Here is a 57,671-nt window from a genome sequence, read left to right on the forward strand (position 1 = left end):
TTAACTGACTGGCATTACTCCGCTCTCGGGGGCGTTTTTTTGTTTGTAGCGTTATCGTATTTAGTCGGAATTAATTGACTTTCACTAAGGTATAGCAACTACTTAGGAAAAAGAAATACGCTTGTATATAAGGCACTTGAACCGGCTAAAATAGACTTCAAATTTAGAGACATAAAATCATTAATAATAATTTTATTGTTACCGAAGTGTAGCCTGTGATTCTTTAGCCGTAATACTTTTGAGTTATGTCTTCAGTTTGCTTTTGGCTATGGCGCTGACTCGCTGGCGTTCAAGCTCGGCTTTGATCTCGGCACCTTTAAATCCGTCATTGATGATATCTTGAACATTAACTGCTAGCGCGGCTTGATAAGCGAGTTCAAAGATGTCTTTCTGCGGATAATCTATCGTTTCAAAATCTGTTCGCCCACGACTATCAGCCATGCAGCAAGTGAGAATATCCTTCAAACGCTCTGGTTTGCGCCACACATCAAATTTATTCAGTACCTTGAGTTTCGTCTCTGGTTTTAGCTCGGCGGCGCGGTGAATATTGGAATGTTGCTCGCAGACCAAAAGTGCTAGATCGCGAAACTCGTTCGGAACTTTGACTCGACTACACAAAGATTGAATCAGCTTTAGACCCGTGTGACAGTGCATTTTATGGCTAGGCCATTCGGATTGAGGGGTAATGCCTTTACCTAGGTCATGAACTTGGCTCGCGAAGCGAACCGGAAGCGATTCACTCAGTAGTGCCGCTTGTTTTGCTACCATTAAAGTATGAATACCAGTATCAATTTCTGGGTGCCACTTTTCAGGCTGTGGGACGCCAAACAAAGCGTCCAGCTCAGGCAGCACTATATGTAAGGCATCACAATCTTTTAATACTGAGATAAAAACTTGAGGATCTTGCGTTGACAGTGATTTATGCCATTCCTGCCAGACTCTTTCTGCAGTTAAGTGTTCTAGCTCTCCAGAACGAGCAATTTGACGCATGAGTGCTAAGGTGTCATCTGCGACGGTAAAGCCTAAATGATTCAATTTGGCAGCGAAGCGAGCCACACGCAGTACTCGCAGTGGGTCTTCGGTAAACGCCGCTGAAACATGACGTAAAACGCGATCTTTAAGATCTTGCTGACCATTGAAGGGATCGACAATTTCGCCGTTCGGGGCTTGTGCCATGGCATTAATGGTCAAATCGCGTCTAAGTAGATCTTCTTCTAACGTTACATCGGCAGCAAAGTAGCAATCAAATCCAGTATAGCCAGAGCCGATCTTACGTTCAGTACGCGCTAAAGCGTGCTCTTCTTTACTGTCTGGGTGAAGAAATACAGGGAAGTCTTTGCCGACGGCGATAAAGCCGTTTTGCAGCAATTCTTCGGGGGTTGAACCGACGACGACCCAATCTTTGTCGTAGACCTCAATATTCAGTAGTTGATCGCGAACTGCTCCGCCAACAAGGTATCTTTGCACCTAGCTCTCCCTTTTGATCAGTTTGGCATTGGCTAATCTTGCCAGCAATGGTACTTTTCTTAGCAGCAAATGCCCAGAGAAGAGAGTTATGTATCAACAATATTTTGCGCTGACAGAGTTGCCATTTTCTATCGTGCCAAACTCTCGTTTCCTCTACCAAAGTCGTCGCCATAAAGAAGCCATGTTCCAAATTCAGGCGGGGTTAGGTGAAGGTTGTGGTTTTGCTATGCTCACCGGCGAGGTTGGAACAGGAAAAACAACCATTGCAAAGTCGATACTTAAAACTTTAACAGACAATACCCGTGCTGGGCTGATTTTAAATCCGACTTTCTCAAATATTGAGTTGCTAGAGGCGGTATGTGATGAATTTGATATCCATTATTCCCCTAACTCTTCATTGAAAGCACTCAATCAAGCTATCCATCAGTTCTTGCTCAATAACCATGCTAATGGTACACAAACCCTGTTAGTTATTGATGAAGCACAGCACCTTTCCGCTGACGTTCTAGAGCAGTTGCGCTTACTGACCAATTTGGAAACCGAACGTCAAAAGCTATTGAAAGTGTTATTGATTGGTCAGCCTGAGCTACAACATAAATTGCAGATGCCGCAACTGCGCCAATTGGCGCAACGAATCACTGGGCGTTATCACTTGCTGCCACTCAATCAAGATGAAACGCGAGATTACATCAAATTTCGTCTTACACTAGCGGGTGGTTCGGCAGAGCTTTTCTCTACACAATCGATTAAATACATCGCTCGCCAGACTCAAGGCATACCGCGCTTAATCAATCTGGTTTGTGATGCCAGTTTGAAACAAGCCTATAGTGTTGGGGAGTCCAAGCCATCTCACTCTTCTGTCACGCTAGCTTGTGATGAGGTGATGAGTTTTCAAACCGCTTCAGTATCGCCTGATACGATGCGAACTAGGCGTGACACCAACAACTGGACCCTATCGTTAATTTCATTACTCGTCACTGGCATGTTGTGTTACGGGGCTTATGTTTATACACCATCTTTGGTCAAGCCGGTTATCACTCAGCACCTTAAGCAGCAATATCCACCTTTAGAAAATATTGCACAGGAAAAGAGCGTATTCCCTAGTGTTCTTTTGGCATTGTTGAACAAGGGTATCGATCAGGAAGCCGCGATAGCCAGCCTGTATCAGGTGTGGGGTTATCGTGCCTCGGTGCTCGATCAATTGTGTTTAGACAACGGCGAAGGGAAATTTCGCTGTGTATTAGAAACTGGAACGATCGATTCAATAGAAAAACTTGATCGCCCGGTGGTTTTGACATTGAACATTGACCAGCAAAGACGTTTTGCAGTGCTGTATCAATTAACGAAACAAGGTGTCACCTTGATTGTTGACCAGCAATTAGTCGAGTTTGACCGCCAACACTTAGCGCGTATTTGGTCTGGTGAGTATCGCCAGATCTGGCAGGGTTATTGGAACGAAACCTTGAAACCTGGAATGAGCGGCGAGGCGGTAAGAGTGCTTGATTTACATTTGTCTCAGGTGTTGGGTGAAAAGGTCTCAGGGCAAGCCACTTTTGATCATAATCTCAAGCAAAAAGTGGAAACTTTCCAACGTTGGCAAGGATTGAATGTGGATGGTATTGCTGGACAGAAAACATTGCGTTTGCTCGAACAGCTTTCTCAGATAGATGCGCCTAGCTTAACTTCTCGTGAGGGTAAATCCAATGTCTAAAGTGATGCAAGCCATAGAGCGTTCTGAGCGTAGCCACAATACCTTAGCAGGGGCGACTCCTAAACCTAGCTATTCTTTAGCAAAGAATAGAGGTGTTTCTCGTAGCGCTATCAATTTGGCGATGATTGCCATTCCACCTATATTGGTGATGATCACCATGACGCTACAAACTTATCAGACGCAAAAGCAAGCTTGGCTAGAGATCAATGTGGCAGAGACTGTCGTGGTTGAGGTGCCTTTTGCATACCAAGTTCGCGCTACACCAGACTTTTCGCCGCTGCGCACAACATATCAAGACAACAGCTCAGAAGCGAAAATTACTTGGCTGAATCAAGTTGATGAGGATGTTAGCCAACTGCCTCCAACAATTGGTGACCCAGAGATACCAAACAATAGTCAGCAAGCTGTGAAAGGTGATGATCTGTTGACTGGGCTTGATTTGTCTCAGCTCTCTCCGGAACTTGCGCAGCGTTTTCAATCGGCATTGAATGCAAACACCCGCAACGAGCAATTAAAACAAAACCAGAATGCGGTCAACTTAGCGCAGCAAGCTGATCGTTGGTATGGCAAGTTGCCAGCACTCAATTTTCAGACTCATGTCTATTCAAGTAAGACTAGTAAACGCTGGGTCAAAGTTAATGGTATCGAATACAGTCAGGGAGACTGGCTTAGTGATGATATTGAATTGGTTCGTATCGACCCGCGGTCTTGTTTGATTCGATTTAAAGGTGAGCTGATTGAAGTTCCCGCTTTATATGATTGGCAAGGATGACTTAGTTAACTTACAAAATATGCCAGATCAAAAAAGGTCACAGAAGTGACCTTTTTACTATTTAGCTAAAGTGATGCTTATGCCCAGCCTGAAGGAGAGCGTTTTCGGCGCGGAATAATATGCGGCAGAATCAAGCCAAGTAGGAGGCCAATTCCAGCAACGCCACCGCCATACATAAAGTATTTCAGCAGCAGGTCATCTTTCTGCGTATCTAACTTAGCACGTAGGTTACGTACCTCTTCCTGAGACGCAGACAGTTGCTTGCTCATATCACTGTAACCCTGCTCAAGCTCATTAATTTGGCTATTACGTGTTTCGAGTGAATCAATCAGGCCCGCTTTTTCTTGGTCTGCATTTGAACGTGCATTGGCGAGTTTTTCCTTCACTTCAGCGAGCTCTTTTTCAAGCTTAGGTAAGCGAAGTGCCATGCTTTCACGATTGGTAACGAAACGACTTTCTACCCAACCTTTGCGTCCTTTGCTATCTTCAATTTCTGTGTAGCCAGTATCGCGATTGGTTGATACTAACTTCACCTTATCACCAGCATCAACACTGCCGATAATACGGAATTGGTTACTAGGGCCAGAATGCATGTAAGTGAATAGATTATCAGCGATGTAGCGGTCTTGAGCAAATGCAGCAGGAACGGCGAGCATTGATGCTAAAACGAAGCAAACCAGTTTTTTCACGGTAAATCCTTTAACAGTCTATGAGGGTCTGCAAACCCATTATCTATTTCTTTGCTAACGCCAAATAGTAAGGAGTTTCGCGGATGACTGCAACAAAGAAGGGAGGCTGAGCCTCCCTTTCTGCGGTTTTGAGTCAATAATGACAGTGAGTTAACACATCACTGACCTAATTGATTAAATAAACATTGCCTGAATTGCGTAGAAGAACACCACGGCAAGCAGTGCACCAGCTGGTAGCGTTACAATCCAAGAAGCCACGATATTACGTACCACACCTAGGTTAAGTGCTGCGATACCACGAGCAAAACCAACACCTAGAACCGCGCCAACTAGCGTTTGTGTAGTCGAGATTGGCAAACCAGTACCAGAGGCAAGCACAACTGTACAAGCAGTAGCAAGCTGAGCGGCAAAACCACGGCTTGGAGTAAGTTCAGTGATACCTGTACCTACCGTTGCCATTACTTTGTGACCTAAGGTTGCAAGGCCAACCACGATGCCAAAACCACCTAATGGAAGGATCCACCAAGCGATGGTGCTCTTACCGGTAATTTCGCCCATATGTTCAACGGTTGATACTACCGCGGATAGTGGGCCGATAGCGTTAGCAACATCGTTAGAACCGTGTGCAAATGCCATTGCACAAGCTGTGATAACCATTAATACGCTGAAGATACCTTCAACACCCGCAAAGCCGTGATCATCTTCGCGGCTGGCGAATTTCTTCTGAATGTAAAGGTAACCACCGATCATGATGATGGCGGATACACCCGCCGACCACATCCAAGCTTCTGCGTTAGTTAGGTGAAGACCAACGTGTTTAAGACCTTTCTTAATCGTTACCAGAGCGATAACCATAGTGGTGATAAACATGTACACAGGAACAAAACGTTTGGCGTTAAACAGTGGTTTTTCAGTATCGAAAATCAGTCGCTGCGCACTAACAAAGATAACGTAAGCAAAGAAACCAGAGATGACCGGAGTGACTATCCAACTGCCGACGATGCCTTTAACTGAGCCCCAGTCCACCGCTTCTGTACCGACAGATACACAGGCGAAGCCGATGATCGCACCGATGATAGAGTGAGTCGTCGAAACTGGCCAACCCATGTAAGAAGCTAGTAGCAACCACGTACCAGCGGCCAAAAGTGATGACATCATACCGTAGACGAGAACATCTGGCTGATGAGCAAATAGGGACGTTTCAATTACGCCTTTACGGATAGTGTCGGTTACTTCACCGCCTGCTAAATATGCCCCGGCAAATTCAAAGATCATCGCGATAATGATCGCTTGTTTAACCGTTAGAGCTTTTGAGCCTACGGATGTGCCCATCGCATTGGCTACGTCATTCGCACCAATACCAATCGCCATCATAAAACCAAAAGCGGCTGCAATAATAATCAGGACAGTGCCGTAGTTCGCAAGGATATCCATCGTAATACCTAGTTGTTGATAACAAGCGGAGCAAAATTTCAGAACGACAAAACCCCTTCAGCGCGTCAGTATTTATCGCCTAACAGGGGTGTGAACTCGTTAGATGCTCTTCGTTATTTGGTTAACTTATTTTATGAGCGAGACAGCATGACTTCGAGGCGCGCACCAACACGTTGCGCCTGATCAGCAATACCACCTACCCACTCTAGAATTTTATAAAGGAACATCACATCAATTGGATTCAGATCCGCTTCAATCGCCATTAGGTTTTGGCGAAGTTCAATCTGCATCGCGTCTGTGTCGTCCTCAATCACATCCAGTTGGTGGATCATTTCAGCCACAAGTGTTACTTCACGGCCTTTAAATCCAGTTTCCAATAACTCATCAAGCTCATTGATCACTTTCTGCGCTTGGTCAGCTGCGTCTAGACAGCGTTTCACATACGCAATAAAGTTTTCTTGAAGAGGTGCAGGGATAGTCAATTGACGGCCATATACTCGGCCAGCAATGTCTTTTGCAAGGTTAGCGAGTTTATCTTGCTGCGTCAGTAGTTCCAGCATGTCACTACGATCAACAGGCATAAACAAACCACGAGGAAGTTTAAGACGAATTTCACGCTTTAGCACGTCGGCTTCTTTCTCTAGGTGAGAAATTTGTGCACGAATTTCCGCCGCTTTCTCCCAGTCACCCTTTGAACTGACTTCAAAGAAGTTAACTAGGTGCGAGCAACATTCGTTTACACACACAACGTGGCGCTGCAAAGGTTTAATAGGGGACTTTGCAAATAACCCCATAATTGTATTTACTGGCATGGTCATTCAACCCAATTAATATAACCTAAAAACTAACATACACCATTTCATGGCGAAATGTTGAACGATGGCTATAAAGGCGCGCATGTTAACCCATTAAATCACTCATTAAAACTGTTTTAGATCATCAGAAGGGCGATATTTCTTTCTTGCCGAGTAAGAAAATAGGCAATATCCTGTCTCTATCTGCTTTGAAAGGTATAGTTATGGAAACCGAGATAGAACTGAAGTTTTTTGTTTCTCCCGAATTTTCAGAGACTTTGCGTCAAAAAATTTCTGAAACCAAAGTACTTCAGCACAGTTGTCGAGAGTTAGGTAACACCTATTTCGATACGCCAGATCAGTGGCTGCGCCAGCACGATATTGGTCTTCGTATTCGTCGTTTTGATGATGTCTATGTTCAAACCGTAAAAACCGCCGGACGCGTTGTGGCTGGTTTACATTCAAGACCTGAGTTCAACGCAGAGCACACAGGCAATGACCCCGATCTTAGCCTACATCCGCAAGATATCTGGCCAGCAGGCAAAGATACCGAGGTCTTGCAGGCTGAACTGCAAGCGCTCTTTTCTACCAACTTTACACGTGAGCAGTGGCTGATTGGGATGCCAGATGGTAGCCAAATTGAAGTTGCCTTTGATCAAGGTAACGTAGAAGCCAATGGTAAAGAAGACCCGATTTGCGAAGTTGAACTGGAACTGAAATCGGGCCAAACCGATGCCTTATTTACCTTGGCAAGGGCCTTCTCCGATCAAGGTGGAATGCGTTTAGGCAACTTGAGTAAAGCCGCCAAGGGCTATCGATTGGCGATGGATTACAGTGGTGATGAAGTGAAGCCTTTGGCTCTGGTTAAAACCAGCCGCAATGATAGCGTTGAATCTTGCTTTATTAACTCGCTAGAGCATGCATTGTCTCATTGGCATTACCATGAACAAATTTATGCTGAGCGCGACTCGATTCAAGCTGTGCATGAAATCAGAAACTCAATCAGTTTTATTCGCCAGATTCTTACTGTTTATGGTGGCGTAGTCCCACGCCGTGCTAGCGCTATATTGCGTCAAGAACTGAAATGGCTTGAACAAGAGCTTGAATGGTTACGTGACTACGATTACTTGGATGACCTTCTGGATGATAAAGGCCATGCGTTGCGTAAATTGGATGCGCGTAAATTCTTAGTCGGCGAGCTAAAAGTTCTACAAGAACACCTTCCGACTCGCGAACACATTATCGCCTTGCTCAACTCTGCACGCTACACTGGTTTGTTACTTGATCTCAGTCGCTGGATTTTAACGCGCGGCTGGCAACCCTTCCTTGATGACAAAGCGCGTGAAAAAATGTCGCTCAATATAGAACATTTCTCTGTTGAGCAGTTGGATAGAACTTGGGCCGAGTTGATGGAGGCATTTCCTCCCGAGCAGAATCTAACTGGTGAAGATTATATCGAGCAGCAATACCGATTGATGCGTAACCTCTATACTGGGGTCAGTTTCGCCAGTCTGTATGACTTTGACGACCGTGACAGCTTCCGTTTGCCATGGAGTGATCTGCTGCATGGCACTGACGACTTACTGAAACTGAAAACCTTGGAACAGTTTGTCGAACGACTCGAAGGCGAGGAGCGTGAGCAACTTCAGCGTTGGCTTGCTCGCCAAGAAAGTTCGATTTTACGCGCTATGGAACAGACGCGCGTAATTTGTATCGAGGCAGAGCCTTACTGGCGAGATTAAACCTTCGCAGATTGAAACGGGAACCTTAGGGTTCCCGTTGTTGTTTGTTTTGACGCTCCAGTCTGTCGAGACGCTCTATAATCTCACTTTGTCTGTCGACAAGCTCTATCAGTAGTCTTTCTTTATGCTTTGAGCGGTCATCTTGCCTTTTGGTCGGCGAGGTGATCATTGATGTAATCAAACCAGAAATCATACCGAACAAGCCCACGCCGCAGATGATCAACGCCGCGGCCAAAATGCGGCCACCATCGGTGACAGGATAGTGGTCGCCATACCCAACGGTCGAAATAGTGACTAACGCCCACCACATTGCATCCCCACCGTTGTGGATATTGGCATCGGGCGAGTTTCCTTCTAGGAGCAACATGGTACTCGAACCTATGGTTAGCAGTACAACTAATAGCAATAAGATAGAAGCGAGCGTCGTTTCATGTTTGTTTTTAAGGGATTTTCTGATCGCATGGCGACTTGAACGAATAACCAATATCACTCGCAGAATTGAAAATAACCTCGCATAACGAAGCGGCTCTATCATAGGCACACTGGCCACAAAGTCTATCCAGTGGCGTTGCATATATTTCATCCGATCTGTAGAGCGGATCAAATCTATGCTCAGCTGGAGGAGAAAGATGCTACAGATAACGAAGTCTAAGCCGATAAATACTTGTCGAGTTTCTGGGCGTAAAGGAAAAAACAACAAGCCAGAGATCACAAATAGCGCCATAAAAGACAAGATTAGTGATAGCAAGCTCATCGGTTTCGTATCGTCTTTGGTATTATCTCTTTTCATACGAGGCTCGAAATAAATAAATTGCAGTAATTTCTTAGCGTAAGGTTATTCGATACGCCCACTCTAGTACAAAGCGCTGCAAATACAAAACAGACAAAATGGAGAATGTACAATGACCAAGTTGGCGTTTAAGCCATGGGAACGAGTGATTACGGACATCCGCCTGGTTCCTAAGATGGTATTACTGATGGTGTTCAGTACGATATTGATTATCGGTAAGCAATTATGGGATGCGAGTACCTTTTATAATTCTCTCCTAGCTGCTACGCAAAATGTCCAAATTGCACAAGAGCATTACGAAGCTTATTTAATTCAAGTGGCGTGGCAAACCGCCGTGTTAATAATGGTGTTTGTCATTCTCCTGTTATTCGCCGCGCGCGTGATGCTACGTCAAACCCAATATCTGAATGACGCGATCAAAATGATGGCAGACAGAGATTTATCCGTGCCGATCATGATGGAATGTAAAGATGAATACGGTGATGTTGCGCGTGAGTTAGAAAAAACACGTGTGCAACTGCAAGATATGATTAAACTGCAAATCGGAGCATCTCAAGAGTTGGCAGAACTGACGGAAGTGATGACATTGAGCATGTCGGAAACCAAAGAGTCAGCCCAAGAAGAGTTTAATGAAATTGACCAGCTCGCCACAGCCATGAGTGAAATGACGTCAACGGTACAAACTGTTGCTGATCACGCACAAAATGCTTCCTCTCTGACAGAAAGCACGTCAGGTCAGGCTGAGACGGGGCAACGTTTTGTCCAAGACACTGTATTGAAAATTAGTGAGCTATCGCAAGATATTAGTGCTTCCGCCCAAGCGGTTAACCAAGTTGAAGAGAGTGTAGACTCAATCGGCAGCGTTGTCGGTACTATCCAAGGTATTTCAGAGCAAACCAATCTATTGGCATTGAACGCTGCGATTGAAGCAGCTCGCGCTGGTGAGGCTGGGCGCGGATTTGCCGTGGTTGCGGACGAAGTACGTAATCTAGCGCAGCGCACTCAACAAGCAACAGTAGAGATCCAAGAGATGATCACTCAACTGCAGTCTAGTGCCAATTCTGCTGTTGAACTGATGGAGAAAAGCGTGGTTGAGGCGGCTGAAGGGGTTGAGCTAGTCACCAATGCGGGCAGTGAGTTAGATGGTATCGTTGAGCAGGTAAACCAAATCAATGATATGAACTTCCAGATTGCTACCGCAGCAGGTCAACAAAGCAGTGTGGCTGAAGAGATGAATCAAAACTTAACCAATGTCCGAGAACTGGTAGAAGCATCGGTAACGGTTGTGACTGAGTTGCTGGAAACGTCAGAAATCATGCAGAAGAACGCTGAAGAATTGGATCATAAAATCACTTCATTTAAGGTCTAGCGTCTCAACTTGATAGCACCAAACGCTCACTCTCTACTAGTGGGCGTTTTTTATTGGTATAAATAGAGGGCGTCCTTTTTCGAACGGCATTTCTCACAAGGAAGAACCATGCAATTGCCACAAACTCTCACCTCTATTTCTCATTCTGCGCTCGAATCGTTGTCTCAATCTGAAACATTAAACCACTGGCCTGAAGCGCTTAAACAGCAGCTTTCCTATGTGGCAGGGCTAAGCCAGTTTATTACTGACACACTGGGTAGTGATGAAGTGTTGCTGCACGATTTACCTGCAATGCTTGATGAGCCATCTCGCTATGAAAACTATCGAGAGCGTCTTGCACTGCAGCTCAGCCAGTGTAGTGATGAAATGCAAGGTCATCGAGTTTTACGCCAATTTCGTAATCGAGAGATGGTCTATATTGCTTGGCGTGATTTTACGGCGTCTTGGCCATTGGAACAAAGTTTAGAGCACCTGTCTCAATTGGCGGAAGCGATGATCTTTGAAACGTATCAATGGCAATACAAAGCATGCTGCGAGTTGTGGGGAACACCGACTAATGCTCAAGGTGAAACGCAACCAATGCTCATCATTGGTATGGGGAAACTAGGTGGTGGAGAGCTGAACTTTTCGTCCGATATCGACTTGATCTTTACCTATCCAGAAAATGGCGAAACGCAAGGGGTACGTCGTAGTATTGCCAATGCACAGTTTTTTACTCGCCTTGGACAACGAATCATCAAAGCCCTTGATCAACAAACGTTTGATGGTTTCTGTTATCGGGTGGATATGCGCCTGCGCCCTTTCGGCGAAAGTGGCCCACTAGTGATGAGTTATGCGGCGCTGGAAGATTACTATCAGGAACAAGGGCGCGATTGGGAGCGCTACGCGATGATCAAAGCGCGTGTGATGGGGAGCGAAATGTACCCTGAGTACCAAGAGCTACGTCAGATGTTGCGTCCTTTTGTGTTCCGTCGTTACATTGATTTCAGTGCGATTCAATCCTTGCGTCGTATGAAGTCGATGATAAGCAGCGAAGTTCGTCGCCGTGGTTTGAGCAACAACATCAAACTCGGTGCGGGTGGAATACGTGAAATTGAGTTTATCGCCCAAGTTTTTCAACTGATTCGTGGAGGGCGAGAGCCAAGCTTACGTCAACGTAGCCTACTTGCTACGATTGATGCGATTGAAGCACTCGAACAACTTACGCCCCAAGAGACAGAACATTTAAGAACTTCCTACAAGTTTTTGCGTCGCCTAGAAAACCTTCTGCAGGCGATGGCAGACAAACAGACGCAGACTCTACCTGAGTCTGAACTCGAACAGCTGCAACTGGCAATAGCGATGGGCTACAGTCAGTGGTCACAGCTACTGAACGATGTACAGCAACATATGGCGAAAGTCCATGCTGTCTTTGCAACTCTGATAGGTGAAGAAGAGGAAGAAGAACACGATATCGCTCAGCACTTTACTGAGCTATGGGATATGGCGGCCAAACAGGATGTCTTGGAGCATATCCTAGAGCACGATATCAAGACGGAAGATCCGCAACAAATGGCGCAAACCATAATTCAATTTAAGCAAGATCTTGCCAAAAAAACGCTAGGTCCACGTGGTCGCGAAGTGTTAAACAAATTGATGCCGAAAGTTTTCTCGGCTATTTACAGTCACCAAGACGCTAAGTTTGGCTTATCGCGAGTGCTGCATTTAGTGCATAAAATTGCTACTCGCACCACCTATCTTGAACTGTTAGATGAGCATCAAGCCGCTTTAGTGCAACTGGTACGACTGTGTACAGCGAGCCCAATGATCTCTGAGCAGCTTGGACGTTATCCGATTCTGCTTGATGAATTGATCGATCCACAGCAGTTGTATAATCCGATTCCTCTGGAAAGTTATCGTACTGAACTGCGCGATTTCCTCGCTCGCATTCCAGAAGATGATATGGAACAACAGATGGAAGCGCTGCGTCAGTTCAAGCAGATCTGCATCCTAAAAATTGCTGCTGCGGATATCGCTGGTGTCCTTCCGGTGATGAAAGTGAGTGACCACTTAACCTATCTTGCTGAGGCGATTGTTGAATCTGTTGTGCATCAGGCATGGTTGCAAATGGCCGCCAAATACGGTGAACCGACGCATATCAAAGGGCGTGAAGGAAAGGGTTTTGCTGTGGTGGGTTACGGCAAAGTTGGTGGTTGGGAGTTAGGTTATAACTCTGATCTTGATATCGTGTTTATGCATGATTGTCCGGTCAATGTGTATACCGACGGCAAGAAAGAGATTGATGGACGCCAGTTCTATTTGCGTTTAGCCCAGCGAATCATTCATATTTTCTCTACGCGCACGGCTTCGGGCATTCTGTATGAAGTGGATACGCGCCTACGTCCTTCTGGGGCTTCTGGTTTGCTGGTTAGTCCAACTGATGCGTTTGAAGAGTATCAGCGCAAAGAGGCATGGACTTGGGAGCATCAAGCTTTGGTTCGTGCGCGGATGATCTACGGCGACGCCCCTTTGCAGCGCACTTTTGCCCAAACTCGACAGGAAATCCTCAGTTTAGAGCGAGATGAAGCTAAGCTTGTCAAAGATGTTTCTGATATGCGAGTCAAGATGCGTGACCATTTAGGCGGAAAAAAGGTGGGTCGGTTTATGCTTAAACAAGATCCTGGCGGCATAACCGATGTCGAGTTTTTAGCCCAATTTCTGGTATTACGCTACAGTCATCAAAAGCCTAAATTAACTCGTTGGAGTGATAATGTGCGTATTTTTGAAAGCATGATGGCACAAGGTATCATGTCAGAAGGTGCGGCAATGGCACTGACTCACGCTTATACCACCATGCGCGATCAGATTCACCACCGAAATTTATTAAATCTCGACTCTGATGTAGCGGAAGGTAAGTTTGTCAAAGAGCGCGAGCTTGTAATGAAACTGTGGCACGAGTGGTTAGAATAACGCTGAGTCTTTATGCTAAACTCTTGCCCGAATTAGAATTTGGAGAACCACAATGAAGCCAATCCTACCTAACTACAGTGATTCTGGCGTACTTATCATCGGTGATGTGATGTTAGATCGCTATTGGTATGGTCCCACAGGTCGTATTTCGCCGGAAGCGCCGGTACCTGTAGTAAAAGTAGAAAACAATGAAGAGCGTCCTGGCGGTGCTGCGAACGTAGCCATGAATATTGCCTCTCTAGGTGGGCACGCTCATATTGTCGGTTTAACTGGGATTGATGAACCCGCCAAAGTGCTAAACGAGACTCTTACGGCATTAAAAGTGAAATGTGATTTTGTTGGTTTGCCAAATTACCCAACTATCACTAAGCTGCGCGTACTCAGTCGCGGCCAACAATTGATTCGTTTGGACTTTGAAGATCAATTTGAAAATGTAGATGCTGATCTTATTTTAGAGCGCATGGAACGAGCACTACCGAAAGTAAAATCCATTGTGTTGTCTGATTACGCCAAAGGTGCACTTGAGCACGTCCAGCAATATATCCAAAAAGCACGTGCAGCCAATGTGCCGGTATTTGTTGATCCAAAAGGTGCGGACTTTGAACGTTATCGTGGTGCGACGTTACTGACACCAAATATGGCAGAGTTTGAGCATGTCGTGGGTAAAGTAAAATCAGATCAGGAACTGGTTGATAAAGGTTTGGCACTGATTGACCAGTTTGACTTAGAAGCTTTGCTTGTGACTCGTAGTGAGCATGGCATGACATTACTGCGTCGTGGTCAAGAGCCTTTTCATCTCCCAACTCAAGCGAAAGAAGTGTATGACGTTACTGGGGCGGGGGACACGGTCATTTCTGTGCTAGCCGCTTCTGTGGCTGCAGGTAAACCATTAGATCAGGCTTGTGCTCTCGCCAATGCTGCAGCTGGTGTGGTGGTCGGTAAGCTGGGGACATCCACAGTATCAACCATTGAACTGGCGGAAGCGGTTCACGGCAGCCAAGACACTGATTTTGGTGTGATCAGCGAAAAGGCTCTGATTGAAGCCGTGAAGAAAGCGCAATCCAAAGGTGAGAAAGTTGTCATGACCAACGGTTGTTTCGATATTCTCCATGCAGGACATGTGTCATACCTCAATCACGCTGCTGAGCTGGGTGATCGCCTCATTGTTGCCGTCAACACCGATGAATCAGTGAAACGCCTCAAAGGTCCGGGTCGTCCAGTTAATCCAACCGATCGTCGTATGGCGGTATTGGCTGGGCTTGGCGCTGTCGATTGGGTTGTGCCATTTGGCGAAGATACGCCACAACGTCTGATCGCAGAGGTTTTACCTGACATGCTTGTCAAAGGTGGGGATTACAAGCCGGAAGAGATTGCCGGTGGCAAAGAGGTCATTGCTCACGGTGGTGAAGTTAAAGTTCTTAACTTTGAAGATGGCTGTTCAACCACTGAAATCATCGACGCGATCAAAGGTGGCCGAGGTTAACCTATCTTGTGATTGAAAAAATGCTCGTCTTTGGCGAGCATTTTTATTTTTAGCGCAGCAAAATTCGCAATAAAAAATGGAGCCGTTCGGCTCCATTTTTGAATTATTGAGTAGAATTACGCTTCTAGATCACCACAGAAGCGGTAACCTTCACCATGAATCGTAGCAATGATTTCTGGTGTGCCAGACACTGACTCAAAATGTTTGCGAATGCGACGAATGGTAACGTCAACAGTGCGGTCATGTGGCTTAAGCTCACGGCCAGTCATTTTCTTCAACAGGTCAGCACGAGTTTGAATTTTGCCTGGGTTTTCACAGAAGTGAAGTAGGGCGCGGAATTCTGAACGTGGCAGTTTGTAACCATCACCGCTAGGGCTAACTAGTGAACGACTGTTGATATCAAGAACCCAGCCATTGAATTCATATTTTTCAACGCTGCGTTTTTCTTCGCTAACGGCACTAGCACTCATCGAACGATTAAGTAGATTGCGAGCACGAATGGTTAGTTCACGTGGGTTGAATGGCTTAGTGATGTAATCGTCAGCACCGATTTCAAGACCTAGAATTTTGTCAACTTCGTTGTCACGGCCAGTTAGAAACATTAGCGCTACATTGGCTTGCTCACGAAGTTCACGAGCGAGGAGTAGGCCATTTTTACCTGGCAGGTTGATATCCATGATGACCAAGTTCACTTGGTTGTCAGACAGCACCTGGTGCATCTCTTCACCGTCACTGGCTTCAAAAACAGCGTATCCCTCTGCTTCAAAAATACTCTTAAGAGTGTTACGAGTTACTTGCTCATCTTCAACAATCAGAATGTGCGGGGTTTGCATTGGCGGTACCTAAATTTGTGAAAAATTTGTGCTAATAGAATAAATTCTAGGCAAAAAAATAACATACAGGTAATGTGATGTTGATAATAAACCAAAGAATGTAAAAAAACACTCTCTTTGATTGCCCGCCATCCTTGGTGCTGGTTTTCTATGCTCAGAGGTCCTTTATCCTCTGCATCCTACTAGTCTTTGATGCGGATTCTATAATGTTAACAGCATGCTAACAACGTAGAAATGTTAATTCCAATCACTTTGTTGATTTACATCAAGAGTTGTTATGTAACAAATATTAATAGTATCGATTAAATGTATAAGTTTTAGTTTATGGAAATAAGTGATGAACTTTGGCGGGCTTATAGCGACCCCTATTTCCGTTTTGAGCGAGAGGTCGACTACCAGCGATTTGCTATTGTGACGGCTTGGAACCCGGCAAGTGTTTGGTTGTCAAAATTAGATAACGACAAGCGCAATCAACACTTAGCTAAGGAAATAAGCCATACTTGTTATTGTCATGTCCAAGTGGGCAACAAAGATTTTTCTTGGATCGAAAGCAGCTTTGCCATTCCTATATCCCCTAAGCAGGCGATATTTATCGGGCGTAAATATGGGCAAAATACGATTTATTACATTGAGGGAGACCAGCTTTTTCTCCTCTCCTGCTTAGCAAAACAAAACAGGCTATCGCTTGGCAATTGGCGTAGACGATGTCGATAGGATTCGAGTATTTAAATTTTGAATGTTTCATGGAGGAAAAATGAAAGATATAACCCCGGATATTTGTGATAAACACGAAGACAAAGTCACTTTACTGGAGCTGCCGTTACATAGCTTTGGGAAAAAGTTTGCTTTTTTTGGTGAGATTGTCACCGTGCGCTGCTACCACGATAACTCCAAAGTGAGGGAGGTGCTCAGTCAGGATGGAACTGGTAAAGTACTTGTTGTTGATGGTCATGGTTCTTGCCAAAAAGCTCTGCTAGGTGATCAGTTGGCGATTTTGGCGATCGATAATCAGTGGGAAGGGGTGATTGTGAATGGAGCTATTAGAGACGTAGGTATGATGTCTGAAATGGACTTAGGTATTAAAGCGTTAGGTACTTGTCCATTCAAAACTGAAAAGCGTGGCGCAGGTGAAGTGAATGTCACTCTGACAATTCACAACCAAATGATACAGCCGGGCGATTTTATTTATGCCGATTGGAATGGGGTGTTGATGTCAACCGAGTGCTTAGATTGGAGTTAAAACCTAAAACCTAAACCTATTTCAAGCCCTTTTTGCCACTCTTGATAGTCAAGAGTGGCATGTACATCGAGGTTGTCTGTCAACTTCATTCTACTCGAAACTTCTGCCGCGACATTCGATTCTTTTCGGTTTGTTACCGTCGCATCACTGTATGAATGCAGGGTACTTTGCAGTGATACGCGTGGAGTCAATTGGTAACTAACACCGCTTAAAAAACCGGTCTCATTCACTTTATTACTGTTGTTAAGACGTGCCCCAACGTAGAGATCAACTTTGTCAAACAAGTTGTAAGAGTAACCACCGTCAATTTTCCAAGAGTCGAAATCATTCTGATCGTTTTCAGTAGATAAAAAGATTTTGTGTGGTGAGGTTGTTTGCTGTGATGGTAATAAAGGCAATTCTGCAGCGAATAAAGGGCAGGCAAAAAGAAGCACTGATAGGCTTAGGGTTGTTTTCATATGCCACTCCTTTCGTTTTTGTCTGCGTTCCACTGCAAACCTAATTAAAGCATAAAACGTATTTGTATGGAGCAGATTTTATATAGCAATTAGTTATTATGATATGTGCTAGTGATTTCATTGGTTGTTGCAATGATGTGTTGCCCAATAAGAGGTTGTGAATGCGAGCAATACAGAGTGTGAACAAAAAATAATAACTTTTCGTTGACGCGAGCAGGAAAAATAAGGTAAACGTATGGGTAAGCAAACACACATTGTATAGATAAATCAAAATATGCAGCACCTGAGCCTAGTAATGACCACAACCATTATTATTACCGACATCGCGATTGTTGGGGCAGGCTGCTAAGCGAAAAAAATTCAAAAAAAGGCCTGTATCCCACCAGATACAGGCCTTTTTTTATGCCAATTTATGACCTATTTGGAGGAAGGGATGCGAGTTTTAAAGTTTGGAGGTTCATCGTTAGCGGATGCTGATCGTTTTTTACGGGCAGCCGATATCATTGCTAACAATGTTCAGCAAGAAGAGGTAGCCGTGGTACTTTCGGCACCAGGAAAAACCACCAATAAGTTGGTCTCTGTCATTGAGAGTGCTTTAAAAAATGGTGAAGCAGAGTTACAAATTGCTGAACTAGAGGATTCTTTCCGCGATCTTTTTCAAGATATCAAGGAAGTGCTGCCAAATATTAACGGTAGCGGATACGACAATCAGGTAAAAACCTCACTGACTCAACTACGTCAGTTTGTCCATGGCATCAATCTGCTTGGTATGTGCCCAGACAACGTCAACGCCCGAATCATCAGTAAAGGTGAACGTGTATCCATTCAGTTAATGAAAGCCGTTTTGGAGGCGAAAGGACAGGCGGCTAGCCTGATTGACCCTGTGCAGTACCTTTTTGCGCGTGGTGAGCATCTTGAAGCTATGGTCGACGTTGAAATCTCGACGCAGAATTTCCGCCAAAATCCGCTTCCACTAGGACACGTCAACATTATGCCGGGCTTTACCGCAGGTAATGAAGCTGGTGAGCTGGTCACACTCGGTCGCAACGGTTCTGATTATTCAGCAGCAGTATTGGCTGCATGTTTGCGTGCGGATTGCTGTGAAATCTGGACAGATGTCGATGGTGTTTACAACTGTGACCCACGCTTAGTAGCAGATGCCCGTTTACTTAAGTCACTAAGCTATCAAGAAGCGATGGAGTTGTCTTATTTTGGCGCTTCTGTGCTGCATCCAAAAACGATTGCACCAATCGCTCAATTCCACATCCCATGTCTGATCAAAAACAGCTTTAACCCACAAGGTGCTGGCACGTTAATCGGTCAAGATACGGGTGAAGATAACCTAGCGATCAAAGGTATTACTACCCTTAGCGATCTGACCATGGTCAACGTTTCTGGCCCAGGAATGAAAGGCATGGTCGGTATGGCGAGTCGCGTATTTGGCGCGATGTCAGCAGCCGGTGTCTCTATCGTTCTTATTACTCAGTCTTCTTCTGAGTACAGCATCAGCTTCTGTATTGAAGCGCAAGACAAAGAAATTGCTCAACAAGCGCTCTGCGATACATTTGAGCTGGAACTAAAAGATGGTTTGCTTGAGCCAGTCGAATTCCTTAATGACGTCGCGATTGTCACTCTAGTGGGTGATGGTATGCGCACCTCACGTGGTGTGGCGTCGCAATTCTTCTCTTCGTTGGCGGAAGTGAACGTTAACATTGTCGCGATCGCGCAAGGTTCTTCAGAGCGTGCGATCTCAGCGGTGATTCCAGAAGATAAAATCTCAGAAGCGATCAAAGCGTGTCATGAGAACCTATTTAACTCTAAGCACTTCCTTGACGTCTTTGTTGTCGGCCTAGGTGGGGTTGGTGGCGAGCTAGTCGATCAAATTGGCCGTCAGCAAGCGAAATTAGCAGATAAGGGCATCGTGCTGCGCGTATGTGGTTTAGCCAACAGTAAAGGCTTACTGCTTGATAGCGAAGGTTTGCCACTCGAACACTGGCGTGATCGCATGCAAGATGCTACTGAGGCGTTTAGTCTTGCTAGTCTAATCTCTCTTGTTCAGCGTAATCATATCATCAATCCTGTGCTGGTGGATTGTACTTCAAGCGAGGCGATTGCTAACCAATACACTGATTTCTTAGCGGCGGGCTTCCACGTTGTTACACCGAACAAGAAAGCCAATACCGCAAGCATGGCGTACTACCACCAATTGCGTGATGTTGCACGTAGTTCGCGTCGTAAACTGATGTACGAAACAACGGTAGGTGCAGGTCTGCCTGTGATTGAAAACCTACAAAACCTGATTTCTGCAGGGGATGAGCTTGAGCGCTTTAGTGGTATTTTGTCAGGCTCTCTATCGTACATCTTCGGTAAGCTAGACGAAGGCATGACACTTAGCCAAGCGACTAATATCGCCAAGGATAATGGCTTCACTGAGCCTGATCCACGTGATGACCTGTCTGGAATGGATGTAGCGCGTAAGTTGTTGATTCTTGCTCGTGAAGCGGGGATGAATTTAGAACTTGAAGATGTGATTGTCGACCAAGCACTTCCACCGGGCTTTGACGATTCTGGTAGTGTTGAAGAGTTTATGGCTCGTCTTCCTGAGGCAGATGCATATTTCCAACAGCAGTCGGCGCTTGCGGCCGAAGAGGGCAAAGTTCTCCGTTATGTAGGCGAAATCGCTGATGGTCAATGCCGAGTTAGTATTGCTGCCGTCGATGAAAACGATCCAATGTTTAAGATCAAAGATGGCGAGAACGCGTTAGCGTTCTATAGCCGCTACTACCAGCCTATCCCACTTGTATTACGTGGTTACGGTGCAGGTACTGAGGTAACCGCAGCAGGTGTGTTCTCAGATGTGATGCGTACGTTGGGTTGGAAGCTAGGAGTTTAACTATGAGCCGTGGTATGGATGTAGCTGTTTATGCTCCAGCATCAATTGGTAATGTGAGTGTCGGTTTTGATGTGTTGGGGGCGGCAGTGTCCCCAATTGATGGCACCTTGCTGGGTGACCGAGTTTTGGTTAAGTCAGGCAGTGAGCCATTTAGTTTAAAAACCGCTGGGAGTTTTGTCTCAAAGCTACCAGCCGATCCTAAGGAAAATATTGTCTATGATTGCTGGCGTGCATTCGCCAGAGAGCTCGACAAAAAAAGTGAGCCGCTTTTGCCGCTTGAGATGACACTAGAGAAAAACATGCCAATCGGCTCGGGTTTAGGTTCTAGTGCATGCTCTATTGTCGCTGCGTTAGATGCTCTAAATCGCTTTCATGGTCAGCCCCTGAATGAAACAGAACTTCTAGCTCTGATGGGGGAAATGGAAGGGCAAATCTCTGGTGGTATTCACTATGATAACGTCGCGCCTTGCTATTTAGGTGGAGTGCAATTGATGCTGGAAGAGCTTGGCATTATTAGTCAAGAAGTCCCTTGCTTTGATGATTGGTATTGGGTCATGGCTTATCCGGGCATCAAAGTCTCTACTGCAGAAGCGAGAGAGATCCTACCATCTCAATATCGTCGCCAGGATATTATTGCCCATGGTCGCCACCTTGCAGGGTTTATTCATGCGTGTCATTCTGGACAGCCAGAACTCGCGGCAAAAATGATCAAAGACGTGATTGCTGAACCGTATCGTGAGAAACTGCTGCCAGGGTTTGCCGATGCACGTAAATATGCGGCAACGGCTGGTGCGTTAGCTACTGGGATTTCTGGTAGTGGTCCAACACTATTTAGTATTTGTAAAGATAAAGATGTCGCTGAGCGTGTTGCTCGCTGGCTGGAACAGAACTACGTACAAAATGAAGAAGGATTCGTCCATGTTTGTCACCTCAACAAACAAGGTTCGAACGTAACAGGAAGTGAGCTATGAAGCTGTACAACATAAAAGAAAATGACGAACAAGTTTCCTTTGGCCAAGCCGTACGCCAAGGGCTAGGCCGCAACCAAGGCCTATTTTTCCCGCAAGAATTGCCTAAGGTTGATGATATTGATGCGTTACTTGCAGAAGATTTTGTTCCACGTAGTAGCAAAATCTTGTCTGCTTTGATTGGTGATGAGTTGACGAGCGAACAAGTGAATGCCATGGTCGATGCGGCATTCCAGTTTCCAGCACCAATTAACAAGGTTAAACAGGGGGTCTATGCCCTTGAGCTATTCCACGGCCCAACGCTAGCGTTCAAAGACTTTGGTGGTCGTTTTATGGCTCAGTCTTTAGCAGCGGTTTCTGACGGTGGTAAAATCACTATCTTGACGGCAACGTCTGGTGATACTGGTGCTGCGGTTGCGCATGCGTTCTATGGTATGGAAGATATCAATGTCGTTATCTTGTACCCGAAGGGCAAGATCAGCCCGTTGCAAGAGAAGCTGTTCTGCACACTAGGTAAAAACATTCACACTGTGGCGATTGATGGTGACTTCGATGCGTGTCAGGCGCTAGTGAAGCAAGCTTTTGATGATGCGAAGCTGCGTGAAGAGATCGGTCTAAACTCAGCAAACTCAATCAATATTTCACGTCTAATGGCGCAAATCTGTTACTACTTTGAGGCAGCGTCTCAGCTAACGAAACAAGAGCGTGAAAACTTAGTCATTTCAGTACCAAGTGGTAACTTTGGTAACCTAACTGCTGGTCTTTTGGCTAAAGCGCTCGGTCTGCCAATCAAACGCTTTATCGCCGCGACTAACGCCAACGATACTGTGCCTCGTTACCTAGAAACGGGTAAGTGGGATCCTAAACCGACGGTGGCAACTACATCGAATGCGATGGATGTGAGTCAGCCGAACAACTGGCCACGTATTGAAGAACTATGCCGCGTGAAAGAGTGGGGATTAGAGACGCTAGGTAAAGGTGCCGTGACTGATGAACAAAGTGCTGCGTCAGTTAAAGAACTATACGCTCAAGGCTATCTGTGTGAGCCTCATGGCGCGATTGCTTACCGCGTGTTAGATGAGCAATTGCAAGATGGCGAAACAGGCTTGTTCCTATGTACTGCTCACCCAGCTAAGTTTAAAGAAGTCGTGGATGAAATTTTAGCCACGGATATCGAATTGCCAGCACCGTTAGCTAAGCACGCTGCGATGGAGCTTCTATCGGAAGATCTCGCAAATGATTTTGACCAGCTTAAAGAAGTGCTGCGTCGCGTTCAGAAGTAATTTGTCTGCTATATAAAACAACAAAGGCCACGTCAGTGGCCTTTGTTGTTTTGGTAAGCGTTTCGCTTAACGATTTAAGGCAAATGTTGGCAGAAACAGGTGCCAGCGAATCGCCCCTAATCGAATCAAAAGTGTCGAGAAAACGCCAGCTAGGAACGCGGTATCACTGTCTTGGCCCATGGCTAATGCGGTGGTATGGCATGCACCACCAATAATACACGCCGTTGCGTACACTTCACTTCTTAGTACCATTGGTACTTCTCGAGCCAATACATCGCGAATAATACCACCACCGCATCCAGTGATGACGCCCATGATAATTGCGACCAAGGCTGAATCTTGATAAGCCATTGTTTTCTCAACACCGATACCGACAAATACCGCAAGGCCAATCGCATCACAGACGGGCAAAATCCACCAAGCAAGGCGTTTTGGTCGTCTAACGACAATCATGGTGATCAAACAAGTGATGAGGATAGTCCACAGATAGTTGGTATCCGTGATCCAGAAAACGGGTGTTGCGCCTAAGGCCATATCGCGAATTGTGCCGCCACCGATAGCCGTTACGCTACCAAGCACAGCAACACCGAACGGATCCATTTTTAATCGACCCGCTAATAAAACACCTGAAATAGCAAAAATAGCTGTACCGAATAAATCGATAAAATAAAGTAGCATGGAGTCCATGACACTAAAATCTCTTACAAAAATGGGAACAGAAAGTGAAGCTGGATTGTACGAGATCTCTAGGTTTAAGCGTTAGCGTTTTTGCCTAACGGTTTCAAAATAGTCACAAACTTGTTCAATAGCCTTCAATGTCCTTGGGGTTGGGCGATTGAGCCAATCGGAATTGAGCGTCCAAATAGTGTTGTTTTTCACCGCTTGCAATTGCTCAGACCATTGTGACCAGAGAGCGTCGTTCTCTATCGCGTGCTGTGAAGTAAAGATAACTTCGGGATTTTGTAAGATAACTTGTTCTTTGCCAATTTGAGGGTAAGGAGCTGCACTCTGGGCAAAAATGTTGACGCCACCGCAAAATGCAAACACCTCGCTCGGCCACTTTCCCTGCGCTACCGTGATGATCGGCTGTTCACTAAGTTGATAAAAGTAGCGAACGGGATCAGCCGTATTGTATCGATCCTTAAGGGATTGCAAATACTGTCTAAACTGCTCGGCGTTTCTCTTGCCGATTTGCGGTTCACTCGCATATTCACTGAGCCGTTCAATATTGGTCGCGATGTCTGCTAATGAGTTGGTTTGCGAGTAATAAATATTGATGCCAAATTGTTTTAGCTTGTCTATTTCACCGTTCGGGTTCCCAGCGGGCCATGCAATCACCAAATCGGGTTGCAAAGCGATGATGCGTTCGATTTTTATCCCTTGATAATTGGCAACTTTTTCGAGTTTTAGTGCTTGAGGTGGGTAATCACTTCGTTCACTGACCGCAACCAACTTGTCACCCAACCCTGCTGCGTAGGCAAGCTCTGTTGCATGTGGCGCAAGGCTAACGACTCGTTCTACTGGTGCGGCCGCGGCGAAGTTTGCAATGGTGAGGAGAGTGATTAGTAATGTGAAACGCATTTAAATTCCTTGGTAAATCAGCCCCATCAACAAGCTTTGAATAACAATCCAAGCGAACATCCGCCACGCTAAGGTTTTTTGTACATGGGCGATATGAATCGCCGAGGGGGCAATGCGACCACCGAGCTTAGCGCGCACAGCTTTGTGTCCGTCGTAAATTGCCGGGCCACCTAATGAGAGTTCAAGTTTGCCACCGACAGAGATGAGTAACCAAGACGGCCCGGGAAGAGGCCAAGATGTTGCTTGCTGTTTCATTAACTGTACGGTCGTTTGGGCTCGATGACCAAACAGAATGAAAAGGGCAAATAGTCTTAACGGGATGAAATCTAGCACAGCCACAGCGCGCACCGCGGGAATACCAAACGGCGAAAATCGCTGTCGGCTGGGTGACCATGCCCTAGCTAGCTCAACACTCATGCGATAAATAAAAGCACCTATGCCGCCTGCAATCGCATACCAAAATAGTACGCCAACTACATTGCGCCCATAAGACATGATGAGTGTTTCTGTTCCTGCTTTACCTAGCCCCAAGAGTGATAACGGAGCGGTTGATCTGTTGATGATCGGTTTGAGCAGCATTTTAGCCTGCTCTTTGTCTTCACGCGCTATTGCTGCGATAAATTGAGCGGTGAATTTATCGGTGTTACGCCAGTCGATGGCAAGCAGCAAAAAGGCTAGCTCAAATAATTCTGGCTGCCAAACCAATGGCTTGAGTGCAACTAGGACGGCCAGCATAGGGAATAGCATCAACAGCCAAGCCAAAGTGCCCGAAATCATGCTTTGTGAGTAGCTAGTGTTAACGTTAACTTTGTCGGCTAATTGCTCAGCAAACTTATGCCACAAAATAGCGGGATGAGCTTCGCGAGGAAAGGGGAGAATAAGATGAAATAACAAAGCGCCCCACAACACGAGGAGCGCACCATTAGAATAAAATGGACTAAATAAATCTTCCATGATTTACCGACATTATGCCTTTAGAATTTCAACCATTTTGAACACCATTTCTGAAGAGCTTTGTGCCGCTAATGGCAAAAATTCTTCAAAGCTCATTGGTGATTCTTTATCTGCTACGTCAGAGATTGCACGTACAACGACAAATGGTACCTTAAATTGGTGACAAGTCTGCGCGATTGCTGAGGCTTCCATTTCAACCGCGATGACAGTAGGGAAGTGCTGGCGAATAAAGGCTTGACGTTCAGCAGTACAGACGAATGCGTCACCAGTACAGATAAGCCCACGCACTGCGTGCTTGCCTTCCATTTGTGTTAGCGCTTGTTCAGCAACGTCCATGAGTTTCGTATCCGCAAGGAAAGCGGCTGGCTGCTGAGCCATTTGTCCCATCTCATAGCCAAATGCAGTCACATCCGCATCATGATGACGAACTTCGCTCGAAATGACCACATCGCCTAAGTTGAGCGTTGAGTCAAAACCACCAGCAGAACCTGTGTTAATCACAACATCTGGCTGGTATTCATCAAGCAAAATGGTTGTGCCAATGGCCGCCGCTACTTTACCAATACCAGATTGAAGCAGCACAACCTCGACACCATTGAGTTGGCCGGCGTAAAAAGTACAGCCTGCTTTTGATACTTCTTTGCAGTTTTCAATAGCTTGTTTAAGAATAGAGACTTCTTGCTCCATTGCACCGATGATGCCGATTTTCATAGAGAATCCTGTTTATTCAAATAGGTAGGTTTGGATTGGCTTAAGTGTAACAGAAAAGGCAAAGATAGGAATGCTGCGTTCAAAATAGCTATTGCTTAACCACTATACATCCCCTATAATTCGCGCTCCTCGTGTCGGCTGAATCAGAGATTGGCTGGCACAAATATTAACCTACTCTTATTTAGGAGAGAATTATGTCTCTGAATGCAGAAACTAAAGCAGCAATCGTTGCAGAATACGCACGTGGCGAAGGCGACACAGGTTCACCAGAAGTACAAGTAGCTCTACTGACTGCTTCTATCAACCACCTACAAGGTCACTTCAAAGCTCACAAAGGCGATCACCACAGCCGTCGCGGTCTGCTACGCATGGTTTCTAGCCGTCGTAAGCTTCTAGACTACCTTAAAGGTAAAGATCTAGGTCGCTACCAAGAGCTAATCAAGCGTCTAGGCCTACGTCGCTAATCAGCGGCTGCATAGAACAGTTTGTCGAAAAAGGGGCTATAAGCCCCTTTTTTGTTGCCCGTTACTTATTTTAATTGCTATAGCTTAGCCAAATCCCGATTAAGCCGTTATACTACGCACGGTAAAAAATCCTCAGTGGGATTTTACGTAATCACTCACAGCATTACAGTCAACCACGTCGACCAAAAGGTCGCGACTATTCAAAATGAATTTAGCCATTGTTCTAAAATAATCGTTTAGTTCATTTTCACTAGTCGCGATTTGTAATGCCTTGAGTATCATCAATACACTCTAAGCAAATCAAATTGATACGCTTAGAAACAAGGAATAACAATGTTCGAAAAACCAGTTGTTAAAACGTTCCAGTACGGTAACCACACAGTTACTCTAGAGACTGGCGTTATTGCGCGTCAAGCTACTGCAGCCGTTATGGTGACTATGGACGATACAGCAGTATTCGTTTCTGTCGTTGGTAAAAAAGAAGCGGTTGAAGGTCAAGACTTTTTCCCTCTAACAGTAAACTACCAAGAGCGTACTTACGCTGCTGGTAAAATCCCTGGTGGTTTCTTCAAACGTGAAGGTCGTCCTTCTGAAGGTGAAACGCTAACGGCTCGTCTAATCGACCGTCCAATCCGTCCACTATTCCCAGATGCATTCAAAAACGAAGTGCAAGTTATCGCAACAGTTGTGTCTGTGAACCCTGACGTTCAACCAGATATCCCAACAATGATTGGTACGTCTGCTGCACTTGCTATCTCTGGTATCCCGTTCAACGGTCCTATCGGTGCAGCACGTGTTGGTCACATCGATGGTCAACTAGTACTTAACCCAAGCAACACTGAACTAGAAGCATCTAAGCTAGACCTAGTGGTTGCGGGTACTGAATCTGCAGTACTAATGGTTGAATCAGAAGCTGACAACCTAACTGAAGAAGAAATGCTATCTGCGGTAGTATTTGGTCACGATCAACAGCAAGCTGTTATCAAAGCAATCAACGAATTCAAAGCTGAAGTTGCGACTCCTGCTTGGGATTGGGTTGCGCCAGAAGAGAACACTGCGCTTGTTACTAAGATCGCAGAACTTGCTGAAGCGAAGCTGGTTGAAGCTTACCAAATCACAGAAAAAATGGCTCGTTACGACCGTATCCACGAGATCGCTGGTGAAGTTAACGCGGTGCTACTTGCTGAAGATCCAGAAGCAAACACCAAAGAAATCCACACTATCTTCCACGATCTAGAGAAGACAGTGGTACGTCGCAGCATCATCGCGGGCAACCCACGTATCGACGGTCGTGAAAAAGACATGGTTCGTGCGCTAGACGTACGTACAGGTGTTCTTCCACGTACTCACGGTTCTTCACTATTTACTCGTGGTGAAACTCAGGCGCTTGTAACTGCAACTCTTGGTACGCAGCGTGACGCACAAATCATCGACGAGCTAACGGGTGAGCGTAAAGATCACTTCCTACTACACTACAACTTCCCTCCATACTGTGTAGGTGAAACGGGTTTTGTAGGTTCTCCTAAGCGTCGTGAAATCGGCCACGGTAAACTAGCTAAGCGTGGTATCGCTGCAGTAATGCCTTCTGTTGATGAGTTCCCATACACAGTACGTGTTGTTTCGGAAATCACAGAATCTAACGGTTCATCTTCAATGGCTTCTGTATGTGGTACTTCTCTTGCTCTTATGGATGCAGGTGTGCCAATCAAGTCTTCAGTTGCGGGTATCGCAATGGGTCTAGTTAAAGAAGGCGACGACTTCGTTGTTCTTTCTGACATCCTTGGCGACGAAGACCACCTAGGTGACATGGACTTTAAAGTAGCGGGTACTAACACTGGTATCACTGCACTGCAAATGGATATCAAAATCGAAGGTATCACTAAAGAAATCATGCAAATTGCTCTTAACCAAGCGCAAGGTGCACGTAAGCACATCCTATCTGTAATGGATGAAGCGATTTCTGGTGCTCGTGACGATATCTCTGAGTTCGCTCCGCGTATTCACACAATGAAGATCAGCGCTGAGAAGATCAAAGACGTTATCGGTAAAGGTGGTGCAGTTATCCGTGCTCTAACGGAAGAGACTGGCACAACTATCGAGATCGAAGACGACGGTACAATCAAGATTGCTGCAACGGAAGGTGCTGCTGCGAAAGAAGCAATTCGCCGTATCGAAGAGATCACTGCTGAAGTTGAAGTAGGTCGTATCTACACAGGTAAAGTAGCACGTCTAGCTGACTTTGGTGCATTCGTAACTATCCTGCCTGGTAAAGATGGTCTAGTACACATCTCGCAAATCGCTGACAAGCGCGTTGAGAAAGTGTCTGACTACCTAGCAGAAGGTCAAGAAGTTCAAGTTAAAGTACTTGAGATCGACCGTCAGGGCCGTGTACGTCTAAGCATGAAAGAAGCTGTTGAAAAGACTGAAGAAGCAGCGACTGAAGAGAAGCCTGCAACTGACGCATAATGCTATAGCAGCAACTGGGCTTATTCGGTGAAGTAGCCTAGCTTGCTAAAAGCATGTTATAAAGGGAGCATTACGCTCCCTTTTTTAATGCGGATTACGCTGGGTGAAAGACCTAGCTACAGGAGTATTTATCTGTGAAATGGTTTCAAACCGCAACGCTTAGTCTCGCTTTATTGGTTACAGCAGGATGTGTATCAACATCCAACCAGCAAGCTGAGTGGGTTCTGCCGCCAATGGTCGAAGCACTGCAACCAAGTCTTCAGCAAGAAGTTCAAATCGCTCGTTTGAGCCAATTACTTGCGCGTACCGATCTGCCCAACGAAACACGCGCAAAAATGCTGTATGAAAGAGGCAATTATTACGACAGTGTCGGCTTACGCAATTTGGCTCGATTGGACTACGAACAGTCTCTTGCCATCTATCCTGCTCAAGCTGATTTGTTCAATTTACTTGGTGTTTATTTCACTGAAAAACGCAATTTTGATGCCGCCTATGATGCATTTGACTCAGCGCTTGAGTTAGCACCAAACAACAGTTACGCCGCACGTAATAGAGCTATCGCCTTATATTACGGTGGTCGATTTGAACTGGCGCTAGAAGAAATGCAGCGCCACTATCAACAAGATCCCAACGATCCGTTTAGCGCATTGTGGCTTTACATCATTAAATCCGAATCTGATCCAGACCAAGCTCGTCAAGAACTCGCGCAAAGTTACCACGAGCGTAATGATCAATGGGGTTGGGTCATGGTGGCCATCACTCTCGGTGAGATCTCTGAGAAACAAGCATTTAAGGCTATCGTTGAAAGTACTCGCGACAAGGTAGTGCTCGCACAGCATTTGACGGAAGCCTATTTTTATTTGGGTAAACGCTATCAACAGAGTGACTCCGAGCAAGACATAGCGAAGGCGATCTCTTTCTATCGTTTAGCGATTTCGTTTAACGTCTTTGAGTACGTTGAGCATAGATACGCAATACTGGAACTGACCAACATCTACGAAGATCTTCAAGCTCAAGTCATCGCCAAAGCGAAAGCACAACAAGCTGCGAATTTAGCACAGTAAATTTGACTAAAAGAGAAAAAGCGCTGCATTCAGCGCTTTTTTATTGTGTGGAAGATTTGTTTTGCTAATATTGTTAGCTTGGCTAACTAAGTTTGGGCGTTATGAGTTTAGAACATTGCTTAATAGAACTGGAGCGTTATTGTGCCAAGGCTTGGCGCGTGCATGCGAAAGAAGATCCGCTATCTATGTTGAGCTTTAATGAGTTTGATTATCTGAGTGTTGTTCAAGAAAATGCAAACGGCATAAGAATCACCGATTTAGCCGATGAGATGAAAGTCACGAAACCTTCAGCGTCTAACATGGTGGTTCGACTAGAAAAAAAAGGGATGGTTAAGCGTTTAACTTGCCCCGAAGATGCCCGTTCAAAACGAGTATATTTGACTGAGCAAGTAAAGAAAGATCTCTCATTAGAACAAGTGGTTTATGGGCAGATCGCGCAATCAATGGGTCAGAGACTCAATGATCAAGAGGTCTCACAACTAATCCGATTGTTAGAAAAATCCTTGGGTGCTAAGAAGCGATAACCCTAGGCGAGTGAGATATTAATTAAATTTTTAATCTGTATTTGGTTAGCTTGGCTAACTTATGGTGAAAGTGATGCAGACATCCATTTATAAACAGTTCTGGCGCTATACTGTTCCAACGGTTGCCGCCATGCTTGTCAACGGGTTATACCAAGTCGTTGATGGCATTTTCATTGGTCGTTATGTCGGAGCTGATGGTCTGGCAGGGATTAATGTTGCGTGGCCAGTCATTGGCTCGATCCTCGGGATCGGTATGCTGGTGGGTGTCGGTACGGGGGCTTTGACGTCGATTCGCCAAGGTGAAAAAGACGTAACTGGTGCCAAACAGGTACTGATGACAGGGTTATTGTTACTGCTACTTATCACTCCAATTGTTGCGTTAACATTATGGTTGTTCGCAGAGAACTTCTTAATCTGGCAAGGTGCTCAGGGGCGTGTGTTTGACCTTGGTTTGCAGTATCTCAATGTCCTGATTGCTGGATGTGTCTTTACCCTTGGTTCGATTGCGATGCCATTTCTACTGCGCAACGATCAAAGCCCCAAATTTGCCACCATGTTGATGATGCTTGGTGCGGTAATCAACATCGTTTTAGACTATGTATTTATCGCTTGGTTGGATTGGGAATTGACCGGTGCTGCACTGGCGACGGCGATTGCACAAATGACAGTAACCGTGTTTGGTATCGCGTATTTCTTCTCACGACGCGCTAATTTGCATTTGCAAACAGCTGATTTTGAGTTTCGCTTTACCACGATTCCTCAAATCTTCACCATCGGTGCTTCAAGCTTTTTTATGTATGCTTATGGCTCGGTGATGGTGGCATTACACAACGGACTGTTCGCCGAATATGGTGATCAACTGATGATCGGCGCGTATGCAATTTTGGGCTATATCGTGACAGTTTATTACCTTGCGGCAGAAGGGATCGCGAACGGTATGCAACCGCTGGCGAGCTATAACCACGGCGCAAAGCACGTAGAGAACATTAAGAAATTACTCAAAGTGGCAATGGTATCGTCAACCTCACTTGGGGTTATTTTTGTCGCGTTGCTGAACGTGTTTCCATACCAATTTGTCTCGGTGTTTAACTCAGAGAGCCACGAATTAGTTGACTACACTGTGATGGGAATTCAGTTGCATCTATTTGCGTTAGCACTGGATGGTTTCTTAGTGGTCACCGCCGCGTATTACCAAGCAATCAATAGCGGCAGCAAGGCAATGTTTGTCACCGTGGGTAACATGCTTATCCAACTACCGTTCTTGTACATCATGCCGAAATTGTATGGTGTCACTGGAATTTGGCTCGCTTATCCTTTGTCGAATATCGCGCTGAGTGTGGTGGTAGCCATAATGCTTTACAACGATGTAAAGCGCTATCAGATACGAGCAATGCAGGCCGCGATCTGAAGACAGTAATATGAACAAAAGGGCTCTTATGAGCCCTTTTTGCTAAAGAGTTTTGACCTCTAATCCCGCTAGCTGGTGCCAATAACCGTTACATTGACGGTTAGCAATCGGTTCTGGATGCGAACCCGACTCGTTGGCACGAAACTTATCCAACTCAGAGAACGTCTCTACACCTAACGGACTTAAACGCACCACATCGACAAGGCCATGCATGCTAGGTAAGTCGTTGATAAGGTTGTAGCAGTAGCCAGATTGAGTCTGAATTCCGTTAAGGTTAAATACTTCTTGTCCTTCTTGTCCTTCTTGGCTGCTAACTTGAATACCAGTCGGATATTTTATACAGCAGGTCTCGCAATCGTCTTTCGCTTTGTTTTCTGCTCTAGCAGTAAAACAACGTGCAGAGTAAGCAAGTGGTAGGTAGCCATGACTAAAGACCTCCACTTCAAATTGGCCTCGAATGCCAATCTCATCGCATTGATTGAGTACGTTACCGAGCCACTCGCGTGACAACTCAACAGGCATACACCAGCGCGTCATGCCCTGTTTTAAGAACAGGTTGAGCGTGTGGGCGTTGTAGGTATTCACCGCAGGACCAACGATAAACGGTACTTTGTTATTGGCTGCCAGTTGAATCGCCGAAACATCATTCGCTTCAATGGCAAAATCGCCGTTGTCGATGTACTTCTTCATCACGTTGACTTCACTCGGAGCTTCGAGCAGAGCCATGGTCGACAACACCACTTGCTTACCTGATGCAGAAAGCTGCTTAGCAATCTCAAACCAGTGTGCTGGTTTCATCTCACGACGCTTCGAACAGACACTCTCACCGAGATAGATGATATCGGCAGAGCTGGTTTTAGCTTGCTCGTAAAATACTTCGACGTCTTGCTTTGGCCAAAAGTAGAGCAGTGGGCCTAGTGCGTATTTCATATTGTTTTCCATTGTTACCTCTACTGCCACTGGCGGTGGTAAGCACCTAGGGTGGTTTGCCTGCCTTCTGAAACGTTGGCCAATGCTGCATCCCAAGCCGCCTCTACCTGATATGCCTCTGGGTTAGCCAGATAGCGATCAATCGCGGCTCGCCATGTGCGAGTCACTTGTTCCACGTAGGCTGGACTGCGTTGACGACCTTCAATTTTTACCGAGGCGACATTGGCAGCAAACAGCTCAGGTAGCATCGACAAGGTGTTTAAGCTGGTTGGCTCTTCGAGCGCATGGTAAGCCTGAGTTTGTCCGTTTACATCAGCCGTAAAGCGGCCCTTACACAAGGTCGGGTAGCCTGCATTTTCACCCTCTTTGTAGCGGTCGATAAGAATGTCATTCAGGCGAGATTCCAACCCTTGACTGGTCTCTTGCCAACGAACATATTTAGCTGGTGAGCAAGCACCGGCTGTATTGGGTGATTCACCAGTCATATAAGAGGATAGATAGCAGCGTCCTTCGGACATGATGCACAAGCTACCAAATGCAAAAACTTCCAACTCGACATCGCTGTTGATGTTGCGAGAAAGCTGCTTTACCTGATGAATGGAAAGCACCCGCGGCAATACCACGCGTTTTACATTGAAATTTTGCTGGTAGAAGTCGATTGCAGAGACGTTTGTTGCAGACGCTTGGACTGAAAGGTGAAGTGCAAGTTGAGGGTATTTGCGTGCGGCATATTCGAGCACAGCAATGTCGGCAACAATCAGGGCATCGACGCCATTGTCAGCTGCGCGGTCGACGGCATCCGTCCAACGCTCAAATCCATTAGGATGAGCAAACGTATTTAAGGCAACATGAATTTTTTTATGGTTGTCGTGAACATATTGAACGGCTTTTTCGAGTTTCTTACCCGTAAAGTTTAAACCGGCAAAATGACGGGCATTGGTGTCATCTTTAAATCCGATGTATACCGCATCTGCACCACAATCAATCGCCGTTTTTAAGGCAGGTAAATTCCCCGCAGGGCATAGGAGTTCCATTGCTCACACCATGACAGTCTGTTCTGAATTTGTTGAGCATTTTATGAAGAAATATGAATAGCAAATTTGATGTACAGCAGGTTTGTGTGACTTTCTGCTCTATTTACTCAAATAGGGTTAGTTTTTATGGCGACGGTTTTGGGCAAAAAGCTCTTCAACTTCTTGTCTTGGTTGTGGGCGGTAGAAGTGGAAGCCCTGAATTGAATTACAGTTTAGGTTAGACAGCAGAGTCGCCTGTTGCTGGGTCTCGACACCTTCAGCGACTACAGTTAAATCAAGTGATTTACCAAGGTTAATGATGTTCTCAATCACGGTAATTTGCTTAGGTAGCGTATCAATGTCATTGATAAAGGCGCGGTCAATCTTTAGCTCATCAATTGGGAAACGAGCTAAGTAAGAGAGTGATGAGTAGCCTGTACCAAAGTCGTCAATTGACAGGGCAAAGCCGAGCTTCTTAATCGCATTGAGCATCTGCAAGGTGTGCTCACTATCACTCATTACGGCGCTTTCAGTCAGCTCGAAGGTGATACAGGCCGGGTCAAGCTCAGTCGTGCGCAGTAGCTTTTCCATGTAATCGATCAGTTTTGGATTGCCAAACTGCTCAGGGGAAAGGTTAATTGCCACTCGGCCTGGTAATATGCCTTGTAATTTCCAGCGCTTAACTGTGCTAAATACGTCGCGCATCACAACGCGACCAAGATGCTCAATCAATCCCGCTCGCTCCGCAACTGGAATGAAAGCACCTGGGCTGATATAGCCTTCGACTGGGTGTTTCCAACGGATTAGTGCCTCAGCACCATTGATACTAAAATCACGGGCATTGACCTTAGGTTGATACCAAACTTCCAACCCGTTTTGTTGCAGCGCTTTCTGCAGTTCAATTTCCAGCCATAAACGCATCCGCGCTTCTTTGTTCATCTGATCATTAAACTTGATTAAACGGTTGCGACCACGATCCTTGGCTTCGTACATCGCGGTATCCGCATTTTGCAGCAAAATACGTGCATCGTTGCCATCTCCTGGGTAGGCGACACTACCAATCGAACAGGCTAAGCGTTTGCTGAAGTGATGTAAGTCAAATGGCTGGTTGATCAGAGAGATAATTCTTTCAGAGAGCATTTCCGCCATACGGTTGTTCTCTGGTTCCGGCAAAATAATACCAAACTCGTCCCCACCTAAATGACCCAGTACCGCTTGCTGTGGCAGTAAACGTTTCAAACGTGAAGAGACTTCTTTAATGACTTTATCGCCAATATGATGACCTAATGAATCATTGATATTTTTAAAGTTATCAATGTCTAGGTAGAGCATGATCAGTGGCGTTTCATTGTGAATCAACTGTTCGAGACGCTTAGTGAAACCAAAGCGATTATACAGCCCGGTCAGCGAATCTAGATGAATATCTTCTTGCTTGCTGTTGGTGAGACTTGTTGTCGCGGCCTCGGCATCCTGAATCAGAATCAATTGTGAGTCGCTGCCAAGAATCATCGCCGCATCAGCTTGTATCTGGACTTTGCGCTCAAAGCCACAACGTGGGCTGGTTAAGCAGGTCAGCGGTGTTTCACCAAGCATATTGGCAAATGAGTCAGAGAACACGGTTTTAGTTTTCTCATCGACAAACAAGCGTGACAAGCTTTCGCCGAGTACATCTTGAATCGATTCAAAGCCTAGCAGACGTAATGCTGCAGGGTTTGCCGACAGGACGCAGTCATCCTCGACCAATAAGATACCTTCTGGTAGTAGCGAGGTTAGGGTAGAAAATTTCCCTTCAGACTCTTCAAGTGAACGGATCAGGATCTGTTTTTCGGAGGTGTCGAGCGCATGAAAAATAACATGTTCAACCTTACCCTCGATTTCGATAGGAGAAACATTGAAATGCAGACTTGTCTCTAAGTCGAGATCACCCATCGACATTTCTGCCTCTATCGACTCACCTTTAAAGGCTCTGTCATAGTATGGCTTGAGGTGATCGTAAAATTGTTGTCCGAGAATCTGGCGGTCACACATGCCGATGACTTCAGTCGGAGTCAGGCCCGCAATATCACAATAGCGGCCGTTAACCATTGCATAGTTATGCTGGCTATCCAAAATGGCGAAAAAAAACGGGCTGTTTGCCGTTAATTTTGTAAACCAGTGCTGTAATTGTTGCGATAGCATCAAGTTTTTCCGACTCTCCGAAGAACAAATTATCCACTAGGGAGCGCATGTGAGTGATAGAGGTACTATAACTGTCCTTGCCGTGACTTTAAAGAGTTAAGGCATAGCACAGATTCTTTGACCGATAACAGGAAATTACAGTTAAACATACTCTATGATGAGCAATTCTAGCTAACAAAGTAACGGATATTTCGCGTGATTAACAAGATTCGCACTCAACTAGTTCAAAATGCCGCATCAATTTTGCGATCTCCAGTCCACTTCTTGCCTCAAGTTGTACAAAAAAAAGCCTTACTCGAAGGTTTGAAAACGGTATTTAAAGAGGCACTGGAAGATGGCGATTTTGAGTTTCTCGAAGGCAAATGGCTAAAAGTCGAAGTGAAAGACTTGCAGGTGAGTTGGTTGATCAGCTACGACAATGAGCAAATCGTTATCGCAGACAAAGCGGTTAAAGAAGATGTATTATTTAGCAGCAATCTCAATGATTTGGTGTTAATTGCCGGCCGTAAAGAAGATCCGGATACCTTGTTCTTTCAACGCCGTTTGTCGATTGAGGGAGACACAGAGCTGGGCTTAGAAGTAAAAAACCTGATGGATAGTGTGGATCTCGATTCTTTACCTAAACCAATGCAGACCTTGTTAAATCAACTAGCCGAATTTGTGCAAAAGGGCTTACAATCGCCGACAACACATAATGAGGTTATTAATGCTTATTCGAACTGAAGCTCCGGCAGATATACTTGCTGTAGACCGATTACTCAAATCGACATTTGAAACAGAGGCCGAAGCCAATTTAGTTATGCGGCTAAGAGAAAACGGCCGCCGCACTTTATCGTTAGTCGCATGCAATGATGACGGTGAGGTGGTGGGTTATGTCTTGTTTAGCCCAGTCACATTAGACGGTAGCGATCTTAACTGGCAAGGGCTTGCTCCATTGGCTGTCGATGAGCAATACCGTAATCAAGGTTTAGCCGCCGAACTGGTTAAAGAGGGGTTTGCTGCTTTATATGAGTTTGGCTATCCCGCTTGTGTGGTATTAGGTGACCCTGCTTATTATGGTCGCTTTGGTTTCATTGACAGTGAACAGCATCAGATGCGTTGCCAATGGGATGTGCCTCAAGGCGCCTTTCAAGTGCTGGCGTTGGCTGAAGATGAATTCGACCAGCGCTCTGGTCTGATTGAGTACAGCCCTGAATTTTCAGATCTTTAATAGCGAAACGGTCAAAGTAGTGAGCTTAATGTGTTGTTTTGTCCTTTTTTTGACCGTTTAACTCCCAACATGTACTTTTTTGAAAAAATCTACTTGTCAGCGTGATCGGGTTTCGCTAGTATTGCTCGGCCTTCGATAAGGAGGTCGCTAGCCTTGTTCAAAAACATCAAACAAGAGTTTTCGAGCGGCGCTGGCTCAACAATTTGGAACATAGGTGGAAATCATGTTTACAGTTCTACTTGTGATTTACCTGTTGGCAGCGGTTGGTGTAATCGGCCTAGTGCTGATTCAACAAGGTAAAGGCGCAGATATGGGAGCCTCATTCGGTGCTGGCGCATCAAACACAGTGTTTGGCGCAAGCGGCTCAGGTAATTTCCTAACCCGAATGACTGCAATTTTTGCAACAGTATTTTTCATCCTTAGCTTGGTGTTAGGCAATATGTCTACACACAAAACTGAATCCCAGTGGATTGACCCAACACAAGGTCAAATCATTCAGCAAGCTGACGATGCGAGTGACATTCCAGCACCTCAGGGTGATGAAATTCCTCAATAAGCTATTTTCTAGCTGAGAATATAGAATTAGCTGCCGAGATGGTGAAATTGGTAGACACGCTAGCATGAGGTGCTAGTGCCTTAGGTGTGAGGGTTCGAGTCCCTCTCTCGGCACCATTGATTTACAAACTTGTAAAACACCTTGGAGAGCGTATAATGCTCGACAAGTCGGACGCGGGGTGGAGCAGCTTGGTAGCTCGTCGGGCTCATAACCCGAAGGTCGTCGGTTCAAATCCGGCCCCCGCAACCAAATTCTTTAAGGATTTGGGCAAGTTTGCGCAGTAGCGATACTGCGAGTTAAGTGGCAACGAATCACTTAACGTATCAGGGTCCAGCAACAAAAAACCCCGACTTTTCGGGGTTTTTTGTTATCTAAATTTTCTAATTTGAAAATTTAGAGCTTTGCTTGGAATTTAAATTGGGCTCTGAGCCCTTTTTTTGTTTCTGGAGTGGTTTAAATGACTGGTTTAGAAAGACAACTTACTGAAATGCTTGAAGCTCCTGTAGCGGCATCAGGTTATGAGTTAGTTGGATTAGAATTTGTTCGCGCAGGTGAACACTCAACGTTACGTATCTTCATCGATCACGAGAACGGTATTAATGTTGAAGATTGTGCCGAAGTTAGCCGTCAGGTTAGCGCGGTTATGGACGTTGAAGATCCAATCACAGTGGCTTACAACCTTGAAGTCTCTTCACCAGGTTTAGAAAGACCACTTTTCAAAGCTGCACACTATGAACAATTTATTGGTCACGAGGTAAGCATCGTTTTGAAAATGGCTGTTGGCAACCGTCGCAAGTGGAAAGGTGTTATCCACGCAGTTGATGGTGAAACTATCTCAGTTATCGTTGAAGGTAACCAAGAAGAGTTTGCCCTAAGCAACATTTCAAAAGCCAACCTGATCCCTAAATTTTAATTAAAGTCTTAGAGGCTATTTAAAATGAGTAAAGAAATTTTAGCGGTAGTAGAAGCGGTATCGAACGAGAAAGCGGTACCTCGTGAGCGTATCTTTGAAGCCCTAGAAATTGCTCTAGCAACTTCTACTAAGAAGAAGCACGAAATGGAAATCGATGTTCGTGTTGAAATCGACCGTAAAACGGGTGAGTTTGAAACTTTCCGTCGTTGGTTGATTGTTGAAGAAGTTGAGCACCCAACAAAAGAAATTTCATTAGAAGCTGCTAAGTTTGAAAACGAAGAGTTCGAACTAGGCGACTACGTTGAAGATGACATTGAGTCAGTCACGTTTGACCGTATTACGACTCAAACAGCTAAGCAAGTTATCGTACAGAAAGTACGTGAAGCTGAGCGTGCACAAATCGTTGAGCAGTTCATCGACAACGAAGGTGAGCTAGTAACAGGTGTGGTTAAGAAAGTTAACCGTGAAACAGTTGTTCTTGATCTAGGCAATAACGCAGAAGCCGTTATCCTACGTGACGACCAACTACCACGTGAAAACTTCCGCCCAGGTGACCGTGTTCGTGGCCTACTTTACAAAGTAGCGCCAGAAGCCCGTGGTTTCCAACTGTTTATTACTCGCTCTAAACCTGAAATGCTAGAAGAGCTATTCCGTGTTGAAGTGCCTGAAATCGCTGAAGAAATCATCGAGCTGAAAGGTGCGGCACGCGATCCAGGTTCTCGTGCCAAAATTGCAGTGAAAACCAACGATAAGCGTATTGACCCTGTGGGCGCGTGTGTTGGTATGCGTGGCGCACGTGTTCAGGCTGTTTCGGGTGAACTGGGTGGCGAGCGTATCGATATCGTGCTTTGGGATGATAACCCAGCGCAATTTGTTATCAACGCAATGGCACCGGCTGACGTTGCATCTATCATCGTTGACGAAGACGCCAATGCGATGGATATCGCTGTTGAAGCAGACAACCTAGCGCAAGCTATTGGTCGTAATGGCCAAAACGTACGTCTTGCATCTCAACTAACAGGTTGGGAACTGAACGTAATGACAGTGGAAGACCTGCATAAGAAACATGCAGAAGAGTCTCAAGCTGCAATTGAAAGCTTCATGAAGCACTTAGATATCGAAGAAGATTTTGCTCAACTACTTGTTGAAGAAGGTTTCTCGACTCTAGAAGAAGTGGCTTACGTACCAGTCAATGAGCTACTTGAAGTTGATGGTCTTGATGAAGACCTAGTAGAAGAACTACGTAATCGTGCTAAGAATGCACTAACAACTCTTGCTCTTGCACAAGAAGAGTCTTTCGAAGGTTTAGAACCTGCTGAAGACCTACTTGGACTAGAAGGTCTAGAGCGTGAGATGGCATTTAAACTGGCGGCTAAAGGTGTAGCAACACTAGAAGATCTAGCTGATCAGGGTATTGATGACCTAGAAGGTATTGAAGGTCTAACCGAAGAACGTGCGGGTGAGCTAATCATGGCTGCTCGTAACATTTGTTGGTTCGGCGAAGACGCATAATTTCAGCAAGGAGGAAGCGGATGACACAAATTACTGTTAAGGCACTGAGTGAAGAAATTGGTACACCAGTGGACCGCTTGATTGAACAACTTGCTGACGCGGGTATGAAGAAAGCGAGTAGTGATCAAGTTACTGATGAAGAAAAACAGAAACTTTTGACTCACCTTAAGAAAGAGCACGGCGACACGTCGGGTGACACTGAGCCAACTCGCCTAACTCTACAGCGTAAAACTCGCAGCACACTGAGCGTTAATGCTGGTGGTGGCAAGAGTAAGGATGTTCAAGTAGAAGTGCGTAAAAAGCGCACGTATGTGAAGCGCAGCATTATCGAAGACGACGCGAAACGTGAGGCTGAGGAAACAGCGAAGCGTGAAGCTGAAGAGCTTGCGAAGCGTGAGGCTGAAGAGCAAGCGAAACGTGAAGCTGCAGAGAAAGCAAAACGCGAGGCCGAAGAAAAAGCGAAGCAAGAAGTGGATGCAAAACGCGAAGCTGAAGATAAGGCCAAACGCGCACAAGCTGATAAGGCTAAGAAAGACATGAATGCAAAAAATGCGGAAGCTAATACGCAAGCTAAGAAAGAAGCTGACGAGCTGAAGCGTCGTCAGGAAGAAGAAGCCCAACGTAAAGCAGAGCAAGAAGCGGCTAAACTTGTCGAAGAAGCTCGTAAGCTAGCGGAAGAAAACGAAGCTCGTTGGACTGAAGAAGAGAAGAAGAAGAAAGAGTTAGAGAATTCTGACTATCACGTAACCACTTCTTCTTATGCTCGTGAAGCTGAAGATGCTGCGGATCGCAAAGAAGAAGGCGGTCGTCGTAAGAAGAAGAAGAGCAAACCTTCGAACAAAGATGATGAGTCAGCGGCACGTAATAGCCGTAACCAACGTGGCGGCAAAGCCGGTCGTAACAGAGGCAAACTAGCAAAACCAGCTTCTATGCAACAAGGTTTTGATAAGACTGCTACTGTAGCAAAAGCGGACGTTGTTATCGGTGAAACAATTGTTGTTTCTGAACTGGCAAGCAAAATGTCAGTGAAAGGCACTGAAGTCATCAAAGTGATGATGAAGATGGGCGCGATGGCGACGATCAACCAAGTGATCGACCAAGAAACAGCACAACTTGTTGCTGAAGAAATGGGCCACAAGGTTATTCTGCGTAAAGAGAATGAGCTAGAAGAAGCGGTACTATCTGATCGTGATAGCGACGCAGAAGCAGTTCATCGTGCACCTGTAGTCACTATCATGGGCCACGTTGACCACGGTAAAACGTCGACACTTGACTACATCCGTAAAGCGCATGTTGCTTCGGGTGAAGCGGGCGGTATCACACAGCACATCGGTGCATACCACGTTGAAACTGATAACGGTATGATCACTTTCCTTGATACTCCAGGACACGCAGCGTTTACCGCTATGCGTGCTCGTGGTGCTCAAGCGACAGATATCGTTGTTCTTGTTGTTGCGGCAGACGATGGTGTAATGCCACAAACAATCGAAGCAATCCAGCACGCGAAAGCGGCAGGCGTACCTCTGATTGTTGCAGTGAACAAGATCGATAAAGAAGACGCAAACCCAGATAACGTTAAGAATGAGCTAGCTCAGTACGACGTTATTCCTGAAGAGTGGGGCGGTGAGAACATGTTCGTTCACATCTCTGCGAAACAGGGTACAAACATCGACGGTCTGCTAGAAACTATCCTGCTACAATCCGAAGTTCTTGAACTGACGGCTGTTAAAGACGGTATGGCGTCTGGTGTTGTGGTTGAATCTCGTCTTGATAAAGGTCGCGGTCCAGTTGCAACGGTACTTGTTCAATCAGGTACGCTTAACAAAGGCGATATCGTTCTTTGTGGTCAAGAATACGGCCGTGTTCGTGCAATGCGCGATGAGAACGGTCAAGAAGTGACTTCGGCTGGTCCATCTATCCCAGTAGAGATTTTAGGACTTTCTGGTGTACCAGCGTCTGGTGATGAAGCAACAGTTGTACGTGACGAGCGTAAAGCACGTGAAGTAGCGAACTACCGTCAAGGTAAATTCCGTGAAGTGAAACTAGCACGTCAGCAGAAAGCGAAACTAGAGAACATGTTCTCTAACATGACAGCTGGTGAAGTTGCTGAACTCAACGTGGTTCTTAAAGCTGACGTACAAGGTTCTGTTGAAGCAATTGCTGACTCGCTACGTAAACTTTCAACTGATGAAGTGAAAGTGAACATCGTAGGCTCTGGTGTTGGTGGTATCACTGAAACTGACGCAGTACTTGCAGCAGCATCGAATGCAATCATTCTTGGCTTCAACGTTCGTGCTGATGCAACAGCGCGTCGTACAGTTGAGAACGAAAACCTAGACCTACGTTACTACTCAATCATTTACCAATTGATTGACGAAGTGAAACAAGCAATGGGCGGTATGCTTGCTCCTGAATTCAAGCAAGAGATCATTGGTCTTGCTGAAGTACGTGACGTATTTAAGTCACCGAAACTGGGCGCAATCGCTGGTTGTATGGTTACTGAAGGTCTGATTAAGCGTAACAACCCTATCCGTGTACTACGTGATAACGTTGTTATCTACGAAGGTGAACTAGAATCACTTCGTCGCTTTAAAGATGACGTTCAAGAAGTTAAGAACGGCTACGAGTGTGGTATCGGCGTTAAGAACTACAATGATGTTCGCGTTGGTGACCAAATCGAAGTATTCGAAATCGTAGAAGTTAAACGTACTCTTGACTAATTGACTAACATTACTGGCTTACTCATTGATGGATAAGTAGTAATTGGTTGTTGAATACGCCATGGGGGGCTGGAATTAATCCATCCCCCCATTCTTTCTAATAAGAGAAAAGATATGTCAAAAGAATTTAGCCGCACGCAGCGTGTTGCACAACAGCTGCAAAAAGAACTTGCGATGATCCTTCAGCGCGAAGTTCGTGATTCTCGCCTAGGTATGGTGACCATTTCTGATGTAGAAGTGTCACGTGACCTAGCATACGCAAAAGTATTCGTTACTTTCCTATGTGTTGGTGAACAAACACCAGAGTCTTGCCTAGAAGCACTGCGTGAACATGAAGTTCACATTCGCATGATGCTAGGTAAGCGCATTTGCCTGCGTCTAACACCTGAAGTTCGTTTCTACTACGACAATACCCTAGTTGAAGGTATGCGTATGTCGAACTTAGTGTCAGAAGTGGTTAACGAAGATAAGCGCAAGCAGCATGACGCAGGTCGTGAAGAAGACCAGGCAGGTGAAGAGTAATGGCTCGTCGTCGTAAAGGTCGTCCAATTAACGGTGTTATCCTTTTGGATAAGCCAACAGGCATTTCATCTAATGATGCACTGCAAAAAGTAAAACGTATTTACTTTGCGGAGAAAGCAGGTCATACCGGTGCTCTGGATCCCCTAGCGACAGGTATGCTGCCAATTTGTCTTGGTGAAGCGACCAAGTTCTCTCAGTTTCTATTAGATTCTGACAAGCGTTACCGAGTGATAGCTAAACTGGGGCAGCGTACCGATACGTCAGATTCTGATGGTGAGGTGGTTGAAACACGTCCAGTTAATGTGAACCTTGAACAGCTTGAAGCCTGCATTGATAAGTTCCGTGGTGAATCTGATCAGGTGCCATCCATGTTCTCGGCTTTGAAGTATCAAGGCAAGCCGCTGTATGAATATGCACGTAAAGGCATCGAAGTTCCGCGTGAATCTCGTAAAATCACGGTATATGAGATAGTTCTGCATCGTTTCGAAGGCGATGAGGTTGAGATGGAAGTGCACTGCTCAAAAGGGACTTACATTCGTACTATCGTTGATGATCTTGGTGAGATGCTAGGTTGTGGTGCACACGTAACTATGCTGCGTCGTACAGGTGTGGCGAAATATCCTTATGAGAAGATGGTGACTCTAGAGCAGCTCAACGAGCTTCTTGAACAAGCGCATCGTGATGAGGTGGCTCCGAAAGAGCTACTTGATCCCCTGTTGTTACCTATGGATACTGCGGTCGAAGACTTACCAGAAGTGAACTTAAATGCTGAGCTAACAGATTTAGTTCAACACGGTATGCCCGTTCAGGTATTTGGCGCACCAGAAGGGTCGCCACTACGCATGACTTCTGGTGAAGAAAAGCTCTTTATCGGCGTTGCGGAAGTGAACGATGACGGTAAGGTTGCTCCTAAGCGCTTAGTGGTTTTCCGCGAAGAAGCTGAGTAACACTGTTACTATTGGACATTAAAAACCGAAGCTGATGCTTCGGTTTTTTTATACCAGTGCCTTAACCTGATAACTCTTATAACTATTGCTATCCAAGTCGCTTGAGGTGGGCTTGACTGGCGGAGTACGCGCAGAGCAATTTCTGCGCATACTTGCCGCAATAGCCACAAAGATCACCACATCCAGTTCTAGCCCAAGTACGACAAGCTTTGCGAAGGTGCGGTATTTGTGAAGCAAAACTTATTTACTCGGCATGGTCGTTTAGCCTTGCGGGTTTACATTGGCTTCAATTACCGGTGTTTTGCGTAAGAAATGCCATTCCTTTGTAAGAGATTACTTAACCAATTTCGCCTCAGTCAGAACTGCTCTAAGTGTATCGGCGCGCTTGCGGTTCACGCCAAAATCAGAGCGGCCAGTACGTGATTCAGAGCGAACGATCAGATTATTTCCTTCGATTTTTAGCTCAAGGTCATCAACAAAGCGCATGATCTTGCTGGTAAACTCAACCCTTAAGTAGTCATCCGCTTTTTCGGCTGTTTTGGTTCTCGGCTGTTCGAGTACCACAGCTTCGATTTGATCTAAGGTTACGCCATCATTGAGTTCAAATGGCGCGAGATTATGCTCGGGACGATTGTCTTGGGTTGAAACACAGTTAGGTGTTTCACCGCAAGGGGAAGCGGTTCTATCGGTCATATTTTCTACTCCTTGGCTACAAGCGGTTAAACCCAAAACAGTGATCGAAAGGAGAGCGACTTTCTTCATCTTGAATGCCTTTAATTATTTTCTGTTATGAAAATCAATTATATGTTGGAAATAAAAAAAGGATCCACACTATGGATCCTTTTTGACGTTGGCTGACGTTTAGAGCTCTAGATAATCGAGAATGCCTTCCGCCGCTTTGCGTCCTTCATCGATGGCCGTCACGACCAGATCAGAACCGCGAACAGCATCACCACCGGCAAAGATCTTCTTGTTACTAGTTTGGAACATAAATTCTTGCTCTGAAGGGGCTTTAATGCGGCCCCACTGATCAAGCTCGACACCATATGGCTCTAACCAGTTCATATGATGAGGCTGGAAGCCAAACGCCATAATGACGGCATCAGCTTCTAGAACATGCTCACTGCCTTCAACGGGCTCTGGACGGCGACGACCTGCATCATCAGGTTCACCTAGTGCGGTTTTTACCACTTTAACGCCACTAACCTTGCCAGTGTTGTCTATTTCAAGGCCAAGAGGTTGGAGGTTAAACATAAAGTTAACCCCTTCTTCCTTGGCGTTTTTGACCTCTCGGCGTGAACCCGGCATGTTGGCTTCATCTCGGCGATAGGCACAAATCACGTTGGCCGCGCCTTGACGAATTGAAGTGCGCACACAATCCATAGCTGTATCACCGCCACCTAATACCACGACTTTTTGACCCGCCATATCGATAAAAGGTTTATCGTCGCTTAGGTCCATCACTTTATAAGTATTAGATACTAGGAACGGCAGGGCATCGTAGACACCCGGAGCGTCTTCATTCTCTAACCCCGCACGCATGTTTTTGTATGTGCCGACGCCAAGAAAGACAGCATCATATTCATCAACTAGCTGCTGCATCTGAATATCTTTACCGACTTCAGTATTGAGCTGGAACTCAACCCCCATATCGCTAAATATACGACGGCGATTCTCCATCACTCCTTTCTCTAGTTTGAAAGAAGGGATACCAAAGGTGAGTAGGCCACCGATTTCAGGGTAGCGGTCAAATACCACTGGTTTGACACCATTGCGAACTAAGATATCGGCTGCAGCAAGACCTGCTGGGCCTGCACCTATGATGGCGACTTTCTTATCTGTCCATTCGACTTTTGACATGTCTGGTTTCCAGCCCATTTCAAAAGCTTTATCTGTGATGTACTTTTCGATATTGCCTATGGTGACCGCACCAAAATCATCATTTAGGGTACAAGAGCCCTCACACAGTCTGTCTTGAGGACAGACTCGTCCACACACTTCAGGCAGGCTATTAGTCTGGTGAGAAAGTTCAGCCGCTTCGATAATACGTCCCTCATTGGCAAGTTTGAGCCATTGAGGAATGTAGTTGTGAACCGGACACTTCCATTCACAGTATGGGTTACCACAATCTAAGCAGCGATCGGCCTGAGCCGTCGCTTGCTGTTTGGTAAAAGGTTCATAGATCTCGACAAATTCAATCTTGCGAATCTTAATCGGTTTTTTCGCAGGATCTACACGTTGTACATCGATAAATTGGTATACGTTCTGACTCATGATTCAAACATCCTCCATGATTTACTGGACTTGAACGCGCAATTCTGCGGCACTGCGACTTTGGTGACCAAGCAGAGTATTTAAATCTGCCGCCTGTGGTTTCACTAGGTAGAACTTAGGAATCCATTCGTCAAAGTTCGCCAAGATGTTTTCCGCATGCACAGAGCCTGTTTCTTCAAGATGTTCGGCAATCAGACCACGCAAATGTTCTTGATGAATATAGAGTTCTGAAAGCGCAACTGCGTCAACAGACTCTTGATTCACTCGACCTTGGAAATCATCGTTTTCATCCAAGACGTAAGCAAATCCGCCCGTCATACCCGCGCCAAAGTTAACCCCTGTAGCGCCAAGTATCGCGACAATACCGCCAGTCATGTATTCACAAGCGTTGTCTCCAGCGCCCTCAATCACAGCTATGGTTCCCGAGTTACGTACACCGAAGCGCTCACCAGCCGTACCTGCTGCAAACAATTTGCCACCTGTTGCACCGTAGAGACAGGTGTTACCAATAATGGTCGCTTCGTTACATTTAAAGGCAGTACCTTGGTGCGGTTTGATGACAATTTTCCCCCCGGCCATGCCTTTACCAACGTAGTCATTCGCATCACCAGTTAGATAAAGTTCAACCCCGCCTGCGTTCCAAACTCCAAAGGATTGACCAGCCGTACCGTCTAAGTGCAACTTAATCGGGGTCGCAGCCAGACCTTGATTACCGTAACGTTTGGCAATCTCACCGGATAGGCGAGCGCCAATTGAGCGATCAGTATTGATGACGTTGTAGAAGAAATCTGCCGCTTGCTGCTTTTCAACAGCGGTTAACGCATCGTCAATAATCTTCTGGTTTAACTCGCCCTTATCGAAAGGCGTATTTGGTTCTGTCCAATACAGCGGATGGTTCTGTGGAGAAACCGGAGCTTCAAGGATGCCAGAGAGATCGAGTTTACTCTGCTTCGCCGTCATGCCTTCAACGGCTTCAAGTAGATCCGTACGACCAATCAAATCAGTGAGCTTTTCTACACCAAGTTCCGCGAGCAGTTCACGTACCTCATCAGCAAGACCAATAAAGTAGTTCATCACCATCTCTGGGAGGCCTTTGAAGTACTCTTTACGTAGTGTGTCATCTTGAGTTGCAACACCAGTCGCACAGTTGTTGAGGTGGCAAATGCGTAGGAACTTACAGCCCATGGCAACCATAGGTGCCGTACCGAAACCGAAACTTTCAGCGCCAAGTATCGCCGCTTTAACCACATCAAGCCCCGTCTTAAGGCCGCCGTCGACCTGAAGACGAATCTTATGACGCAGTCCGTTGGAGACTAGCGCTTGCTGAGTTTCTGCCAGACCTAGTTCCCAAGGGCTACCTGCATATTTGACTGAGGTCAGCGGGCTTGCTGCAGTACCACCGTCATAGCCAGAGATAGTGATCAAGTCAGCATAAGCTTTCGCGACACCAGTGGCGATCGTACCGACGCCTGGCTCAGATACCAGTTTGACGGAAACCAGCGCTTTTGGATTGACTTGTTTAAGGTCGAAGATTAGCTGAGCTAAATCCTCAATTGAATAAATGTCGTGGTGTGGCGGTGGTGAAATCAGGGTAACGCCTTGCACCGAGTAACGCAGCTTAGCAATCTCAGCGGTGACTTTGTGCCCTGGTAGCTGACCCCCTTCACCGGGTTTTGCCCCTTGTGCGACCTTTATTTGCAGCACATCTGCATTAGTGAGGTAATGCGGCGTTACACCAAATCGACCCGACGCGACCTGTTTGATCCGCGAGTTGCGCTCGGTACCAAAGCGACGTGGATCTTCCCCCCCTTCACCCGAGTTGGAGTAACCACCTAAACGGTTCATGGCGGTTGCCAGCGCTTCGTGAGCTTCTGGGCTGAGTGCACCAATTGACATCGCAGCTGAATCAAAGCGCTTAAACAACTCTGTACTTGGCTCAATTTTTTCTAGTGCTAATGGGGAGTCTGACTTTTTCAGACGCATTAAATCACGTAGCATGGCCGCTGGACGGTTGTTGACTTGTTTGGCAAAGCTCTTGTAGTCCGAAGCTTGACCAGATTTCACCGCGGTTTGCAGTGTACCAACAACATCTGGGTTGTAGGCGTGATATTCACCACCGTGAACATATTTCAGTAAGCCACCATGATCAATTGGTTTACGTTTGGCCCAAGCTTTGCGAGATAAGTTGTAGAGGTCTTGTTCGAAGTCTTCAAAGTTTGCCCCTTGGATACGGGTTGTCACGCCTTTGAAACAGAGATCAACGACCTCCTGACTTAAACCGACCGCTTCAAAGAGTTGTGAGCAACGGTATGAAGCGACCGTCGATATGCCCATCTTAGACATGATCTTGTACAAGCCTTTATTGATGCCGTATTGATAATTTTGCATCACTTCGCGATAGCTCTTATCAATCCCACCTTCATCAATCACTTTACCCAAGGCTTCATAAGCCAGATATGGGTAGACTGCAGTGGCACCGAAACCGAGTAGTACTGCAAATTGGTGCGGGTCTCTTACTGTACCAGTCTCGGCAATAATATTCGCATCACAGCGTAGATTGGCATCGATCAGTCTAGTTTGAACCGCGCCGACTGCCATTGCTGCTGGAATCGGCAGTCGGCCTTTGGTTAACTCACGGTCGGAAAGTACCACCAAAACCGATCCGCTCTTAACGACTTTCTCTGCTTGGTCACAAAGATCTAAAATCGCCTTCTCAAGATCTTTTTCTTGTGGGTCGTAATTGATGTCGAGCACTGAGTGGCCGTAATGATCGTCATTAAGATCAAGCAATTGCTGCATATCAGAATAGAGCAGTACTGGTGAGTCAAACGTGACACGATGAGCGTGGCCATCGGTTTCGCAAAACACGTTCATCTCTTGACCAATACTGGTCGCCAATGACATGACATGCTTTTCGCGCAGCGGATCAATTGGAGGGTTGGTTACCTGAGCAAATTTCTGACGGAAATAATCAGTGATCAAACGCTCTTTTGAGGAGAGTACCGCCATTGGCGTATCATCGCCCATTGAACCAACCGCTTCTTGGCCCATATCGCCAAGAACACGAATCACCTGATCGATCTCTTCGTTGCTCATGGCAAATTGTTTTTGGTAGGTTTTTAGCTGATCGTCATCAAAGCTACGCTCGCCGACTTGATCTTCGGGCAGCTCTGAGAATGGCGTTAGCTTGCGGACGTTGTTGTCCATCCACTCTTTATATGGATGGCGTCCTTTTAAGTCGTTATCGATTTCGCTAGATTGCCAAAGCTTGCCGTGGCGCGTATCCACCACTAAGAGTTCGCCTGGGCCAACACGACCTTTTTCAGCGACTTCATCGGGCGCATAGTCCCAGATACCAACTTCAGAGGCGAGGGTAATTAGCTTATCTTTGGTGATCACATAGCGAGCCGGACGTAGGCCGTTGCGGTCTAGGTTGCAAGCAGCATAGCGACCATCTGAGAGTACAATACCCGCTGGACCATCCCACGGTTCCATATGCTTAGAGTTAAAGTCATAGAAAGCTCGTAGATCTGGGTCCATATCTGGGTGGTTTTGCCAAGCAGGTGGAACCAGCATTCTCATCGCACGGAAGATATCCATGCCACCGGCTAAGAACAAGTCGAGCATGTTATCTAAGCTCGATGAATCAGAACCCGTTTCATTGACGAAAGGGGCGGCTGTTTGTAAATCGGGCAATAACGGAGATGAGAACTTATAAGCACGCGCACGAGCCCACTGTCTATTACCTTGAATGGTATTAATTTCGCCGTTGTGAGCTAAGTATCTAAATGGCTGAGCCAGTGGCCAACGTGGTTGGGTATTGGTAGAAAAGCGCTGGTGGAACAAACAGATAGCTGATTCCATGCGTAGATCTGCTAGGTCTAAATAGAATCTAGGTAAGTCAGCGGGCATGCATAGCCCTTTATAGACCATTACTTGAGTTGAAAGGCTACAAATATAAAATTCATTGTCGTCGACGATCTGCTTTTCAATCCGTCGCCGAGCTATGTAGAGGCGACGCTCAATATCGCGTTCACGCCAACCTGCGGGAGCAGAGATAAATACCTGTTGAATATTGGGCAGTGAATCTGCGGCGATTGGACCAAGAACTGCAGCATTGGTTGGCACTTCTCGCCAGCCTGATACGGTCAAGGTTTCTTTAGCAAGTTCTTGATTAATGATTTCTTTTGAGTGTTGAGCTTTGAGAGGATCTTGATTGAAGAAAATCATCCCCACGGCGTATTGTTTGCCGAGTTTAAAGCCATTTTCCTCGGCGATTAGACGTAGATAGGAATCTGGTTTTTGTAGTAAAAGACCACACCCGTCGCCTGTTTTACCATCAGCGGCGATACCACCTCGGTGTGTCATGCGATCAAGTGCTGAAATTGCGGTACGAACCAACTTGTGGCTTGGTTCGCCTTCCATATGTGCAATTAAGCCAAATCCACAGTTGTCTTTTTCAAGACTAGGATCATATAAAGCCATTGCAATTCTCCCTTTGCTTCTCTGCCATCCCGACAGAACTACCAACATCAAAAGGGTTGGTATATATGACTAACTATGCGTTTTAATTGTTATATATCGTATAGATATGCATTAAATACTCTTAAAATATTTAACAAAATTGGACGAATTCATTTTCATCGACTTCACAACGTATAGGTTATTATAAAAAAGGTCAAGTTGTTGGTGGAAAATCACGTCAATATGCGATTTACCACGGAATGCGCTGTAATACTGTATATAATTCATAAGCTTAAGGTTTTAATTGTTACAACTTTGCAACAAATGGAGTGTCGATAAAATAAAAAAGACCAGCACAATGTACTGGTCAATCGGAAAAGTTTGGAAGGAATGATTGTTTAAGCTAAGCCACCCAGAAGCTACTAAACGAGTTTCTTAGGTGGCTAGCTATTATGCGGATAGCATTAGTGAGTTGGCTTTTGCTTCCAAATTCGAGTTACCCATTAGGTAATCATCGATAGCAATGGCACACTCGCGGCCTTCATTGATACAACGAACAACCAAAGATTGGCCAGTACGCATATCACCTGCGGCAAAGACACCTTTTTGGTTAGTCGCAAAACCGTCGGTCGCAACGTTACCGCGCTCATCCAGTTTGATATCCAACTGAGCAAGAGCGCCTGTTGGCTCTGGATGTAGGAAACCCATTGCCAAGAATGCCATATCACATGGGATAACACGCTCGCTGCCTTCAACTTCTTTGAAGCTTGGGCGTTCACCTGGTTTCGCATCTTGCCAAACGATGTCAGCAAGACGCAGGCCAGTTACTTCGCCTTTATCATTACCGATGAACTCTTTAGTTAAGATGTTCCAATGACGATCAACACCTTCTTCATGAGAAGTAGAAGTGCGTAGAATCATCGGGTATTGAGGCCAAGGCATGTTCGCAGGACGTTTCTCTGGTGGGATCGGCATGATCTCAACTTGAGTGACGCTTGCAGCTTTGTGGCGGTTTGATGTACCAACACAGTCAGAGCCCGTGTCGCCACCACCGATAACAACAACATGCTTACCTTTTGCGTGAATCTCTTCAGTTTTGAGGTCCATGTTGTTTGCACGGCGGTTGTTCTGACCAAGGAACTCCATTGCGAAGTGAACCCCTTTCAGTTCACGACCCGGTACTGGTAGATCACGTGGTACAGTTGAGCCACCAGTCAACAGAACAACATCAAACTCTTGACGAAGCTGCTGAGCATTAACGTCAACCCCAATATGTTGGTTAACCTTAAACTCAACACCAGCTTCTGCCATCAAGTTGATTTTACGGTCAATGATGTCCATACCCAGTTTGAAATCTGGAATACCAAAGCGCAATAGACCACCCACTTTTTCGTCACGCTCAAACACAGTGACTGAGTGACCTGCGCTGTTTAGCTGCTCAGCAGCCGCAAGTCCTGCAGGGCCTGAGCCGATAATAGCAACAGTTTTACCTGTACGAGAACGTGGTGCCTTAGGCTTGGCGTATCCTTCACGATACGCCGTTTCTACGATAGTTTTCTCGATATTACAGATAGTGATTGGGTCTTGGTTGATGCCCAAAACACATGAACTTTCACATGGAGCAGGACATACACGGCCAGTGAATTCTGGGAAGTTATTAGTAGAACTTAAAATTCGCCATGCTTCTTCCCAGCTATCACGGTATACCGCGTCATTGAACTCAGGGATGATGTTACCAATCGGACAACCGTTGTGACAGAAAGGCACACCACAATCCATACAACGAGAAGCCTGAGTATTGATTTTGTCACCAAACTCTTCGTTCAGAACGAATTCTTTGTTGTTCTCAATACGAACGGATGGGTCGATCTTCTGTGGAAGTTCGCGTCCATGTTCTAAAAATCCAGTAGGCTTACCCATTATACTGCCTCCACTTGTTCCGTTTGCGCCTGCTGCGCTTCAGCTTTACGCTTTTGAAGTACAGCTTTGTAGTCGCGTGGCATGACTTTCACCATCGCATCTAAGCTTGCTTCAAAGTTGTCTAAGAACGACTGAGCCACTTCACTTCCTGTGAATTGAGCATGCTTAGTTAACATCTCTTTCAGTAGTTCGCGATCCTCTGTTTCGATTGGGTCTAGGTCGACCAGTTCTGGGTTGAGTTTGGTTTCAAAGTCACCAGACTTATCCCATACGTAAGCGACACCGCCACTCATACCCGCAGCAAAGTTACGCCCTGTTGAACCAAGGATGACAGCGACACCACCAGTCATGTACTCACAACCGTGGTCACCTACACCTTCAACAACCACTTTCGCGCCAGAGTTACGAACACAGAAACGTTCACCAGCCATACCACGAATGTAAGACTCACCAGACGTCGCGCCGTAGAAACAGACGTTTCCGACTACGATGTTGTCTTCAGCGACTATGGTTGATCTTGCGTCTGGGTAAAGTACTAACGTACCGCCAGACAGACCTTTACCCCAGTAGTCGTTCGCATCACCTTCTACTTCGAACTTGACGCCCTTAGCAAGGAAAGCACCGAATGATTGACCAGCAGAGCCTGTGAATTTGACATTCATTGGCTGTGGTAGACCTTGGTCTTTGTAAACTTTAGAGATTTCGTTCGACAGCATGGTACCAGCAGAGCGATCCGTATTGACGATTGGGAACTCAGCATTAACGGCTTCACCTTTCTCTAGTGCTGGAATCGCCGCTTGGATCAACTGGCGATCTAGGACTTGCTCTAGATTATGGTTCTGCTGTGTTTGGTTGAAGATGCCATCAGCTTCACGTGGTTGCTCAATGTGCAGTACTGGCGATAAATCTAGGTTCTTGTATTTCCAGTGACCAATATCATCACGCACTTTCAGTTTGTGTGATTGACCTACCATCTCATCGATAGTGCGGAAACCAAGTTCAGCCATCACTTCACGTAGGCCTTCTGCCATGTACTGGAAGAAAGTCACGACGTCTTCTACGCGGCCATCAAAACGCTCACGTAGCGTCTTGTTTTGCGTCGCGATACCAACAGGACAGGTGTTCTTATGACACTTACGCATCATGATACAGCCTTCAACAACCAATGCGGCTGTTGCCACGCCCCATTCTTCTGCGCCAAGTAGAGTTGCTACTGCAAGGTCGCGTGGTGTTTTCATCTGACCATCAGACTGAACCACGATACGGTTACGTAGACCGTTCTTAAGCAGTGTTTGGTGCGTTTCAGCGAGACCTAGCTCCCAAGGTAGACCTGTGTGACGAATAGACGACATAGGTGAGGCACCTGTACCGCCGTCGAAACCTGCGATGAGGACAACGTCTGCTTTCGCTTTCGCTACACCAGAGGCGATAGTACCGACGCCTGCTTCTGAAACGAGTTTGACGTTAACACGACCTGCGCGGTTGGCGTTCTTCAAATCGTAAATGAGCTGAGCCAAATCTTCGATTGAGTAAATATCGTGGTGTGGCGGTGGCGAAATTAGACCAACTCCCGGAGTCGAGTGACGCGTTGCACCGATCCAGTCATCCACTTTATCACCTGGTAGCTGACCACCTTCACCCGGTTTCGCACCTTGAGCCATCTTGATCTGCAGCTCATCGGCGTTGGTTAGGTAGTAAGAGGTGACACCGAAGCGGCCAGAAGCAACCTGTTTGATTGCGCTGCGTTCCCAATCACCATTTTCTTTACGTTCGAAACGATTTGGATCCTCACCACCTTCACCCGAGTTTGATTTCGCGCCAATGCGGTTCATCGCAACAGCGAGCGTTGAGTGCGCTTCGTAAGAGATCGAACCAAATGACATTGCGCCTGTCGCGAAACGCTTAAGGATCTTCTCGATTGGTTCTACTTCTTCAAGAGGAATTGAACCCGCTGGATTCTTAACAAAGTCTAACTGGCTACGAAGTGTCGCTGCATTGTCGCCTTGGTCATCAACCGCTTTCGCGTATTGTTTGAACTGAGCGTAGTCTTTGTTGCGCGTAGACTGTTGCAGTAGTGAAATCGTTTCTGGGTTAAACAGATGTTTTTCGCCACGCTGTTTCCATTGATAAACACCACCTACATCGAGAACCTGCACTGGGATTTCACGCGTTGGGAAACCGATGCGGTGACGTACCAGAACTTCTTTGGCAATGTCGTCAATGGTTAGACCTTGGATACGAGAAACGGTGCCGGTGAAGTACTTATCAACGACTGATTTACTAATACCGAGTGCTTCAAAGATTTGTGCACCGTGGTAAGACTGCAGTGTTGAGATGCCCATCTTCGAGAAGATCTTAAGTAGGCCGCCGTTGATCGCTTTACGGTAGTTCTCGAATAGATCGCGAATGTTCGTTTCAGGGTCTAGCTTCTTAGTGCGCTGTAGCTCTACCATAGTTTCGATAACTAGGTATGGGTTAACTGCGTTGGCACCGTAGCCCACTAGAGTCGCAAAGTGGTGTGTCTCGCGAGCATCACCCGTTTCAACCACGATGTCACACTTAGCACGCAAGCCTTTACGGATTAGGTGATGGTGAACCGCGCCAACCGCTAGCATTGCTGGAATCGCTGCGTGGTTAGAGTTAACTGCACGGTCGGTTAAAAGGATGATCGAGTACCCATCAATAACCGCATCTTCGGCGTACTGACAGATACGTTTTAATGCGCGCTCTAGTTTGCCTTGATCTTCATTGGCTTGGAATACAATATCCAGCGTCTTGGCTTGTAAGTGCTCGTTGTCGATAGCACGCAGTTTTTCAAGCTCAGAGTTGGACAGAACTGGAGATTCAAGCTCAACCTTTTGACAATGCTCAGGTGACTCAGCCAATAGGTTCTGATCTTTACCTAGGTAAGTGTTGAGCGACATAACCATGCGCTCACGAATCGGGTCGATTGGCGGGTTGGTTACCTGAGCAAACAGCTGTTTAAAGTAGTTAGAAAGATGTTGTGACTGGTGCGATAGAATTGCTAGCGGCCAGTCGGCACCCATCGCTGAAAGTGGTTCTTTGCCATCTTTCGCCATTGGGACGATGATTTCGTTAACTTCTTCTGAGCTGACACCGAACGCTTGCTGTTTGTGCAGCAGCTTCTCTGGAGAAGGTTGGCTGAATTCGTTGGTCGCATCAGGCAGTTTTTTCAGGCTAAGTAGATTTTCTTCTACCCATTTCTCATACGGCTGTGCACTCGCGATGCCATCTTTCACTTCTTCATCAGAAATGATGCGGCCCTGCTCTAGGTCAGCAACGAAAATACGGCCAGGTTGCAGACGACCACGAAACTCAACGTTTTCCGGCGCAATATCAACCACGCCCGATTCAGAAGCCATTACTAGGAAGTCATCTTTGGTCACGGTATAACGGGAAGGGCGCAGACCGTTACGGTCAAGTGTCGCACCAACCTGAACACCGTCAGTAAAACAAACGGATGCTGGGCCGTCCCATGGTTCCATGACGTTAGCGTGGTACTGGTAGAACGCACGACGTGTTGGATCCATGTTTTTATTTTCTTGCCACGCTTCTGGAATCATCATCATCAATGCGTGAGGCAGGCTGCGGCCAGAAAGGACCAGTAGCTCAAGTGCCATATCAAAGTTTGATGAATCCGAACTGCCTTCCTGACAGATAGGCAACAGCATATCGATTTCTGCTTGAGTAAACAGATCAGACTCGATGATCGCTTCGCGTGCTTTCATCCAGTTTAAGTTACCGCGAACCGTGTTGATTTCACCGTTGTGCGCAATGTAACGGAAAGGCTGAGCTAAACGCCATTTCGGGAAGGTGTTGGTAGAGAAACGAGAGTGAACCAGCGCCAATGCTGTCACCATCGTTGGATTCTGTAGATCTAAAAAGTACTGAGGTACTTGTTCAGTAGTTAGCTGACCTTTATACACCAGTGTCTTGTAAGACATTGAGTTGATGTAGAAGTCGTCGCCGATGTTTGAAACACTTTCTAGGCAGACACGAACTGTGTAGTTACGTAACACATACAACTTACGTTCAAGCTCTTCAGGAGTGATACCTGGGCCACCAGAAATAAATACATGCTCAAATTGCGGTTCAGTGCTTAGAGGATCTGCGCCGATCATTGAGTTATCGGTCGGAAGAACACGGTAACCAATCACATCTAATTCTAGACGTTTCGCGTTACGCTCTAAGATATCGCGGCACTGAGCGCGCTTATGTTCGTCTTTAGGGAAAAGTACAACACCAACACCGTATTTGTCGAAAGACGGCAGCTTGATACCAAGTTTTACCGCTTCTTCTAACAAAAACTCATGTGGTTTTTGTAACAAGATACCTGCACCGTCGCCACTGCATGGATCACAGCCTTGACCACCACGGTGTTCCATACGAGCAAGCATGTCGAGTGCCTGAGTTACTACTTCGTGTGATTTACGGTTTTTAAGGT

The 57,671-nt window shown here is 46.0% G+C and carries 43 protein-coding genes, 2 tRNA genes and 1 other annotated feature (1 of these 46 running past the window's edge); of the genes, 26 read left to right on the forward strand and 19 right to left on the reverse strand.

What is annotated here, in order from left to right; genetic code table 11:
- Window positions 1-243: 243 nt before the first annotated feature.
- Window positions 244-1,467 (reverse strand): multifunctional CCA addition/repair protein, encoded by a 1,224-nt coding sequence (locus TW81_RS13730; protein ID WP_045956303.1) that lies wholly within the window; start codon window positions 1,465-1,467, stop codon window positions 244-246.
- Between the two features lie 88 nt (window positions 1,468-1,555).
- Between TW81_RS13730 and TW81_RS13735 the strand changes: the two genes are divergently transcribed.
- Together TW81_RS13735 and TW81_RS13740 are read left to right on the forward strand one after the other, a co-directional pair.
- Complete coding sequence (locus TW81_RS13735; protein ID WP_045956304.1) at window positions 1,556-3,178, forward strand: ExeA family protein; 1,623 nt, start codon at window positions 1,556-1,558, stop codon at window positions 3,176-3,178.
- Window positions 3,171-3,950: a general secretion pathway protein GspB gene (locus tag TW81_RS13740; RefSeq protein ID WP_045956305.1), complete on the forward strand. Its 780-nt coding sequence runs from the start codon at window positions 3,171-3,173 to the stop codon at window positions 3,948-3,950. The genes TW81_RS13735 and TW81_RS13740 overlap by 8 nt, the downstream gene beginning before the upstream one ends.
- A 77-nt stretch (window positions 3,951-4,027) precedes the next feature.
- Here the strand turns inward: TW81_RS13740 and TW81_RS13745 are convergent, their stop codons facing one another.
- From TW81_RS13745 to TW81_RS13755, 3 genes are all read right to left on the reverse strand, one after another.
- A complete protein-coding gene (locus tag TW81_RS13745; protein WP_045956306.1) occupies window positions 4,028-4,639 on the reverse strand; it encodes a TIGR04211 family SH3 domain-containing protein in 612 nt (203 codons plus the stop codon).
- 174 nt (window positions 4,640-4,813) lie between these two features.
- Window positions 4,814-6,073 (reverse strand): inorganic phosphate transporter, encoded by a 1,260-nt coding sequence (locus tag TW81_RS13750; RefSeq protein ID WP_045956307.1) that lies wholly within the window; start codon window positions 6,071-6,073, stop codon window positions 4,814-4,816.
- Between the two features lie 131 nt (window positions 6,074-6,204).
- A complete protein-coding gene (locus TW81_RS13755; RefSeq protein WP_045956487.1) occupies window positions 6,205-6,885 on the reverse strand; it encodes a TIGR00153 family protein in 681 nt (226 codons plus the stop codon).
- 206 nt (window positions 6,886-7,091) lie between these two features.
- On the opposite strand from TW81_RS13755, the gene TW81_RS13760 reads away from it, so the two are divergent.
- Window positions 7,092-8,609, forward strand: a complete 1,518-nt coding sequence (locus TW81_RS13760; protein ID WP_045956308.1) for a CYTH and CHAD domain-containing protein — start codon at window positions 7,092-7,094, stop codon at window positions 8,607-8,609.
- Window positions 8,610-8,634: 25 nt separating this feature from the next.
- On the opposite strand, the gene TW81_RS13765 is transcribed toward TW81_RS13760, so the two are convergent.
- Complete coding sequence (locus TW81_RS13765) at window positions 8,635-9,399, reverse strand: potassium channel family protein (protein ID WP_045956309.1); 765 nt, start codon at window positions 9,397-9,399, stop codon at window positions 8,635-8,637.
- A gap of 112 nt (window positions 9,400-9,511) precedes the next feature.
- Here TW81_RS13765 and TW81_RS13770 point away from each other — a divergent pair, with 112 nt between their 5' ends.
- The 3 genes from TW81_RS13770 (at window position 9,512) to hldE (ending at window position 15,200) form a co-directional block, all read left to right on the forward strand.
- A complete protein-coding gene (locus tag TW81_RS13770) occupies window positions 9,512-10,768 on the forward strand; it encodes a methyl-accepting chemotaxis protein (protein ID WP_045956310.1) in 1,257 nt (418 codons plus the stop codon).
- 108 nt (window positions 10,769-10,876) lie between these two features.
- A complete protein-coding gene (gene glnE / locus TW81_RS13775; protein WP_045956311.1) occupies window positions 10,877-13,717 on the forward strand; it encodes a bifunctional [glutamate--ammonia ligase]-adenylyl-L-tyrosine phosphorylase/[glutamate--ammonia-ligase] adenylyltransferase in 2,841 nt (946 codons plus the stop codon).
- Between the two features lie 52 nt (window positions 13,718-13,769).
- A complete protein-coding gene (hldE, locus tag TW81_RS13780) occupies window positions 13,770-15,200 on the forward strand; it encodes a bifunctional D-glycero-beta-D-manno-heptose-7-phosphate kinase/D-glycero-beta-D-manno-heptose 1-phosphate adenylyltransferase HldE (protein ID WP_045956312.1) in 1,431 nt (476 codons plus the stop codon).
- A gap of 116 nt (window positions 15,201-15,316) precedes the next feature.
- Here hldE and arcA read toward each other — a convergent pair whose 3' ends face one another.
- Entirely contained in the window at window positions 15,317-16,033 is a 717-nt protein-coding gene (gene arcA / locus TW81_RS13785) for a two-component system response regulator ArcA (protein ID WP_045956313.1), read from the reverse strand.
- Window positions 16,034-16,357: 324 nt separating this feature from the next.
- Between arcA and TW81_RS13790 the strand changes: the two genes are divergently transcribed.
- Window positions 16,358-16,747, forward strand: coding sequence for a DUF3293 domain-containing protein (locus TW81_RS13790; protein WP_045956314.1), 390 nt, complete (start codon window positions 16,358-16,360; stop codon window positions 16,745-16,747).
- A gap of 40 nt (window positions 16,748-16,787) precedes the next feature.
- Window positions 16,788-17,273, forward strand: a complete 486-nt coding sequence (locus tag TW81_RS13795) for a putative 4-hydroxy-4-methyl-2-oxoglutarate aldolase (protein WP_045956315.1) — start codon at window positions 16,788-16,790, stop codon at window positions 17,271-17,273.
- On the opposite strand, the gene TW81_RS19450 is transcribed toward TW81_RS13795, so the two are convergent.
- Window positions 17,270-17,731 carry a hypothetical protein gene (locus TW81_RS19450; RefSeq protein WP_045956316.1) on the reverse strand — a complete coding sequence of 154 codons (462 nt, stop codon included), beginning with the start codon at window positions 17,729-17,731 and terminating at the stop codon, window positions 17,270-17,272. The two genes, TW81_RS13795 and TW81_RS19450, sit on opposite strands and share 4 nt — an antisense overlap.
- Before the next feature lie 283 nt (window positions 17,732-18,014).
- Window positions 18,015-18,134, forward strand: a sequence feature (Thr leader region).
- A gap of 30 nt (window positions 18,135-18,164) precedes the next feature.
- Between TW81_RS19450 and thrA the strand changes: the two genes are divergently transcribed.
- Genes thrA through thrC form a run of 3 tightly spaced genes read left to right on the forward strand, consistent with a single transcriptional unit; the run spans window position 18,165 to window position 22,875 of the window.
- Entirely contained in the window at window positions 18,165-20,624 is a 2,460-nt protein-coding gene (gene thrA / locus TW81_RS13805; protein WP_045956317.1) for a bifunctional aspartate kinase/homoserine dehydrogenase I, read from the forward strand.
- A gap of 14 nt (window positions 20,625-20,638) precedes the next feature.
- Entirely contained in the window at window positions 20,639-21,595 is a 957-nt protein-coding gene (thrB, locus tag TW81_RS13810) for a homoserine kinase (protein WP_045956488.1), read from the forward strand.
- Window positions 21,592-22,875, forward strand: a complete 1,284-nt coding sequence (gene thrC, locus TW81_RS13815) for a threonine synthase (protein ID WP_045956318.1) — start codon at window positions 21,592-21,594, stop codon at window positions 22,873-22,875. The genes thrB and thrC overlap by 4 nt, the downstream gene beginning before the upstream one ends.
- A 66-nt stretch (window positions 22,876-22,941) precedes the next feature.
- On the opposite strand, the gene TW81_RS13820 is transcribed toward thrC, so the two are convergent.
- From TW81_RS13820 to mtnN, 4 genes are all read right to left on the reverse strand, one after another.
- Window positions 22,942-23,562: a TRIC cation channel family protein gene (locus TW81_RS13820; protein WP_045956319.1), complete on the reverse strand. Its 621-nt coding sequence runs from the start codon at window positions 23,560-23,562 to the stop codon at window positions 22,942-22,944.
- A gap of 72 nt (window positions 23,563-23,634) precedes the next feature.
- Entirely contained in the window at window positions 23,635-24,456 is an 822-nt protein-coding gene (btuF, locus tag TW81_RS13825; protein WP_045956320.1) for a vitamin B12 ABC transporter substrate-binding protein BtuF, read from the reverse strand.
- Window positions 24,457-25,410 carry a cobalamin biosynthesis family protein gene (locus TW81_RS13830; protein ID WP_045956321.1) on the reverse strand — a complete coding sequence of 318 codons (954 nt, stop codon included), beginning with the start codon at window positions 25,408-25,410 and terminating at the stop codon, window positions 24,457-24,459. It lies immediately after the preceding gene.
- A gap of 12 nt (window positions 25,411-25,422) precedes the next feature.
- Entirely contained in the window at window positions 25,423-26,121 is a 699-nt protein-coding gene (gene mtnN / locus TW81_RS13835; RefSeq protein ID WP_045956322.1) for a 5'-methylthioadenosine/S-adenosylhomocysteine nucleosidase, read from the reverse strand.
- 194 nt (window positions 26,122-26,315) lie between these two features.
- Between mtnN and rpsO the strand changes: the two genes are divergently transcribed.
- The 5 genes from rpsO to TW81_RS13860 all read left to right on the forward strand — a co-directional run bounded on the left by rpsO (window position 26,316) and on the right by TW81_RS13860 (window position 32,047).
- The gene (gene rpsO / locus TW81_RS13840; protein ID WP_045956323.1) at window positions 26,316-26,585 is read left to right on the forward strand and encodes a 30S ribosomal protein S15; all 270 of its coding nucleotides are present in this window, start codon (window positions 26,316-26,318) and stop codon (window positions 26,583-26,585) included.
- Between the two features lie 333 nt (window positions 26,586-26,918).
- A complete protein-coding gene (pnp, locus tag TW81_RS13845; protein ID WP_045956324.1) occupies window positions 26,919-29,051 on the forward strand; it encodes a polyribonucleotide nucleotidyltransferase in 2,133 nt (710 codons plus the stop codon).
- Window positions 29,052-29,185: 134 nt separating this feature from the next.
- Window positions 29,186-30,115 (forward strand): lipoprotein NlpI, encoded by a 930-nt coding sequence (gene nlpI, locus TW81_RS13850; protein WP_045956325.1) that lies wholly within the window; start codon window positions 29,186-29,188, stop codon window positions 30,113-30,115.
- Window positions 30,116-30,216: 101 nt separating this feature from the next.
- Window positions 30,217-30,639, forward strand: a complete 423-nt coding sequence (locus TW81_RS13855) for a MarR family winged helix-turn-helix transcriptional regulator (protein ID WP_045956326.1) — start codon at window positions 30,217-30,219, stop codon at window positions 30,637-30,639.
- A gap of 73 nt (window positions 30,640-30,712) precedes the next feature.
- Window positions 30,713-32,047 (forward strand): MATE family efflux transporter, encoded by a 1,335-nt coding sequence (locus TW81_RS13860; RefSeq protein WP_045956327.1) that lies wholly within the window; start codon window positions 30,713-30,715, stop codon window positions 32,045-32,047.
- 42 nt (window positions 32,048-32,089) lie between these two features.
- Here TW81_RS13860 and TW81_RS13865 read toward each other — a convergent pair whose 3' ends face one another.
- From TW81_RS13865 to TW81_RS13875, 3 genes are all read right to left on the reverse strand, one after another.
- A complete protein-coding gene (locus tag TW81_RS13865; RefSeq protein ID WP_045956328.1) occupies window positions 32,090-32,977 on the reverse strand; it encodes a U32 family peptidase in 888 nt (295 codons plus the stop codon).
- Between the two features lie 20 nt (window positions 32,978-32,997).
- Window positions 32,998-34,011, reverse strand: coding sequence for a ubiquinone anaerobic biosynthesis protein UbiU (gene ubiU / locus TW81_RS13870; RefSeq protein ID WP_045956329.1), 1,014 nt, complete (start codon window positions 34,009-34,011; stop codon window positions 32,998-33,000).
- A gap of 117 nt (window positions 34,012-34,128) precedes the next feature.
- On the reverse strand, window positions 34,129-36,168 hold the full coding sequence (locus tag TW81_RS13875) for an EAL domain-containing protein (RefSeq protein ID WP_045956330.1): 2,040 nt from the start codon (window positions 36,166-36,168) through the stop codon (window positions 34,129-34,131).
- A gap of 195 nt (window positions 36,169-36,363) precedes the next feature.
- Between TW81_RS13875 and ubiT the strand changes: the two genes are divergently transcribed.
- From ubiT to truB, 10 genes are all read left to right on the forward strand, one after another.
- Window positions 36,364-36,891, forward strand: coding sequence for a ubiquinone anaerobic biosynthesis accessory factor UbiT (gene ubiT, locus TW81_RS13880; RefSeq protein WP_045956331.1), 528 nt, complete (start codon window positions 36,364-36,366; stop codon window positions 36,889-36,891).
- Entirely contained in the window at window positions 36,875-37,378 is a 504-nt protein-coding gene (locus TW81_RS13885) for a GNAT family N-acetyltransferase (protein ID WP_045956332.1), read from the forward strand. Before ubiT ends, TW81_RS13885 begins: the two co-directional genes overlap by 17 nt.
- Before the next feature lie 223 nt (window positions 37,379-37,601).
- Window positions 37,602-37,934 carry a preprotein translocase subunit SecG gene (secG, locus tag TW81_RS13890; RefSeq protein ID WP_045956489.1) on the forward strand — a complete coding sequence of 111 codons (333 nt, stop codon included), beginning with the start codon at window positions 37,602-37,604 and terminating at the stop codon, window positions 37,932-37,934.
- 32 nt (window positions 37,935-37,966) lie between these two features.
- Window positions 37,967-38,050, forward strand: a tRNA-Leu gene (locus TW81_RS13895).
- A 56-nt stretch (window positions 38,051-38,106) separates the two neighbouring features.
- Window positions 38,107-38,183: transfer RNA gene (locus TW81_RS13900), tRNA-Met, on the forward strand.
- A gap of 208 nt (window positions 38,184-38,391) precedes the next feature.
- A complete protein-coding gene (rimP, locus tag TW81_RS13905; protein ID WP_045956333.1) occupies window positions 38,392-38,847 on the forward strand; it encodes a ribosome maturation factor RimP in 456 nt (151 codons plus the stop codon).
- A gap of 24 nt (window positions 38,848-38,871) precedes the next feature.
- Window positions 38,872-40,359, forward strand: a complete 1,488-nt coding sequence (gene nusA, locus TW81_RS13910; protein WP_045956334.1) for a transcription termination factor NusA — start codon at window positions 38,872-38,874, stop codon at window positions 40,357-40,359.
- Window positions 40,360-40,379: 20 nt separating this feature from the next.
- Entirely contained in the window at window positions 40,380-43,079 is a 2,700-nt protein-coding gene (gene infB / locus TW81_RS13915; protein WP_045956335.1) for a translation initiation factor IF-2, read from the forward strand.
- Between the two features lie 114 nt (window positions 43,080-43,193).
- The gene (gene rbfA, locus TW81_RS13920; protein ID WP_045956336.1) at window positions 43,194-43,601 is read left to right on the forward strand and encodes a 30S ribosome-binding factor RbfA; all 408 of its coding nucleotides are present in this window, start codon (window positions 43,194-43,196) and stop codon (window positions 43,599-43,601) included.
- Window positions 43,601-44,548, forward strand: coding sequence for a tRNA pseudouridine(55) synthase TruB (gene truB / locus TW81_RS13925; RefSeq protein WP_045956337.1), 948 nt, complete (start codon window positions 43,601-43,603; stop codon window positions 44,546-44,548). The genes rbfA and truB overlap by 1 nt, the downstream gene beginning before the upstream one ends.
- 333 nt (window positions 44,549-44,881) lie before the next feature.
- Here the strand turns inward: truB and TW81_RS13930 are convergent, their stop codons facing one another.
- The 5 genes from TW81_RS13930 to gltB (TW81_RS13950) all read right to left on the reverse strand — a co-directional run.
- The gene (locus TW81_RS13930; protein WP_045956338.1) at window positions 44,882-45,310 is read right to left on the reverse strand and encodes a DUF1499 domain-containing protein; all 429 of its coding nucleotides are present in this window, start codon (window positions 45,308-45,310) and stop codon (window positions 44,882-44,884) included.
- A gap of 99 nt (window positions 45,311-45,409) precedes the next feature.
- Window positions 45,410-46,822 (reverse strand): FAD-dependent oxidoreductase, encoded by a 1,413-nt coding sequence (locus TW81_RS13935; RefSeq protein WP_045956339.1) that lies wholly within the window; start codon window positions 46,820-46,822, stop codon window positions 45,410-45,412.
- A gap of 21 nt (window positions 46,823-46,843) precedes the next feature.
- Window positions 46,844-51,307 carry a glutamate synthase large subunit gene (gltB, locus tag TW81_RS13940; protein WP_045956340.1) on the reverse strand — a complete coding sequence of 1,488 codons (4,464 nt, stop codon included), beginning with the start codon at window positions 51,305-51,307 and terminating at the stop codon, window positions 46,844-46,846.
- Window positions 51,308-51,736: 429 nt separating this feature from the next.
- The gene (locus TW81_RS13945) at window positions 51,737-53,206 is read right to left on the reverse strand and encodes a glutamate synthase subunit beta (protein WP_045956341.1); all 1,470 of its coding nucleotides are present in this window, start codon (window positions 53,204-53,206) and stop codon (window positions 51,737-51,739) included.
- Window positions 53,206-57,671, reverse strand: partial view of a glutamate synthase large subunit gene (gene gltB / locus TW81_RS13950; RefSeq protein WP_045956342.1) — the 3' portion only. It continues 82 nt past the right edge of the window; the window shows 4,466 of its 4,548 coding nt (coding positions 83-4,548); its start codon lies beyond the right edge, outside the window — the gene reads right to left on this strand; it ends in the stop codon at window positions 53,206-53,208. The genes TW81_RS13945 and gltB (TW81_RS13950) overlap by 1 nt, the downstream gene beginning before the upstream one ends.

It is taken from the genome of Vibrio galatheae (assembly GCF_000967545.1).
In the GTDB taxonomy this organism is placed as follows: Bacteria; Pseudomonadota; Gammaproteobacteria; order Enterobacterales; family Vibrionaceae; genus Vibrio; species Vibrio galatheae.

What these genes read in the sequence shown, in the direction of transcription:
- TW81_RS13735 (WP_045956304.1), top strand. Translation starts at nt 1,556, where the DNA reads ATGTATCAACAATATTTTGCGCTGACAGAGTTGCCATTTTCTATCGTG.
- TW81_RS13740 (WP_045956305.1), top strand. Translation starts at nt 3,171, where the DNA reads ATGTCTAAAGTGATGCAAGCCATAGAGCGTTCTGAGCGTAGCCACAAT.
- TW81_RS13750 (WP_045956307.1), bottom strand. Translation starts at nt 6,073, where the DNA reads ATGGATATCCTTGCGAACTACGGCACTGTCCTGATTATTATTGCAGCC.
- TW81_RS13755 (WP_045956487.1), bottom strand. Translation starts at nt 6,885, where the DNA reads ATGCCAGTAAATACAATTATGGGGTTATTTGCAAAGTCCCCTATTAAA.
- TW81_RS13760 (WP_045956308.1), top strand. Translation starts at nt 7,092, where the DNA reads ATGGAAACCGAGATAGAACTGAAGTTTTTTGTTTCTCCCGAATTTTCA.
- TW81_RS13765 (WP_045956309.1), bottom strand. Translation starts at nt 9,399, where the DNA reads ATGAAAAGAGATAATACCAAAGACGATACGAAACCGATGAGCTTGCTA.
- TW81_RS13770 (WP_045956310.1), top strand. Translation starts at nt 9,512, where the DNA reads ATGACCAAGTTGGCGTTTAAGCCATGGGAACGAGTGATTACGGACATC.
- glnE (WP_045956311.1), top strand. Translation starts at nt 10,877, where the DNA reads ATGCAATTGCCACAAACTCTCACCTCTATTTCTCATTCTGCGCTCGAA.
- hldE (WP_045956312.1), top strand. Translation starts at nt 13,770, where the DNA reads ATGAAGCCAATCCTACCTAACTACAGTGATTCTGGCGTACTTATCATC.
- arcA (WP_045956313.1), bottom strand. Translation starts at nt 16,033, where the DNA reads ATGCAAACCCCGCACATTCTGATTGTTGAAGATGAGCAAGTAACTCGT.
- TW81_RS13790 (WP_045956314.1), top strand. Translation starts at nt 16,358, where the DNA reads ATGGAAATAAGTGATGAACTTTGGCGGGCTTATAGCGACCCCTATTTC.
- TW81_RS13795 (WP_045956315.1), top strand. Translation starts at nt 16,788, where the DNA reads ATGAAAGATATAACCCCGGATATTTGTGATAAACACGAAGACAAAGTC.
- TW81_RS19450 (WP_045956316.1), bottom strand. Translation starts at nt 17,731, where the DNA reads ATGAAAACAACCCTAAGCCTATCAGTGCTTCTTTTTGCCTGCCCTTTA.
- thrA (WP_045956317.1), top strand. Translation starts at nt 18,165, where the DNA reads ATGCGAGTTTTAAAGTTTGGAGGTTCATCGTTAGCGGATGCTGATCGT.
- thrB (WP_045956488.1), top strand. Translation starts at nt 20,639, where the DNA reads ATGGATGTAGCTGTTTATGCTCCAGCATCAATTGGTAATGTGAGTGTC.
- thrC (WP_045956318.1), top strand. Translation starts at nt 21,592, where the DNA reads ATGAAGCTGTACAACATAAAAGAAAATGACGAACAAGTTTCCTTTGGC.
- TW81_RS13820 (WP_045956319.1), bottom strand. Translation starts at nt 23,562, where the DNA reads ATGGACTCCATGCTACTTTATTTTATCGATTTATTCGGTACAGCTATT.
- btuF (WP_045956320.1), bottom strand. Translation starts at nt 24,456, where the DNA reads ATGCGTTTCACATTACTAATCACTCTCCTCACCATTGCAAACTTCGCC.
- TW81_RS13830 (WP_045956321.1), bottom strand. Translation starts at nt 25,410, where the DNA reads ATGGAAGATTTATTTAGTCCATTTTATTCTAATGGTGCGCTCCTCGTG.
- mtnN (WP_045956322.1), bottom strand. Translation starts at nt 26,121, where the DNA reads ATGAAAATCGGCATCATCGGTGCAATGGAGCAAGAAGTCTCTATTCTT.
- rpsO (WP_045956323.1), top strand. Translation starts at nt 26,316, where the DNA reads ATGTCTCTGAATGCAGAAACTAAAGCAGCAATCGTTGCAGAATACGCA.
- pnp (WP_045956324.1), top strand. Translation starts at nt 26,919, where the DNA reads ATGTTCGAAAAACCAGTTGTTAAAACGTTCCAGTACGGTAACCACACA.
- TW81_RS13855 (WP_045956326.1), top strand. Translation starts at nt 30,217, where the DNA reads ATGAGTTTAGAACATTGCTTAATAGAACTGGAGCGTTATTGTGCCAAG.
- TW81_RS13860 (WP_045956327.1), top strand. Translation starts at nt 30,713, where the DNA reads ATGCAGACATCCATTTATAAACAGTTCTGGCGCTATACTGTTCCAACG.
- TW81_RS13865 (WP_045956328.1), bottom strand. Translation starts at nt 32,977, where the DNA reads ATGAAATACGCACTAGGCCCACTGCTCTACTTTTGGCCAAAGCAAGAC.
- ubiU (WP_045956329.1), bottom strand. Translation starts at nt 34,011, where the DNA reads ATGGAACTCCTATGCCCTGCGGGGAATTTACCTGCCTTAAAAACGGCG.
- TW81_RS13875 (WP_045956330.1), bottom strand. Translation starts at nt 36,168, where the DNA reads ATGCTATCGCAACAATTACAGCACTGGTTTACAAAATTAACGGCAAAC.
- TW81_RS13885 (WP_045956332.1), top strand. Translation starts at nt 36,875, where the DNA reads ATGCTTATTCGAACTGAAGCTCCGGCAGATATACTTGCTGTAGACCGA.
- secG (WP_045956489.1), top strand. Translation starts at nt 37,602, where the DNA reads ATGTTTACAGTTCTACTTGTGATTTACCTGTTGGCAGCGGTTGGTGTA.
- rimP (WP_045956333.1), top strand. Translation starts at nt 38,392, where the DNA reads ATGACTGGTTTAGAAAGACAACTTACTGAAATGCTTGAAGCTCCTGTA.
- nusA (WP_045956334.1), top strand. Translation starts at nt 38,872, where the DNA reads ATGAGTAAAGAAATTTTAGCGGTAGTAGAAGCGGTATCGAACGAGAAA.
- infB (WP_045956335.1), top strand. Translation starts at nt 40,380, where the DNA reads ATGACACAAATTACTGTTAAGGCACTGAGTGAAGAAATTGGTACACCA.
- rbfA (WP_045956336.1), top strand. Translation starts at nt 43,194, where the DNA reads ATGTCAAAAGAATTTAGCCGCACGCAGCGTGTTGCACAACAGCTGCAA.
- truB (WP_045956337.1), top strand. Translation starts at nt 43,601, where the DNA reads ATGGCTCGTCGTCGTAAAGGTCGTCCAATTAACGGTGTTATCCTTTTG.
- TW81_RS13930 (WP_045956338.1), bottom strand. Translation starts at nt 45,310, where the DNA reads ATGAAGAAAGTCGCTCTCCTTTCGATCACTGTTTTGGGTTTAACCGCT.
- TW81_RS13935 (WP_045956339.1), bottom strand. Translation starts at nt 46,822, where the DNA reads ATGAGTCAGAACGTATACCAATTTATCGATGTACAACGTGTAGATCCT.
- gltB (WP_045956340.1), bottom strand. Translation starts at nt 51,307, where the DNA reads ATGGCTTTATATGATCCTAGTCTTGAAAAAGACAACTGTGGATTTGGC.
- TW81_RS13945 (WP_045956341.1), bottom strand. Translation starts at nt 53,206, where the DNA reads ATGGGTAAGCCTACTGGATTTTTAGAACATGGACGCGAACTTCCACAG.